Genomic DNA, 56379 nt, shown 5'->3' with positions numbered 1-56379 from the left:
CCGGCCGCTACAGAGAAACGGAGGCGGGACGGAACCGGGCGCAGGGGGCATCCGTCCCACCGGCAGCGGACACTCGCGGTGAGGGTCCGGACAGCGCCGGGAACGGCGATTCAGCTGCTGTGAAGGGCGGAGGTGGGCGAACGTGACATCGACGGACACGGCCGGGCACCCGGATGTCGCGGAGATCTCCGACCTCGCCGAGGGGCTGCTGTCCCCCTCCCGCAGCGCCGACCTCCGCCGTCATCTGGACGCGTGCGAACTCTGCGCGGAGGTCGAGGCGTCGCTCGACGAGATCCGCGGTCTGCTGGGAACGCTGCCCGCACCTCCGCCCATGCCGGACGATGTGGCCCACCGCATCGAGGCCGCGCTCGCCGCGGAAGCGCCGCTGAACACCGGACGCCAGTCGGAGCCGGACACGACTACTCTCCACGAAGGCGTCACGCGAGTTTCACGTGAAACATCGCCCTCCCGGCCCGCCGGGCGCGCCCGCTCCACCGGCACCGGCACCGGCCCGGGCCGTAAAGAACGCAAACGGACCGGGCGCCGTAAGGCGGTCGTCCTCGGCGCCGCCCTCGCCGCAGCCGTGGGACTCGGCGCGATCCTGGTCCCGGCCCTCACGGGGACCGACGGGCCTGGCAGCGCGCCACAAGAACAGAGGACAACCGCTGCGGACACCTTCTCCGCGAGCAAGCTGGAGCAGCAGGTGACGAATCTCCTCGCCGGCTCCCAGGGATCGCGGACTCCGCACAGCATGGGCGTCCAGGACGAGCCCGGCGTCAACAGTCCTCGGGTTTTCCACCAGCCCACGGTCCCTGAATGCGTACAGCAGGGCATCGGCCGGAGCGACTCCGTCCTCGCCCTTGAGGAAGGCACCTACCAGGGCAAAGAGGCTCTGCTCGTCGTACTGCCGGACGCCTCGGACGGCACGCGGGTCACCGCCTATCTCATGGACGCGACCTGCCGGAAGGATCCGTCGGTCGGTGCGGCCAAGATCCTCTTGAAGGACTCCTATACACGGCCCTGACCGATCAGGCTTCGTCTGCGTCATGCGTGGTATCCCCTACGGTGTCGGCCCCTCCGTGTGCCCGGCCACACCGGGAATGCACGCCCCTTAGGATCCGTTGGGTGGGGTGAGAGTTCAGAGAGGCTCCCACCGGTCGACCGACGCAGTCCAGAGACGAGGAATCAAGCCGTGAGCGACGTCCGTAACGTGATCATCATCGGCTCCGGGCCCGCCGGCTACACGGCGGCCCTGTACACCGCGCGCGCGTCGCTGAAGCCGCTGGTGTTCGAGGGCGCCGTCACCGCGGGCGGCGCGCTGATGAACACCACTGAGGTGGAGAACTTCCCCGGCTTCCAGGACGGCATCATGGGCCCGGAGCTCATGGACAACATGCGTGCCCAGTCCGAGCGGTTCGGTGCCGAGCTGATCCCCGACGACATCGTCTCCGTCGACCTCTCCGGCGAGATCAAGACCGTCACGGACACCTCGGGCACGGTCCACCGGGCCAAGGCCGTCATCGTGGCCACCGGCTCGCAGCACCGCAAGCTGGGCCTGCCCAACGAGGACGCGCTCTCGGGCCGCGGTGTCTCGTGGTGCGCCACCTGTGACGGCTTCTTCTTCAAGGACCAGGACATCGCCGTGATCGGCGGCGGCGACACCGCGATGGAGGAGGCCACCTTCCTCTCCCGCTTCGCCAAGTCCGTGACGATCGTCCACCGCCGGGACACCCTGCGCGCCTCCAAGGCGATGCAGGAGCGCGCCTTCGCCGACCCGAAGATCAAGTTCATCTGGGACAGCGAGGTCGCGGAGATCCAGGGCGACCCGAAGCTGGCCGGCCTGAAGCTGCGCAACCTCAAGACCGGCGAGCTCTCCGACCTGCCGGTCACCGGCCTGTTCATCGCGATCGGCCACGACCCGCGCACCGAGCTCTTCAAGGGCCAGCTCGACCTGGACGAAGAGGGTTACCTGAAGGTCGCCGCGCCCTCCACCCGGACGAACGTGACCGGTGTCTTCGGCGCCGGTGACGTGGTCGACCACACCTACCGCCAGGCGATCACCGCGGCCGGCACCGGCTGTTCCGCCGCTCTGGACGCCGAGCGCTTCCTCGCAGCCCTTGCGGACGAGGAGCAGGCCGAGCCCGAGAAGACCGCCGCCGTCTGACCTCCCCACCGCCCCACCGCACACATCAGTTAAAGGAGCCCTCCGTGGCCGACCTCAAGAACGTGACCGACGACACCTTCGAGCAGGACGTCCTCAAGAGCGACAAGCCTGTCCTGGTGGACTTCTGGGCCGCCTGGTGCGGTCCGTGCCGCCAGATCGCTCCGTCCCTCGAGGCGATCGCCAACGAGTACGGCGACAAGATCCAGGTCGTCAAGCTCAACATCGACGAGAACCCCGGTACGGCTGCCAAGTACGGCGTGATGTCCATCCCGACGCTGAACGTCTACCAGAACGGCGAGGTCGCCAAGACCATCGTCGGTGCCAAGCCGAAGGCCGCGATCGTCCGCGACCTCGAGGACTTCATCGCCGAGTGAACGACAGGCCGTCACACAGACGGCTGATGTTTCACGTGAAACAAGCGAGTGGGCCGACCCTCTGGAGGGTCGGCCCACTCGCTTGTTCCGCCACCATCGGGTTCGACCGCTGAACTGCTCACAGCGGTCTCAGCGCCGGCTCCTTCTGCACCGCCCCCAGCAGCCGGTCGAGAGCCATCTCCACGTCTTCCTTCCAGGAGAGCGTCGTACGCAGTTCCAGTCTCAGCCGAGGGTGGGCAGGATGGGAGCGGACCGTCTTGAACCCGACCGCGAGCAGATGGTCAGCCGGAAGCAGACAGCCGGGCTCCTTCCAGCGGGCGTCCCCGAACGCCTCGATCGCCTTGAATCCCCGCCGCAGGAGATCCTTGGCGACCGTCTGCACCATCACCCGGCCCAGTCCCTGGCCCTGATAACCCGGAACGATGAACGCGGTCATCAGCTGCACGGCGTCGGGTGAGACGGGGCTCGTGGGGAACGCGGTGGAGCGGGGGACGTAAGCGGGCGGTGCGTAGAGCACGAAGCCCACCGGGACCTCGTCGACGTAGACGACCCGGCCGCAAGATCCCCAGTCCAGCAGGACCGCCGAGATCCAGGCCTCCTTCTCCCGGGCGGCTGTGCCCGCTCCTATTGCGGCCTCACCGGTGACAGGGTCGAGTTCCCAGAAGACGCACGAGCGGCAACGCTGGGGGAGGTCCTGAAGATTGTCCAGCGTGAGCGGTACGAGCCGACGCCCCATGAAGGCTGTTCCTCGCTTCCTTCGCTCGCGGCATCGCGAGCGGCTGTGAGTGCACTCCGTTCTCTGAGCAGGCTGCCGAAGAAGCCTCCGACCGCGCCCAGGCCCAGCCCCGCGCCCACCAGTCCGGTCCGGCTCATCGTTCGCATGGCCTCCGCCTCCCCCTCAGAGGTGCTGCCCGGTGAATGCGCCAACCCTCACGCATCGTATCCACGATGCGGTGGCCTCGGTACGGCGCGAAAGCAAAGAGCGGGCCGTGTCCGTCAGGTATCGGACACGGCCCGCTCTTCTCTGGAGCGACGCCGGCTGTGACAGCGAAAGCTCAGCCTTCCGCGCCCTCGGGCTCGCTCTCCAGGATGCTCTTCTGAAGGGCCAGCCTCTCGCCCGGAGCGAGAGTGCTGAGGATCCGCTCAAGGTCCTCCGGCGAGGCGAACTCGACGGTGATCTTGCCCTTCTTCTGCCCCAGCTCCACCTTCACCCTTGTCTCGAAGCGGTCCGAGAGCCGGGTCGCCAACTCGCTGAGCGCCGGGGCGACGCGCCCGCCGGCCCTCGGCCCCTTGGGACGCTGAGCCCTCTGCGGCCGAGCGCCCATCAGGGTCACGATCTCCTCGACGGCCCGCACGGACAGCCCCTCGGCCACGATGCGGTGCGCCAGCCGGTCCTGCTCCTCCGAGTCCTCCACGGAGAGCAGCGCCCTGGCATGGCCCGCCGAGAGCACGCCGGCAGCCACACGCTTCTGAACCGCGGACGACAGCTTCAGCAGGCGCAGCGTGTTGGAGACCTGCGGCCGGGAGCGGCCGATGCGGTCAGCCAGCTGGTCATGCGTGCAGTTGAAATCCTTCAGCAACTGGTCGTAGGCGGCCGCCTCTTCCAACGGGTTGAGCTGAGCCCGGTGGAGGTTCTCCAGGAGGGCGTCCAGAAGGAGCTTCTCGTCGTCCGTGGCGCGCACGATCGCCGGGATGGCTTCCAGCCCCGCCTCACGGCAAGCGCGCCAGCGGCGCTCGCCCATGATGAGTTCGTAGCGGCCCGGTCCAAGCTGCCGTACGACGACGGGCTGGAGGAGTCCGACTTCCTTGATGGAGGTGACCAGCTCCTGGAGCTCGTCACCATCGAAGACCACGCGCGGCTGGCGCGGGTTCGGCGTGATGTCGTCCAGAGGAATCTCAGCGAAGTGGGCGCCCAGGGGAGGCGCGGGGGGCGCCACGGGGCTGCTGGGCAGCGACTCCTCTGTTTCACGTGAAACAGGGAGCGTCGCCACCTTCGCCGCGGCCACTCCACGGTCGGTCGTCAGAACCGGGACAGCCGCAGGGGAGGTGTGGCCCCCACTTCCCAGTGCTCCAGACGCCGTCGACTTCTCTGTAGGAGCCGCAGGGATCAATGCGCCTAGCCCACGCCCCAGCCCCCTCCGCTTTTCACTCACTGGATCCCCTCCACCGTGCTCGGGTTGTTCTGGGCGCCGATATGAGCATGGTTGGCGTCATAGCTGACCTCGATGCCCTTCAGCGCGATCTCTCGGGCCGCCTCAAGATAGGAGAGGGCACCGCTCGATCCAGGATCGTAAGTCAGCACCGTCTGCCCGTAGCTCGGCGCCTCGGAGATGCGGACCGAGCGGGGAATGCTCGTCCTCAGCACCTCGTCGCCGAAGTGGGTGCGCACCTCTTCGGCGACCTGCGACGCGAGACGCGTCCGGCCGTCGTACATGGTGAGCAGGATGGTCGACACATGCAGAGCGGGGTTGAGGTGCCCCCGCACCAGGTCGACGTTGCGAAGCAGCTGTCCCAGTCCCTCCAGTGCGTAGTACTCGCACTGGATCGGGATGAGGACCTCCCGGCCGGCGACGAGCGCGTTGACCGTCAGCAGGCCGAGCGAGGGCGGGCAGTCGATGAGGATGTAGTCCAGAGGCTGCTCGTAGGCCTGGATCGCTCGCTGTAGCCGGCTTTCTCGCGCCACCAGGGACACCAGCTCGATCTCCGCACCGGCGAGATCGATCGTGGCGGGAGCGCAGAAGAGTCCCTCGACGTCGGGGACGGGCTGAACGACCTCCGCCAGCGGGCGGCCCTCGACCAACACGTCGTAGATGGACGGGACCTCGGCGTGGTGGTCGATTCCCAGCGCGGTGGAGGCGTTGCCCTGCGGGTCGAGGTCGACCACCAGGACACGACCGCCGTGCAAGGCCAGGGAGGCGGCAAGGTTGACGGTCGTCGTCGTCTTGCCGACGCCGCCCTTCTGGTTGGCGACCACGATGACGCGGGTCTGCTCGGGACGTGGAAGCCCTTCCCCGGCTCGTCCCAGAGCCTCTACCGCCAGTTGGGCGGCGCGACCGATCGGAGTGTCGTCCATCGGGGGTGGGGTTTCACGTGAAACATCCTCCCCCATCGACTCGGTTCGGGGACCGGGGACCGGATCGGTCATCGGTCCCGCGATGTTGGCGTCGGACCGCAAGGATTCACTCTCCTCGACTTCAGGCTCGCAGTGAACAGAGCCTCCCATGCCTTCGGGGTCGTGAACCAGTGAGGCCTGGGGTTCTGTGGAGAAATCCACCTTTGTGGACAACTCTGTTCCCCTGTCGAGTGAGCCGAGAGGCTTTCGGTCGCGGGGTTCGGCCGCAGCGCGGCCCCGGCTGATGATGCCCTGCAGCAGTGAGCGACGTTTCACGTGAAACACGATGCACAGCGCCCGGCACCGAACTGCCGCGACACTCCGTCACACGGAGGCGCGGCAGCTTGTGTGGAGTACGCCTTGCGTCCTGCCCGAGTCAGCGACGGCGGCGCGTGCGCCCTGTGCGGGCGGCCTTGGCCCGCTTGGCAGCGAACCGCACACCGCCCGGGCTCTCCCCGACCTCGACCCGCACGACCGTGGAGAGCGGATCGACCACACCTTCGCCGACGTGATGGATCGATGTGCCGACCGCGCCCAGTTTGCTCAGCGCGGTGGCCGCGCTCTTCAGCTCCTCCTCTGCCGTATCGCCCTTGAGGGCGAGCATCTCACCGTAGGGGCGTAGCAGGGGAATGCCCCAGGTGGCCAGACGGTCCAGTGGCGCCACCGCACGGGCGGTCACCACATGCACCGGCGGCAGCTTGCCCATGAGCTCCTCGGCGCGGCCGCGCACGACGGTCACATGGTCCAGGCCCAGCAGTTCGACGGCTTCGGTGAGGAAGGTCGTCCGCCTCAGCAGCGGCTCCAGCAGGGTGATCTTCAGGTCCTCGCGGACCAGGGCCAGCGGGATGCCGGGCAGCCCGGCGCCGGAACCGACGTCGCACACGGTCACCCCCTCGGGGACGACCTCCGAGAGCACGGCGCAGTTCAGCAGGTGCCGTTCCCACAGCCGGGGCACCTCGCGTGGGCCGATGAGCCCACGCCGCACGCCTGCCTCAGCCAGCAGCTCGGCGTACCGGACCGCATCCGTGAAGCGATCACCGAATACCGCTCGTGCCTGCTCGGGCGCAGGGGGGAGCTCCGCTGCCTCCGTCACGGGGACCGTCCTTCCGTACCGCACCGGCGCTCAGCGCCGACCACCAGAACTACCAGGGCTGACAAAGACCGGCCCCGCCTGAGCGACAGACGGGGCCGGTGAAAACGGGTGTACCGATCAGTTGGGGAGTACGACGACGAAGCGCTGCGGCTCCTCGCCCTCGGACTCGCTGCGCAGGCCGGCCGCCTTGACCGCGTCATGGACGACCTTGCGCTCGAAGGGGGTCATCGGCCTGAGCTTCACCGGCTCGCCGCTGTTCTTCGCGTCGATCGCGGCCTTGGCGCCAAGCTCGGAGAGCTCGGTGCGCTTGGTGGCGCGGTAGTCGGCGATGTCCAGCATCAGCCGGCTGCGGTCGCCGGTCTCCCGGTGCACGGCCAGGCGCGTCAGCTCCTGCAGTGCCTCCAGCACCTCGCCGTCACGGCCGACCAGCTTCTGCAGTTCGCGGCCGCCCGCGTCGCTGATGATCGACACCGAGGCGCGGTCGGCTTCGACGTCCATGTCGATGTCGCCGTCGAGATCGGCGATGTCCAGCAGACCCTCGAGGTAGTCCGCCGCGATCTCGCCCTCCTGCTCCAGGCGGGTGAGGGTGTCTGCACCCTCGGCGGCGGCGGAGGTGGTGCCTTCCGTCACGGGATGGGCTCCTTCTTACTTCTTGGAGGGGGACTTGGGGCGCTGCGGACCGCCCTTGCGCTGACCGGACTGAGCCTTGCTGCGGCCGGCGGAGCCGGGCTTCGGCTTGGCGGGGCCGGTGGTTTCGGCGTCCTGCGGCTCGTCGGACTTGGTCAACGAGGTGGTGGTCTCGCCGGCCGCCTTCGGGCTTGTGGTCTGGCGCTGGGACTTGGTCTGGCGCTTGGGCTGCTGACGCCGGGCGGCCGCCGCGCTGGTGGGCGTGCCGTCCTCGGTGAGGGTGGCGGTCTGGGCTTCGCCCTTCACCACGGTGCCGTCGGCCTGGGCCACGAGGCCCACCTTGCTCAGGCCGTTGATGAACTTGCGCTCGTACTCGTTGCGGTCGCGGCCCTTGGCGACGATGGCCTTGACGATCGTCTTCTCGCTGCGGCGGCGCGTCTTGCCGTGGTGCGTGACGGACTTGTACAGACGCTCCAGGTACGCGGCCTGAGCCTTGGAACCCGGGGTCGGGTTGTTGTGGATGACGTACATCTGCTGGCCCATGGTCCACACGTTGGTGGTCAGCCAGTAGACGAGGACACCGACCGGGAAGTTGATGCCGAAGACGGCGAACATGACGGGGAAGACGTACATCAGCATCTTCTGCTGCTGCATGAACGGAGTCTTCACCGTGGTGTCGACGTTCTTCGTCATCAGCTGGCGCTGGGTGAAGAACTGCGAGGCCGACATCAGCACGATCATGAACGCGGTGACGATGCGCACACTGGTCGGCGAGGCGTCGAGCGCTGCGAGGTCCGAGGAGCTGTCGGTGAACTTGGCGGCCAACGGCGCGCCGAGGATGTGCGCCTTCTGCGCGCTCTCCAGCAGGCTCTGGTTGATCACGCCGATGGTCTCGCCGTTGGCGATGCCGTTGAGCACGTGGTAGAGGGCGAAGAAGAACGGGGACTGCGCCAGGATGGGAAGGCACGAGGAGAGCGGATTGGTGCCCGTCTCCTTGTACAGCTTCATCATTTCTTCGGACTGGCGCTGCTTGTCGTTCTTGTAGCGCTCCTGGATCTTCTTCATCTCGGGCTGCAGCGTCTGCATGGCCCGCGTCGCCTTGATCTGCTTCACGAAGAGCGGGATCAGGCAGATTCGGATCAGGATCACCAGGGACACGATGGACAGACCCCAGGCCCATCCGGTGTCAGGGCCGAAGACGGCGCCGTACACCGTGTGGAACTGGACGATGACCCAGGAGACAGGTGTCGTGATGAAGCTGAAGAGGCTGGCAATCGTGTCCACTAATCATGCTCCTTGGGCATGGGACGAGGTCTCTGCGGCCGGACTCGAAGGATGACTCTCTTCGGTGGCCGTTGAGGCGGCGGAGGTCCCGCCCCTGCGTGCACGCCAGGCGTCGCGCAGCATTTCGTGCCACCGCGGACGCTTCCGCGGCGGGACATGGTCCACACCCCCCAGCGACCACGGGTTGCACCGCAGGATGCGCCAGGCGGTGAGCGCCGTTCCCTTGATCGCACCGTGCCGGTCGATGGCCGTGTAGCCGTAGTGGGAGCACGAGGGGTAGTACTTGCACACCGGCCCGAGCAGCGGACTGATCGTCCACTGGTACAGCTTGATCAGGGCCAGCAGCGGGTACTTCATCGCGCGCCCCCTCCCAGTAGCCGCTGTAGGGCGGCATCGAGGTCTTGGGCCAGCTGTGCGTGGTCGGCGTCGCCCGCGCCGGGCAGCGCCCGTACGACTACCAGGCTACCGGGGGGCAGAAGGGCGACTCGATCGCGCATCAGATGACGCAGTCTGCGCTTCACGGCGTTGCGTACGACCGCCCCGCCCACAGCCTTGCTCACGACGAAACCCGCACGCGTCGGGGGAGCGCTCTCCCCAGGCGCGTGCGGGTCCGTGGCACCGCTTCGAAAGTGGACGACGAGAGTCGGGCGTCCGGCCCGACGGCCTCGGCGTACCGCGGTCGCGAAGTCTTCGCGCCGCCTCAGCCGGTTCTCGGTGGGCAGCACGACGGCATGACCTGACCGGGATCAGGCGGACAGACGGGCGCGACCCTTGCTGCGGCGGGACGCGAGGATCGCGCGGCCGGCACGGGTACGCATACGCAGCCGGAAGCCGTGGGTCTTCGCGCGACGACGGTTGTTCGGCTGGAAGGTGCGCTTGCTCACTCGGGGGCTCCAGAAATCGCTCGGTAGTGGCGGGGTGCCGTCCTGGCTGTCACCGTGCGCCCACGAGTAGCTCCCGTTAACGCCCGAGTGCACCGCTTCCCGATCACCTGACGCGATCTGTGCCCATCGGAGGCAGGCGGCAGCAGCCATCGACAACTCGACCTGGTTACGGTACGCGGGGCTACGCCATCCGGTCAAACCAGGGGCCACCGGGCGACACTGTCCACAGCCTGGGGACAACAACTTGAACCGTACCGGCCGCGCTGACTACCGTGGCTGGACTCCGATTCTTTCCCTGGACCCTGACCCCGTCCGATGTGAATCCCGATCCGTCCCACCGTCACCCGTTCGTGGGACCTGCGAGAGAGCGTGCCCTGTGGCTGACGTACCTGCCGATCTTGCCGCAGTGTGGCCACGCGTACTGGAGCACCTCCTCAGCAACGGTCGAGGCCAGGGCGTCGAGACGAAGGACGAGCGCTGGATCCGGCGCTGCCAGCCGCTGGCACTGGTGGCCGACACCGCCCTGCTCGCCGTACCGAACGAGTTCGCGAAGACCGTGCTGGAAGGCCGGCTCGCCCCGATCGTCAGCGAGACGCTGAGCCGCGAGTGCGGCCGCCCCATCCGCATCGCGATCACCGTGGACGACTCCGTCGGCGAGCCCGCGGCGCCGACGGCATCGCGTTACGAGGAGCCGGAGCGTCAGCCCGGCCAGTACGACAGCCCGTACGACAACCAGTACGACGGCTACGGCCGGCACCGCTCGGAGCAGACCCCCGGCGGACACGGCGGCGCCGGCGGCCAGGGCGGTCCCGGCGAGCACGCCTCCCGGCAGGACCCGCTGCCCACCGCCCGCCCCGCGTACCCCTCGGAGTACCAGCGCCCCGAACCCGGTGCCTGGCCGCGGGCCACGCAGGACGACTACGGCTGGCAGCAGCAGCGCCTCGGTTTCCCCGACAGAGACCCGTACGCGTCGCCGTCCCAGGACTCCTACGGTCCCTCCGGTCAGGACTCCTACGGCTCGTCGTCCGCCCAGGACGGCTACGGCTCGTCCCCCCAGGACTACCGCCCACAGAAGATGGAGCGACCGCCCTACGACGCGTCGCCCTACGACCAGAAGCGCCCGGAGTACGAGCCCACGCGCGGGGAGTACGAACCGCAGCGCCCCGAGTACGACCAGCGCGATCCCGCGCGGCGTGAGCTGCCCGAGCCGTCCGGCGGCGCGGGGCATCCGCATCGCGGCGGTCCGATGGGCCCCGGCCAGCCCGGCGCCGGCGGGTCCGGCCCGTCGGCGGCGCAGTCCGCGCCGGCCGGCGGTCCGGGTGAGCCGACCGCGCGGCTGAACCCCAAGTACCTCTTCGACACCTTCGTCATCGGCGCGTCCAACCGCTTCGCGCACGCGGCCGCGGTCGCCGTCGCCGAGGCCCCCGCCAAGGCGTACAACCCCCTCTTCATCTACGGGGAGTCGGGCCTCGGCAAGACCCATCTGCTGCACGCGATCGGGCACTACGCGCGCAGCCTCTACCCGGGCACGCGCGTGCGGTACGTGAGCTCCGAGGAGTTCACCAACGAGTTCATCAACTCCATCCGCGACGGCAAGGGCGACAGCTTCCGCAAGCGCTACCGCGAGATGGACATCCTGCTCGTCGACGACATCCAGTTCCTCGCGGACAAGGAGTCGACGCAGGAGGAGTTCTTCCACACCTTCAACACGCTCCACAACGCCAACAAGCAGATCGTGCTGTCCAGCGACCGGCCGCCCAAGCAGCTGGTCACGCTGGAGGACCGGCTGCGGAACCGTTTCGAGTGGGGCCTGATCACCGACGTGCAGCCGCCCGAGCTGGAGACGCGCATCGCGATCCTGCGCAAGAAGGCGGTGCAGGAGCAGCTCAACGCCCCGCCGGAGGTGCTGGAGTTCATCGCCTCGCGGATCTCGCGCAACATCCGCGAGCTGGAGGGCGCGCTGATCAGGGTGACGGCGTTCGCGTCGCTCAACCGTCAGCCGGTGGACCTGGGGCTGACGGAGATCGTCCTGAAGGACCTCATGCCGGGCGGCGAGGACTCGGCGCCCGAGATCACCTCCACGGCCATCATGGGTGCCACGGCGGACTACTTCGGGCTGACCGTCGAGGACCTGTGCGGCAGCTCGCGGGGCCGTCAGCTGGTCACGGCGCGGCAGATCGCCATGTACCTGTGCCGCGAGCTGACCGACCTGTCGCTGCCGAAGATCGGCGCGCTGTTCGGCGGCCGCGACCACACCACGGTCATGCACGCGGACCGCAAGATCCGCAACCTGATGGCCGAGCGACGCTCCATCTACAACCAGGTGACCGAGCTGACCAACCGCATCAAGGCCGGCTGACCCAGGGCCTGTCCGAGCCGCGACCGGTGCCTTCCAGGGCGCCCCGGGGACCGATCCCCGGGGCGCCCTTCTTCGTGCTCGTGTCATCCGCTGTTCGATTACCAGCCGGGTTACGGCCTTCGTCCACAGATTCGGCGACTTTTTCCCCTCCACAGCCTGGGGACTGGGGAGTTTTCCCCGATAGCGTCCACAGGCGGCCCTGTTGAGGGACCATCAGAGCAGGTCATGTGGCTGTGGATTCGTGGACGAAGGATTTCCACAGACTGTGGACAACGTGATGGTCCCCACCCTGTGGACGGACTTGTCCACCGACAACCCACAGACTTCGGCCGGTTTTCCCCAGCCTGGGGCGGCTTCTCCACATGGATCTCCACTGTTCGGCAACCTGCCGCGCCTGATCACTGCGTCGAGTGAAAGCCGTCACACGAAGCTGCCGGGGCGCCCTGTGGGAAAGACAGCGAAACCTGGGGACGCAGCTGGGGAGAACTCGGCCCTCCCTGTGCACGGTGTGTGCAGAACTTTTCTTTCTCCACAGACGGGCCCGGTTATCCACCGCCTCCGCCCACAGGGTCGGTGGATAAAATATCGCCCCTGAGCTGCGGAAACGGGGTTATCCACGGTTTCCACAGGCCCTACTACTACTCCCGACTAGAGAGAGCGAGGAATCCGTTTCGAAGGGGGTCCTGTGCACAACTCGCCCTTCGGCGTCCGGCTGCCCCTCGTCACGACTTGACCCCGAGCGGCACCTACTGTCAGTGCCGTGCGTCAGACTGGTCCCCGGTGGTCCTTCCCCTCTCGGGGGCCGACGACACCGAGACAGACGACGAAGGCCAGGCAGGGCGAGAAGCGCCGGCAACAGCAGGAGGCGGCAAGAGTGAAGATCCGGGTGGAACGCGACGTACTCGCGGAGGCCGTTGCCTGGGCGGCGCGCAGCCTCCCGGCCCGTCCGCCGGCGCCTGTCCTCGCCGGCCTGCTCCTGAAGGCCGACGACGGCGCGCTGAGCCTGTCCAGCTTCGACTACGAGGTCTCCGCACGGGTGTCCGTGGAGGCCGAGGTGGAGGAGGAGGGCACGGTCCTCGTCTCGGGCCGCCTGCTCGCCGACATCTGCCGCGCGCTGCCCAACCGTCCGGTGGAGATCTCCACAGACGGTGTACGGGCGACGGTGGTCTGCGGATCCTCGCGGTTCACCCTCCACACACTGCCTGTGGAGGAGTACCCGTCGCTGCCGCAGATGCCGAACGCCACGGGCACGGTCCCCGGCGAGGTCTTCGCCTCCGCGGCCGCCCAGGTCGCCATCGCCGCCGGCCGCGACGACACACTGCCCGTCCTCACCGGTGTGCGCATCGAGATCGAGGGCGACACGGTGACGCTGGCCTCCACCGACCGCTACCGCTTCGCGGTCCGCGAGTTCCTGTGGAAGCCGGAGAACCCGGACGCCTCCGCGGTCGCCCTGGTGCCCGCCAAGACGCTCCTGGACACCGCCAAGGCCCTCACGAGCGGCGACAGCGTCACGCTGGCGCTGTCCGGCTCGGGCTCCGGCGAGGGCCTGATCGGCTTCGAGGGCGCGGGCCGGCGCACGACGACCCGCCTCCTGGAGGGCGACCTCCCGAAGTACCGCACGCTGTTCCCGACCGAGTTCAACTCCGTCGCCGTGATCGAGACCGCCCCCTTCGTGGAGGCCGTCAAGCGTGTGGCTCTGGTCGCCGAGCGCAACACCCCGGTGCGGCTCAGCTTCGAGCAGGGCGTGCTCATCCTCGAGGCCGGCTCCAGTGACGACGCACAGGCTGTGGAGAGGGTCGACGCCCAGCTGGAGGGCGACGACATCTCGATCGCGTTCAACCCGACCTTCCTGCTGGACGGTCTGAGCGCCATCGACTCGCCGGTGGCCCAGCTGTCGTTCACGACGTCCACGAAGCCCGCCCTGCTGAGCGGCAAGCCGGCGCTGGACGCCGAGGCGGACGACGCCTACAAGTACCTGATCATGCCGGTGCGGCTCAGCGGCTGAGCCGGGCCTTCGGCGGCCGGTTCTCGGGCCGGCGTCATGGTCCGGCCCGGTTGTCCACAGTCGGTGGACAACCGGGTGGGCCTGTGGGGAGAAGTCGCAGGTGAGGGCGTACGTCTGAGCGCGTACGCCCACAGCTGTGCACGACCGTCCGGGTTTAGGCTCGGACATGGGTACGAAGGTGCCCCACACGCCACACAGCGACCTAAGGAACAACTGATGGAGCTCGGTCTCGTCGGCCTCGGCAAGATGGGCGGCAACATGCGCGAGCGGATCCGCCGCGCCGGCCACACCGTCATCGGATACGACCGGAACCCGGACCTCGCCGACGTCCACAGCCTCGAAGAACTGGTGGGCAAGCTCGAGGGCCCGCGCGTGGTGTGGGTGATGGTCCCGGCCGGCGCCGCCACCCAGTCGACGATCGACGAACTCGCCGAGCTGCTGGAGCCGGGCGACGTCGTCGTGGACGGCGGCAACTCCCGCTGGACGGACGACGAGAAGCACGCCGAGGAGCTGGCCGCCAAGGGCATAGGCTTCGTCGACTGCGGCGTCTCCGGAGGCGTCTGGGGCCTGGAGAACGGCTACGCCCTGATGTACGGCGGCGACGCGGAGAACGTCGCCAAGGTGCAGCCGGTCTTCGACGCCCTGAAGCCGGAGGGCGACTTCGGCTCGGTGCACGCCGGCAAGGTCGGCGCCGGCCACTTCGCCAAGATGGTCCACAACGGCATCGAGTACGCGATGATGCAGGCCTACGCCGAGGGCTGGGAGCTGCTGGAGAAGGTCGACTCGGTCACCGACGTGCGCGAGGTCTTCCGTTCCTGGCAGGAGGGCACGGTCATCCGCTCCTGGCTGCTGGACCTGGCGGTCAACGCCCTCGACGAGGACGAGCACCTGGACAAGCTGCGCGGCTACGCGCAGGACTCCGGCGAGGGCCGCTGGACCGTGGAGGCCGCCATCGACAACGCGGTGCCGCTCCCGGCCATCACGGCCTCCCTGTTCGCGCGGTTCGCCTCCCGCCAGGACGACTCCCCGCAGATGAAGATGATCGCCGCGCTGCGCAACCAGTTCGGCGGCCACGCCGTGGAGTCGGCGAAGAAGTAGCCCCGGGCCGCAGGAACCAGGGCAGCACGACGGACGGAACGATCCACAGGGCCGTGTGAGCGGTCCACAACGCCGCGGGAGGTCGGCGAAACGACATGCACGTCACGCACCTGTCGCTGGCCGACTTCCGCTCCTATCCCCGGGTCGAGGTCCCGCTCGACCCGGGGGTCACGGCCTTCGTCGGCCCCAACGGGCAGGGCAAGACGAACCTGGTCGAGGCGGTGGGCTACCTCGCCACCCTCGGCAGCCACCGCGTCTCCACGGACGCGCCCCTGGTCCGCATGGGCGCCGACCGCGCGGTCATCCGGGCGCAGGTCCGCCAGGGCGAGCGACAGCAGTTGGTCGAGCTGGAGCTGAACCCGGGCAAGGCCAACCGCGCCCGTATCAACCGGTCCTCGCAGGTGAAGCCCCGAGACGTGCTGGGGATCGTCCGGACGGTGCTGTTCGCGCCGGAGGACCTCGCCCTGGTCAAGGGCGACCCCGGGGAGCGGCGGCGCTTCCTGGACGAGCTGGTCACCGCCCGCTCCCCGCGCATGGCGGGCGTGCGCTCCGACTACGAACGCGTGCTCAAGCAGCGCAACACCCTGCTGAAGTCGGCCGCGCTGGCCCGTCGGCACGGTGGGCGCTCGATGGATCTGTCCACGCTCGACGTCTGGGACCAGCATCTCGCGCGCGTGGGCGCCGAGCTGCTCGCCCAGCGGCTCGACCTGGTCGCCGCGATCCAGCCGCTCGCCGACAAGGCGTACGAACAACTGGCCCCCGGAGGCGGGCCGGTCGCCCTGGAGTACAAGCCGTCGGCCCCGGGCGAGGCGCACACCCGCGAACACCTCTACGACCAGTTGATGGCCGCGCTCGCCGACGCCCGCAAGCAGGAGGTGGAGCGCGGCGTCACCCTGGTGGGACCCCACCGGGACGACCTGGTGCTCAAGCTCGGTCAGCTGCCCGCCAAGGGCTACGCCTCCCACGGCGAGTCCTGGTCCTACGCGCTCGCCCTGCGCCTGGCCTCCTACGATCTGCTGCGCGCCGAGGGCAACGAGCCGGTGCTGGTCCTCGACGACGTCTTCGCCGAGCTGGACGCCCGTCGTCGGGAGCGGCTGGCGGAACTGGTCGCTCCCGGCGAGCAGGTGCTGGTGACGGCCGCGGTCGACGACGACGTGCCGCATGTGCTCGCGGGAGCGCGGTACTCCGTGTCCGAGGGGACGGTGGAGCGCGTATGACCGCGGACGAGCCCGCGACGAAGAAGGCGGCCGAGCCGTCCGGCGTCGACCTCGCGCGTGTGGCGTTGCGGGCGGCGCGGGAACAGGCACGCGCGCGTGGGGAAGTGGCGCAGCAGAAGAAGCAGGCCCGGCGCGGGGGCGGGCTGCGGTCGGGTGCGCGTGCGGACGGACGGGATCCCATGGCGCTCGGCGCCGCGATCAACCGGCTGCTCACCGAGCGGGGCTGGGAGGCGCCGGCCGCGGTGGGCGGGGTGATGGGCCGCTGGCCGCAGATCGTCGGCGAGGACGTCGCGAAGCACTGTGTGCCCGAGCGGTACGACGAGGACGAGCGCGTGCTGTTCGTGCGCTGCGACTCCACGGCCTGGGCGACCAACCTGCGGTTGCTCGCGCCGACGCTGGTGGCCCGTCTCAACGAGGACCTGGGACACGGCAGGGTCAAGCTGATCAAGGTGCAGGGGCCCGGCGGTCCGGCACGCCGTTACGGCCCGCTGAGGGCTCCGGGCAGCACGGGTCCGGGCGACACCTACGGGTGATCTGCATCACGTGGTGGCGGTGGGGCCGGCCGCGCGGAGCGCGGGGCCCGTCGCTGCGGGCGGCCGCGGACGGGAGCTCCTTCACGGCCCCCCGTCCGCGTTCACAGGGGGCAATGGGCTCGAATCGCCCGTACACAGTGGCGAATACGCACCTGACTTCCCGATAGCCAAGGGTTGACACCTGGAAGCGCTGAGTGCCGCTGTGAGCCTCTTGGAGCCCCGCTCCGCATATGGGGACCCGGCCGAGACCGGTTGAGGGCGGCACATGGGTACTCAGGTACCGGCAAACCCCCATCACTGTCGGCGCTACCGGTAGACTGGAAGCCAATCCCGCCCCAATCGTGGGGACCGCCCGGGAGAAGCTGAGCAACGCTGATCAAGGCTTACCGACGCAACATGCCGCAGCCGCTCCGGCGAACCGCCCCCCAAGGGGAGGGGACCCCCAGGAGTTCGGCTCGTGCTGTGCCAGAAAGGGCGCTTCGTGGCCGATTCCGGCAACCCCAACGAGAACATCCCGTCCACCGACGCCGGCGTGAGCAGCGTGGTCACCGTCTCAGGCGGTGAGGTCACCGCCTCCTACGACGCCAGCGCCATCACCGTCCTCGAGGGTCTGGACGCGGTCCGCAAGCGACCCGGTATGTACATCGGTTCGACCGGTGAGCGCGGCCTGCACCACCTGGTGCAGGAGGTCGTCGACAACTCCGTCGACGAGGCGCTGGCGGGCCACGCGGACACCATCGACGTGACGATCCTCCCCGACGGCGGGGTGCGGGTCGTCGACAACGGCCGTGGCATCCCGGTCGGCATCGTCCCCTCCGAGGGGAAGCCGGCCGTCGAGGTCGTGCTCACCGTGCTGCACGCGGGCGGCAAGTTCGGCGGCGGCGGCTACGCGGTCTCCGGTGGTCTGCACGGCGTGGGCGTCTCCGTGGTGAACGCCCTGTCGACCAAGGTGGCCGTGGAGGTCAAGACCGACGGCTACCGCTGGACGCAGGACTACAAGCTCGGCGTCCCGACGGCCCCGCTGGCCAAGCACGAGGCCACCGAGGAGCACGGAACCTCGGTCACGTTCTGGGCCGACCCGGACATCTTCGAGACCACCGACTACTCCTTCGAGACGCTCTCGCGGCGCTTCCAGGAGATGGCGTTCCTCAACAAGGGCCTGAGGATCAGGCTCACCGACGAGCGCGAGTCGGCGAAGGCGACGTCCGGCGCGGACGAGGCGGGCGCGGACGAGCGGGCCGAGGTCAAGTCGGTCGACTACCACTACGAGGGCGGCATCGTCGACTTCGTGAAGTACCTCAACTCCCGCAAGGGAGACGTGGTGCACCCCTCGGTCATCGACCTCGAGGCGGAGGACAAGGACAAGCACCTGTCCCTCGAAGTCGCGATGCAGTGGAACAGCAGCTACACCGAGGGCGTCTACTCCTTCGCGAACATCATCCACACGCACGAGGGCGGTACGCACGAAGAGGGCTTCCGCTCGGCGCTGACCAACCTGATCAACAAGTACGCGCGTGACAAGAAGCTGCTGCGGGACAAGGACGACAACCTCACGGGCGACGACATCCGCGAGGGTCTGACGGCGATCATCTCGGTCAAGCTGAGCGAGCCTCAGTTCGAGGGCCAGACGAAGACCAAGCTGGGCAACACGGAGGCCAAGACCTTCGTCCAGCGGGCGGTCTACGAGCACCTGACGGACTGGCTGGACCGCAACCCGGTCGAGGCGGCGGACATCATCCGCAAGGGCATCCAGGCGGCCACCGCGCGCGTGGCGGCCCGCAAGGCCCGCGACCTGACCCGCCGTAAGGGGCTGCTGGAGTCGGCGTCCCTGCCGGGCAAGCTCTCCGACTGCCAGTCGAACGACCCCGCCAAGTGCGAGATCTTCATCGTGGAGGGCGACTCGGCCGGCGGCTCGGCCAAGTCGGGCCGTAATCCGCAGTACCAGGCGATCCTTCCGATCCGCGGCAAGATCCTCAACGTCGAGAAGGCCAGGATCGACAAGATCCTGCAGAACCAGGAGATCCAGGCGCTGATCTCCGCCTTCGGCACCGGTGTGCACGAGGACTTCGACATCGAGAAGCTCCGCTATCACAAGATCATCCTCATGGCGGACGCCGACGTCGACGGCCAGCACATCAGCACCCTGCTGCTGACCTTCCTGTTCCGCTTCATGCGGCCGCTGGTCGAGGCCGGGCACGTGTACCTCTCGCGTCCCCCCCTGTACAAGATCAAGTGGGGCCGGGACGACGTCGAGTACGCCTACTCCGACCGCGAGCGCGACGCGCTGATCGAGATGGGCCGCCAGCGCGGCAAGCGCGTCCGTGAGGACTCCATCCAGCGCTTCAAGGGTCTGGGCGAGATGAACGCCGAAGAGCTGCGGGTGACGACCATGGACCAGGAGCACCGGGTCCTCGGCCAGGTCACCCTCGACGACGCCGCCCAGGCCGACGACCTGTTCTCGGTCCTGATGGGCGAGGACGTAGAGGCCCGCCGCGCGTTCATCCAGCGCAATGCCAAGGACGTCCGCTTCCTCGACATCTGAGTCGGTCTCAGCTGACCGCACAGGGAAGGATCTTCACCAGCAATGGCCGACGAGAACACTCCCGTCACCCCTGAACAGGGCGGCGAAGTAGCGATGCGTGTCGAGCCCGTCGGGCTCGAGACGGAGATGCAGCGTTCCTACCTCGACTACGCGATGTCCGTCATCGTCTCGCGTGCGCTGCCGGACGTCCGGGACGGCCTCAAGCCCGTCCACCGGCGCGTGCTCTACGCGATGTACGACGGCGGTTACCGCCCCGAGCGCGGCTTCTACAAGTGCGCCCGCGTGGTCGGCGACGTCATGGGCAACTACCACCCGCACGGTGACTCCTCGATCTACGACGCGCTGGTCCGCCTCGCGCAGCCGTGGTCGATGCGCATGCCGCTCGTCGACTCCAACGGCAACTTCGGCTCCCCGGGCAACGACCCGGCGGCGGCCATGCGGTACACCGAGTGCAAGATGGCGCCGCTGTCGATGGAGATGGTCCGTGACATCGACGAGGAGACCGTCGACTTCACGGACAACTACGACGGCCGCTCCCAGGAGCCGACCGTCCTGCCGGCTCGGTTCCCGAACCTGCTGATCAACGGCTCGGCGGGCATCGCGGTCGGTATGGCGACCAACATCCCCTCGCACAACCTGCGCGAGGTCGCGGCCGGCGCCCAGTGGTACCTGGAGAACCCGGAGGCCTCGCACGAGGAGCTCCTGGAGGCGCTGATCGAGCGCATCAAGGGCCCGGACTTCCCGACCGGCGCGCTGGTGGTGGGCCGCAAGGGCATCGAGGAGGCCTACCGCACGGGCCGCGGCTCGATCACCATGCGCGCGGTGGTCGAGGTGGAGGAGATCCAGAACCGCCAGTGCCTGGTGGTCACGGAGCTGCCCTACCAGGTCAACCCCGACAACCTCGCGCAGAAGATCGCCGACCTCGTCAAGGACGGCAAGATCGGCGGCATCGCGGACGTCCGCGACGAGACGTCCTCGCGCACCGGCCAGCGGCTGGTCATCGTCCTGAAGCGGGACGCGGTCGCCAAGGTCGTGCTGAACAACCTCTACAAGCACACCGACCTGCAGACCAACTTCGGCGCGAACATGCTGGCGCTGGTCGACGGCGTGCCGCGCACGCTCTCCCTGGACGCGTTCATCCGTCACTGGGTGGCGCACCAGATCGAGGTCATCGTCCGCCGTACGCGCTTCCGGCTGCGCAAGGCGGAGGAGCGCGCGCACATCCTGCGCGGCCTGCTGAAGGCCCTGGACGCCATCGACGAGGTCATCGCGCTGATCCGGCGCAGTGAGACCGTCGACGTGGCGCGCACGGGCCTGATGGGCCTCCTGGAGATCGACGAGATCCAGGCCAACGCCATCCTGGAGATGCAGCTGCGGCGACTGGCCGCCCTGGAGCGCCAGAAGATCGTCCAAGAGCACGACGAGCTCCAGGCGAAGATCAACGAGTACAACCAGATCCTGGGCTCGCCGGTCCGTCAGCGCGGCATCGTCAGCGAGGAACTGGCCGCGCTCGTCGAGAAGTACGGCGACGACCGCAAGACCAAGCTGGTGCCGTTCGAGGGTGACATGTCCATCGAGGACCTGATCGCCGAAGAGGACATCGTCGTCACCATCACGCGCGGCGGCTACGTCAAGCGCACCAAGACGGACGACTACCGCTCGCAGAAGCGCGGCGGCAAGGGCGTGCGGGGCACGAAGCTCAAGGAAGACGACATCGTCGACCACTTCTTCGTCTCGACCACGCACCACTGGCTGCTGTTCTTCACCAACAAGGGGCGGGTGTACCGCGCCAAGGCCTACGAGCTGCCGGACGCCGGTCGGGACGCGCGCGGGCAGCACGTGGCGAACCTGCTGGCCTTCCAGCCGGACGAGGCGATCGCCGAGATCCTCGCCATCCGCGACTACGAGGCGGCGCCGTACCTTGTGCTCGCCACGAAGGCGGGCCTGGTCAAGAAGACACCTCTGAAGGATTACGATTCGCCCCGCTCCGGCGGTGTGATCGCGATCAATCTGCGCGAGCAGGAGGACGGTTCCGACGACGAACTGATCGGTGCCGAACTGGTTTCGAGCGACGACGATCTGCTTCTGATCAGCAAGAAGGCCCAGTCGATCAGGTTCACCGCCACGGACGACGCTCTGCGTCCCATGGGCCGCGCCACCTCGGGCGTCAAGGGCATGAGTTTCCGTGAGGGGGACGAGCTGCTCTCGATGAATGTTGTTCGACCCGGTACGTTCGTGTTCACTGCCACAGACGGCGGGTACGCGAAGCGCACCGCCGTCGACGAGTACCGCGTCCAGGGTCGCGGCGGCCTCGGCATCAAGGCCGCCAAGATCGTCGAGGACCGCGGTTCACTGGTCGGCGCTCTGGTGGTCGAGGAGACGGACGAGATCCTCGCCATCACGCTGTCGGGCGGTGTGATTCGTACGCGAGTCAACGAGATCAGGGAGACGGGCCGTGACACCATGGGCGTCCAACTGATCAACCTGGGCAAGCGCGATGCCGTCGTGGGCATCGCACGTAACGCCGAGGCGGGGCGCGAGGCGGAGGAGGTCGACGGCGACATTGCCGTGGACGAGACCGTCGATGACGCCGCGCCCACCGGCACGGACGAGGGTGAGGCGCCCTCGGCCGAGTAGCACGAGGAGTGAGTCATCGTGAGCGGAGCCACGGGCGCCGGTTCGGTCGGTACATCGGCCGGTACGTCTGACGGCCCTTCCACCGGCGGCGCCGGCAAGGAATCGGACGACGGCGGCAGTGGCTCCGCCGCGGGGGCGAAGGACGCGCGTTCGACCGACGCGCGGGCGACCGACCCGCACACGACCAACCTCAAGGCGATCAAGCCGTCGGACAAGCCGCCGACGAACGACTCGCACTCGCCCGACACGCATGGATCCCAGGGGGGAACTGTGACGGACACCCGAGGTCCGCAGACCCAGCAGCACGCGGCTGGAGCGGGCCCGTCCGCACCGGGCGGCAAGGCGCGGCCGCAGGGCGGGGCGGAGAGCCGTCAGACGGCCTCCCCGCTGCCCGGCGAGCGACAGTCCCAGCAGGCCGCCGCGCCCTACCACCCGCCGCAGGCCTACGCCTCGCAGAGCCAGGCCGACGCGGCGCGCCGCCCGAGGACGGGCGCCCGCACCACGCCCCGTGTCCGCAAGGCGCGTCTGCGGGTGTCCAAGGCCGACCCGTGGTCGGTGATGAAGGTCAGTTTCCTGCTCTCCATCGCGCTGGGCATCTGCACGATCGTCGCGGCCGCCGTCCTGTGGATGGTCATGGACGCGATGGGCGTCTTCTCGACGGTCGGCGGCACCATCTCCGAGGCCACCGGGTCGACCGAGTCGAACGGCTTCGACCTCCAGTCGTTCCTGTCCCTCCCCCACGTCCTGATGTTCACGTCGATCATCGCGGTCATCGACGTCGTCCTCGCGACGGCCCTCGCGACGCTCGGCGCGTTCATCTACAACATCTCCGCCGGCTTCGTCGGCGGCATCGAGCTGACGCTGGCCGAGGACGAGTGACGACACGCGCGGAGGCCGCTCCAAACCTCCGCGCACGGTCCCACGGGAACGGATTTTGGGACTGCCCACGTCGTGCGCTAATCTTCAGGAGTCAGCGCGCGGGACACACCCCGCAGAGCGCGGCGGGGCTATAGCTCAGTTGGTTAGAGCGCATCCCTGATAAGGATGAGGCCACAGGTTCAAATCCTGTTAGCCCCACCAGTACGAAGACCCCCAATCCATCATGGTTGGGGGTCTTCGGCATCTACGGGTGACATCAGCCGCACTCTGCCTGATCATTGCCTTTCTGTTGATCCAGCTTCGTGGCCTCATGAGCGGCGAGTTCTTCAGGGGTGCCCATGAAGGCAGGACCACAGTCAGGCGGCAGGCGGTCGACAGGGCCTGCTAGGAAGGGGGGCCGTGATGGCAGACCAGGTCTGGCGGTTGCGTCGAGGTCATGAGGTCGTCGGTGTCCTCACACTCGAAGCCGTCGATATGTTCTGGACCGACTGCCGGTTCGAGCCCTCAGCCGGCTGGTCGGCCCTCAAGCCGTTCATTGACGCATCTCGGGCTGCATGGGAGCGGAAGGACCAGGAGGCGGCCATCGAGGCTGACGAGGCGATCTACGCGCTTGGCCTCGAATTGGTGCCCGAGCGTGGGGGCGAGATCATCAGAGACTTCCTGCTGAGGATCAGCGGCGATACCGCACGCTTCCGATACTGAGTCGTCGGGCCTGTCCGTGGGCCGTTCCAAGCTCTCGGCGGCGGGTGGTGGAAGAGGCTTTGACAGGGCATCGTGAGGCGGTCCGAGCTCCTGGCCGTGGGGCGGTCCTTGTCAAGGCCACGTGCGGCGGCTGACACCAGCGGCTGACACCGACAAGCACGAACATAGCGGTCGGGCACCGGACCTCAGTGAACCAGCGCAGAGACCCCCGGACCATCGGTCAGGGGGTCTTGTGACGTTCCTCGGTCTCCGGTTTCCGACTTGTCGTCGGCGATGGTCATGGGGATCCAGCCGTGGGGGTTGCGGTACCAGTAGTGGGGCAGTCCCTCGACGCTGGTGGTGCGGAACGGGCGGCCGTGGTCGTCGATGCGTACCGTGCCGGTGCGGCCCTGGGAGGACCAGTCGAGTTCGAGGTACCAGTCGCAGGTGCAGGACACGGTGCGCGCGGAGAGCAAAAGGACCTCCGGCTGCCGCAGGGACACCCGGTAGGGGAAGTCGATCGCGGGGGAGGGTCTGTCCGGATCGTTGCCGGGCATCGGACGGGCCAGGGGGCGTTGCGCGTCGAGGTCGACGTGGAAGTAGCGGGGGATGAGGATGGAGCCGCAGCCCTCGTACGTGGAGTAGGCGATGCCCCGGCGGTCCGCGGGGGTGGTGCGGTGGGCCATGCGCACACGCAATGCCTCCAGGACGACGGCGGCGGAACCGCGTCCCTGCACCGAGATCCGCAGATCGGTGGTGCGTCCGTGCACCGCTTCCTGGGACGCGGCCCACACCCTGGCGTCCGTCGGGGCAGGCGGCGGTGGGACCTGCCGCGGTGGCTTGGCGATGACGTATTGGTGGTCGCATTCGCTCTGCCAGAGCTGGGCGTCGGCCGTCCAGGTGAGAGGGACCTGTGGTGGGGCCTCGTCGGCGCCCGGCCGGGTCTCACGCGGGCTGATCCGGCCGATGGTGGCCGGCGTCGAGGGGCCGGGGGTGGCGGGCGCCGATGTGGTGGGGGCAAGGGGCGACTGCGCGCCCGTGGCGGAAGGGGGTCCGGCGGCGGATGGCGGGCCGCCGCCCGCTCTGGGCGGGGCTGGGGGTGCGGGCGTGGTGGGGGCGGACGCGGACGGTCTGCCGTCGCCGACAGGGCGTTCGGCGGCGGATGCGGTGAGGCCGGCGAGCGCGACGGCGAGTACGGCCGTCAGGGCCGTCGATCGCACGGAGCGTCGTCGCTCGCGCCCGGCAGGAGGCCGACTGGCGGCCGATGACGTCGGTGCCGGGAGCGCAGGGGTCGGTGAGGCCGGATCCGGCCCGGAGATGACCGCTGGGGCCGGCTCAGGCTCCGGAATCGGGTCTGTCGGTGCCTCGTGCGCTGTGCTGCTGGCGTCCTCGGAGGGGGCCGGAGTCGTGCCGTGGGGCTTCGGCGTCGGTCGGGCGGTGGCGGGGCGGGACCGCTGCCGTGCCGCGACCGCCAGGATCCATCGGCGGTGCAACTCGACGCGTTCCTGGGCTGAGGCTCCGCAGAGCGCTGCGAACCGCTCGATCCCGGTGAAGTCCAGGGGGACCGCCTCGCCGGAGCAGTAGCGGTGCAGCGTGGAGGCGTTCATGCCCAGGCGGCGGGCCAGCGCCGCGTAGCTGCGGTCTGTGCGCTCCTTCAGCCGCGTCAGCAGCAGCGCGAACTCCGCCACGTCATCGTGGATCGCGTCCATGTGGTCCGTACTCGTCTTCATCCGTCGGCCTGTGCGGTCGGGTCCGGGCGCGGGGCCGTGCCCCGGCAACTCCCCATACCTGCACGTCAATACGGCTGGGATGGTTCCCGGCCGACGTCATTTCACCGCGAGTGAGAGACCCTGCTTCCGGTGTGCCCGGCTGTGGGCGCGACGGCGGCCCGGTGGCTCCTGGGGAGCTGCCGGGCCCGGTGTCTGCGGTGTACGCGCGTTCGCCGTCATGGGGTGGTCGGTCGTGAGGGGATGGAGCAGAGAGAAGGATCAGGGTGGAACAGGAGGATCAGGGGGTGGAGCAAGAGGATCAGCGCTGCAGCGGGACCAGTTTGCTGAGGGACGGCGGGGGCTCCTCGGGGTCGCAGGCGGCCTCGGTGTGCTCGGCGGGCTGCTCGTCCTCAGGGAGGGGGATGTGGCGGCAGTTGGGGGACTTGCCGTGTGCCTCGGCGCGGATGCGCTGCTTCATCGTGGGCGGTAGGGACATCGCGGGGAGCCAGGGCCGTGGAGTCGCCTGCGGCACGCTCACGTTCGCGCGTACGGCGCCCTCGGTCTCGTCGCTGTTGCGGGTCGGCTCGGTCTGCGCTACTGCCGGCGTGGCGGTCGTCGTGGCGAAGCCGAGCGCCGTGCACAGCGCGAGGAAGGCGCTGACGACGGCGGCCCACAGCTTCATGACTCGGTTCTCGCGCATGTCCCCTCACTTTCGGGTTGGGCGATTTGCGTACATTGCTCATCATGTGTATGGGGGGATCGAAGTGGTGGACCGACGCTCGTGGCGAGGCGATGTTCCGATGAACACCACTCGTATGGGCGCAAGACGTGAGAAAAGAGCTGAAAACACAAGAAAGACGGTGGAATCACCGTCTGTGGAGATCTGATCACCCTCCGATCCGAGAGTGTGATCCGCTTCCCTCCGCGCTCGCTAATGAGCTGTCGAGGGCGGGAGTTGAGGAGCCGACGCAGGTCACCGATCGGTATCGGTCGGTGTGTATAGTCGGGCGCCAGAGGTCCCCAACGTCAAGGAAAGACGAGGTAGCGCGGTGAAGAAGCTTCTCCTGGTCGCACTGGCCGCCATCGGCGGGCTCCTCGTGTACCGCCAGATCCAGGCGGATCGCGCCGAGCAGGATCTGTGGACGGAGGCGACTGACTCCGTGCCCACGGGTTCGTGAGTTCCGACACCGGAAACCGAGCAGACCCCGGCCGCGTCTCGCGGTCGGGGTTTTGTGTTCCCGTGTTGCGGAGGACGCCGTGAGGGGTTAAAAGGGCCAGAAGCCTGGGGCAGGGCGGATGTCGGCGGGGCTAGGGGGCGTGTGATGGGCCGGCGTGGGACGCGGCAGACGGAACCAAAAGCGACGAGGGGTGCAAAGGGGACTCCCGGGATGAGGCGGCTCGGGGCACGGCATGCCTGGCTGCGGGGCCTCACCCTCACGGTGACGGCAGGCGTGTGCTCGGTGGGGCTTCCGGGGGCGGCCGCCGTGGCGGACACCCCCTCCTACGCCTTCGACGCCGACGCCCGTGAGGTCCCTGCCGCGACCGGCACCGCCGACGCCGTGCCGCTGAGGCCCGGCACGACGTACCGGAGCTCCTACACGGGACCGGGCAAGGCCTACTACCGCCTCGAACTCGACGGCGCATCGAACGCCTACGTCCCCGTCACCGCCGTCCCCCGCCCCGGCGCCGCGCTCGCCATCGGTGACGGGATCAGGGTCGCGGTCCAGGACGCGGACGGCGTCAACTGTTCCTCGGAGTCCGTGACCATCGGTGCGGCCAAGAGTGCCCGGCCGATCACGGCCTGGGGCGCCCGCGAGATTCTCGTCGGCAAGGGGCTGTGCCAAGAGGCCGGGACGTACTACGTGGTCGTCGAGCGCACCGACGGGCGGGGAACGTCCGACCTGCCCTGGGAACTGGAACTCGCCCCCGTCTCCGAACCGTCCCTGGGGAGGCCCGCCCCCACCGCGGTCCCCGAAGTATGGAACTCCGCCACCCCCGCGCCCGTCACCGGCGAGGCGGCCCGCCGTGCCGGGGGCGCCGGCTTCACCCGGGCGACAGACGTGGGACAGGGGGTGTGGCGGGACGACATCACGCCCGGCGAGACCCGCTTCTACAAGGTGCCCCTCGACTGGGGGCAGCAGTTGTACGCCGAGGCGGAGCTGGGCAATGCCGAGAAGGACACCGGCTTCGTGGCGCCCGCCCTGGAGATGACCCTCTACAACCCGGTGCGCTCCAAGGTCGCCGAGACCGGTGTCGGATACGGCGGTACCCAGAAGTCGACCTCCCTGAGCCCCCTTCCACCGGTCAGGTACGTCAACCGGTACGCCCCCGCCGCTCCGGAAAAGAGTCTGCGCTTCGCCGGCTTCTACTACCTGGAGGTGCACCTGGCCGCGGCGGTCGGGGAACGCTTCGGCGACGGCCCCTACGGGTTGCTGCTGCGCGTGCGGGTGGGCGGTACCGCGCAGCCCGGGCCCGGCTACGCGGGGCAGTCCGTGCCGCACGGCTTCTTCGACGTCGGCTCGGGGGAGGACGCCGCAGGGCCGGGAGGCGTCGGCGGCACGGGTGACGGGGGCGGCGGCGCCGCGATGAGGGCGGTCGCCTTCGGCGGCATCGGCACGGGCAGCGCGCTGCTGGTCGGGCTCGGCGTGTGGACGGTCACGGCCCGGCGGCGTGCCTCCGCTCAGATCCGCGCCAGCGCCCAGAACCCCACGGCGTAGCAGGCCAGAGCAAGCAGCAGGACGGGGACGGCGACCTTGAGGGGCGGTCCGGGGCGGCGCGCGGCACGGGCTCGGCGGTGAGCACGATGGGCCCGGTCGGCGGGCCGCGTGGGCGTCGCGGGCATCAGGGGAGCGGGGGCCACCTGGCCGGTGGGCAGGGGGCTCGGTTGTGCCTGGGCGTCCTGGGCGGTGTAGGAGGCGGTGGAGGTGTCGGCGTGCCGGTGCTGACCGGACGCGCTGGGCGTACGAGCGGACAGCGCGAACGTGGGGTCGTACGGGGACAGCGGAGCGGGAGCGGAGGCCGATGGGGCCGACGGTGTCGAGGGCGGGCCAGCCGTGGGCTGCGGCGGCGGCAGGTGGAAGCTGCCGGTGTCCGACAGGGAGTACCCGTCTGAAGCGGACGGATCGGATCGAACGGGTGGAACTGACGGAACGGAAGGCGCGGACGAGGCGGAAGTCGCGCCGGGGGAGACGTCGTCCGGCGCGGTGGGCGGGGGCGTCGCTCCGGCGGGTCCGCGGGGGTCGTCCGGTGTGGCGTCGGGCTCGCGTTGCGGGGTCGGCGGCGCTGGTTCCGCGCCGTTGGCCGAGGTGCCGTCGCTGCGCCCTCCTGTGTCCTGCCAGGAGGATGTGCGCTCGAACGCCCGCGGTGTCACCGTGATGCCCGAGGCCGGCTTCAGAGGTCCCTGAGGGCCGAACGCGTCCGGGAGCGGCCCGAGTTGGTCGAATATCTCGATCTGCTCGTCGTCCGGTCCGGGGTCGGGCAGCAGCTCGACGGCCTCGGCCAGGGCCTTTCGCGCTCCCGTGGCGGTGCGGAAGCGGGCCTGGGGGTCGGGCTGCAGCAGCATGGCCACCACCTGCCACAGCGGCTCGGGAACCCCCTTGGGAGCGGCGGGAGTTCCGTGCTCCGCGAAGTACTGGACGAGGGCCTTAGCGTCCGGCTTGGCGCCCTGGAGCAGATACAGCGCGACCAGGCCTACGGCGAACAGGTCGGCGGGGAAGTCGGGTTCGGAGCCGAGCATCTGTTCCGGCGCGAGGTAACCGGGCGTCCCCACCACGAGGTTGGTCTCGGTCAGACGCGGTTCGCCCAGCCGCATCGCGATGCCGAAGTCGGACAGCCGCAGCCGCGGGCGAGCGGTGCCGGTGGCTTCCAGCAGAATGTTGGCGGGCTTGATGTCACGGTGCACGACGCCTTCGGCGTGGACGGCGGAGAGCCCGGACAGGAGCTGGTCGAGCAGGGTGCACACGAACGCGGGCGGCAGCGGGCCGTAGTCGCCGATGAGGTGGACCAGCGAACCGCCGGCGACCAGGTCCATGGTGAACAGGACCTTGTCGTCGTCGGCGGCCCAGCTGGCCGGCGCGAGGACATGCGGATGATCGATGCGCAGGGCCTGCTCGCGGACGAAACGCAGCAGTGCGTGGGCGTCGCGCTGCTGGAGGACCTTGGCGGCCACGTAACGGCGGCGGCGGTGGTCCCAGGCGCGCCAGACCGCGCCGACACCTCCGCGGCCGATCGGATCCGCGAGTTCGTACCGTCCGGCGAAGACCTCACCCATGGCAGTGCGTCGCTCCTCCCCCTGCGGTTTCCCCCTTGTTACCCGCTCGCCACCCCCGTGATGAGCGGACCCCTTCCGGGACCCCCATGATGTGCGGTACCTCCCGCGACCCCGTGCGACAGCCCCCGTACTGTCTCTCACTTCCCCCGTGCGGCGATCCCCCGTACCGCCTGCCGCTTCCCCCGTGCGGCGGTCCCCCGTCCCGCTTCGCGGTCCCCCGCGCTGTGTCACGCCCGGTCGCCGAACCCCCTTCGGCCGCCGGGGCGCGGCTCAGCTCTGGTGGGACTGGTAATGCGAGACCGCGTCCGAGGTGCGGCCGGCCCCGTACACCCGGAGGAACTCTGCCAGTTCCGGGTGGGTGGTGGCGAGGCTGTCGGCGGCATCGATGATGTCGCCGGCGGCGGCCACCGAGCGCAGCAGCGACTGGATCTCGCGGACGACCCGCTTGACCGTGGGCGCCCCCGAACCGCTCGTCGTGTGCGTGGTGTTGTTGAGTACCGATCCCCCTTGCGACCTCTTGATCTCGTCCATGCGGTCGGTGGCCTCGGCGGCGCTGACGCTGCCGTCCGCGACCTGGGCGGCCAACTCCTGCAGCAGCTGCACCCGTTGCACCACCGCAGGGTTGCCGATCTTCGCCCGCTGGCCGCTCATCAGCTGCGACAGCATCGGCGCGGACAGTCCCAGCACCCCCGCGAGACGAGCCTGGTTGAGACCAAGATCGTCGATGAGCTTACGGAAGAGCGCCCCCAGCGGCTCCCCGTACCAGTTCCGCTGCAGTTCCCGCGCTCTTGCGGTGGCTTCCTGCTGTGCGGCGTCCATGTGCGTCTCCCCATCGCTTCCCCAAAAAACGGCGGTTCGCTGTAGCGAACCACGCCGAGCATCTTACGGAGAGTGGTCATCCGTGGGGACCCCCAATCTTTTTGCGGGATACGGGGGGTGACCCGGTACTCTGGTCAGCGGCGCCCACCGGTGAGAGGTCTTTCCGGTCGGACGCTTCTGTTCCGGGGCCTTAGCTCAGTTGGTAGAGCGCTGTCTTTGCATGGCAGATGTCAGGGGTTCGACTCCCCTAGGCTCCACATCTCCAGAGCCCTCCCGACCTGTGGAAACGCAGGGAGGGAGGGCTCTTCTTGTTGGGCCCCGTGAGTGCCGCCGGCGTCTGCGCATCCCAGGACGGCATCCCAGGGTCTTCTGTTTCCGCAGGTCGGCAGGGGTGGGATGGTTCCACCGTCCCGGGTGGGGCGGCAGCTGTTGCCGGGGGTTCCGGGCGTCCTGGAATCTGTGGACGTCGCACCGGCCGAGGCGGCACGAACTCCTCGCCGGCCGTACGACGACGACCACCCTGCGCCTGTGCACCGGGACACCTCTGTGCCAGGGAGGCGTTCGGCGCCTCGCGCCACCCGACGCCCGACGCAGGGACCACCCGCGTTCGGATCAGAGAAGGAAGCCACGACATGAACAGGAACATTTCCGCCCGCCGTCGCCCGGTCCGCGGCACGGCCGTCGCCGCCGGCCTCGTCCTGGCCCTCGGTCTGGGTTCGGCGGCGCAGGCCTCCGCCTCCGGACTGCGGACCGAAGGGGGCAAGGCCGGCGTCTCCGCCCCCTCCACCCCGCTCTCCGACTCGGGGACGACGCTGTCCGGTCGCCAGATGATGCGGGTGCTGAAGTCCCTGCTGCCCAAGGGCGGCAAGATTTCCGACGCGCAGAGCCAGGAAGGCTACGCCGCAGTGGTCTGGGACGACGGACGTGGAAAGAGCATGATCGGGGTGAACTCCCAGACCGACATGGGCGACGTCCTCGACGGGCGCATGGGCTGCGAGGGCCAGTACATCGAGTGCCAGGCCCTGACCCTCGCCGACGGCACCAAGGTGAAGCGGGCCAAGCGGGCGTCCGAGAAGGGTGGCTCCGCCGTGGTGTGGCTGGTCGACACCCTCCACCCCGACGGCCGCCGGGTCATCGTCCAGGAGGTGAACTCCTACGTCGAGGGCGGCCCGGTGACGCGGCCGCAGCCCCCGCTCACGCTCGACCGCCTCCAGACCATCGCGCTCGACTCCCGGTGGGCCGGCTGACCTGATCGCCGCCCGGGCGCGATGTGTTGACGAGCCGTCATCGGACGACCGGGACGCGTCCCGCCGTGTGACCGAGGAAGCCCCTCCGTCGGCGAACCACCGGCGGAGGGGCTTCCTCGGTTGTTTCACGTGAAACGCTCAGCTGCGGTCCTCGCGGTGCGCAGCCTCCTCCTCGGCTTCCTTGGCCTGGACCTCGGGGTCCAAGGCGGCCGGGTCGGTGCCGTCGATCGAGGACAGACCGCCTGCGGCGGAGACCTCGGTGGCGGCGGGGGGCTCGACCAGCCAGTCGGGGTTGGCCTGCTTGTCCCACCACTTCCAGACGGCGAAGGCGCCTCCGGCCACGACGCCGGCCACGGCCAGGGCCTTGGCCAGCTTGCCCGCCCGGGAGCGGCGCCGGTGCTTGCGCGTCAACTTCTCGATCTCCTTCGGCGTCACCTGGCCGCGCAGTGCGGCCAGCGCGGCGACGCTTCGGGAGGCTGCTTCGTCCTTCACGGGCCCGGCCGCGGCTACCGCCTGTTCGATCTTCGGCCGGGAGTAGTCGGCGGCCTGCCGGGCGGCAAGGCGCGTACGGAGCGCCGCTTCATGAGCGGCCTTGTCGACCTTCGGCGGGACGTACGCCCACGCCTGGTCAAGGCGGGGCGCGACATGGGCGTCGTACTGAACGCGGGCCTGTTCTGCGGCCTGCGACACCTTGGGCGCGAGCCGTACGCGGGCCTCATGCGCATAGAGCGCGGCCCTCTCCTTGGCCGTGTCGGCGTAAGGCGCCACCACTTCCGCGGCGTGCAGCACGCTGTCCTTCGCCGAGCCGGTCGCGGCGCGCACGCTGTCGATGCGGGTCACGGGTTCCTCCTCCTCGGTGGCGTACGGTATTTCGACTTTCCACCCTTTTCCGGATCATGCCTGCCGACAGCCGCCGAGGCACGCCCGGACGGGCAGACGAGTGCCGAACGTCCCGAGTTTTCTTGATCGGGTGCAAGAACGGGTGAACAAGACAGGGTGAATACGGGACAACGGGAGCTTCTCGTCGACAATGCCATGGATCGGCGTCGCCCGCTCCCGTCCCGGGAGACTCGGGCGCAATTCCGTACCGGAAGAGACCCTTTCCCGACGCGAGAGGGACGTCGGGCGACGTAGGCCCCGGCCCGTGCGAGGATGCGAGGATCGAGGGATCACAGGAAGCAACGGAAGGCAGATCGTGGCCGAGCAGCTGTACGCCACCCTGAAGACCAACCAGGGTGACATCGTGGTCCGGCTCTTCCCGGACCATGCCCCCAAGACGGTCCAGAACTTCGTCGACCTCGCCACCGGCGGCCGCGAGTGGACCCACCCCGCCACCGGCGAGAAGTCCACGGGCAGGCTGTACGACGGCACGGTCTTCCACCGGGTGATCAGCGGGTTCATGATCCAGGGCGGTGACCCGCTGGGCAACGGCACGGGCGGCCCCGGATACCAGTTCGAGGACGAGTTCCACCCGGACCTGCGCTTCGACAAGCCGTACCTGCTGGCCATGGCCAACGCAGGGCCGGGCACGAACGGCTCCCAGTTCTTCATCACCGTCTCGCCGACGGCCTGGCTGAACCGCAAGCACAGCATCTTCGGCGAGGTCAGCGACCCGGCCAGCCAGAAGGTCGTCGACACGATCGTGGGCGCGCAGACCAACCCGCGCACCGACCGCCCGCTCAACGACGTCGTCATCGAGACGGTCGTCATCGAGAAGCGCTGACGGCAGGACACGCGCCGCGCTTCCCGGAGGCCGTCGCGGGAACCATTTGCCCCGCTCGTCCGTATGGATGGGCGGGGCAAAGCCCTGCGTACGACGCTCCGCACACCGCGTTTCGCACACGATGACGTTGGGGGACCCCATGGATCAGGCGCCGGGCAGCCGGCAGGACGGCGACGCCCACAGCGCGCTGCCCGTCTGCTACCGCCACGCGGACCGTGAGACCGGCGTGCGCTGCACCCGCTGCGAGCGCTCCATCTGCCCTGAGTGCATGGTCAGCGCCTCCGTCGGCTTCCAGTGCCCGGAGTGCGTGCGGGGAGGATCGGGCACGGGGCACGCGCCGACGGCGAACCAGCCCCGCACCCTGGCCGGCGGCGCGGTCGCGGCCGACCCCCGGCTGTTGACCAAGATCCTCGTCGGGATCAATCTCGCGGTTTTCCTCGTAGGCCAGATCCGTCCTTCGTTCCTGGACAAGCTGGTCCTGATCGGCCAGTGGCCGCCGGCTCCGTTCACGCCCGTGGACGGCGTCGCCGAGGGACAGTGGTATCTGCTGTTCACCTCGATGTTCGCGCACGAGGCGATCTGGCACATCGCGTTCAACATGATGAGCCTGTGGTGGCTCGGCGGCCCCCTCGAAGCAGCGCTCGGCAGGGTGCGCTATCTCGCGCTCTACCTGATCTCGGGTCTGGCCGGCAGCGCCCTGACCTATCTGATCGCGGCACCGGACCAGGCGTCACTCGGAGCCTCCGGCGCTATCTTCGGCCTCTTCGGCGCCACCGCCGTCCTGATGCGCCGGATGCGCTATGACATGCGGCCGATCATCGCCCTGCTGGTGATCAACCTGATCTTCACCTTCGGGTGGGGCAACATCGCCTGGCAGGCCCACATCGGCGGCCTGGTCGCCGGTGTCGTCATCGGTTACGGCATGGTGCACGCACCCCGCGAGCGCCGTGCCCTGGTGCAGTTCGGCACCTGTGCGCTGGTACTGGCCGCGGTCGTCGTGATGACCCTGGTGAGGACCAGCCAGCTCACCTGAGCGCTCTGTTTCCACAGTGTGGCCGATCTTGTGCACAGTGTGTGTGAACAACTGTGCCCCCTGTCACCGACCCGGTATTCGCGCAGGTCAGGCAGGGGGCGAACAGTGTTGCCGAGGCCGGTGTGTCAGTCGTACCGGCGTCAACCCTCGACGGGTTATCCACAGATCGTCTTTCTTTTCCCCAGGCGAGGTGTGGAAATCTCCCGGAGCTGTGGATAACTCAGCGAACAGTCGTGGGCAGAGGTGCCCGGAAGGCTGCTCCCTGGCCTACTTCCACTGGGTGGAGACGCCGAAGCCGGCGGCGATGAAGCCGAAGCCGACCACGATGTTCCAGTTGCCCAGCTGGTCGATGGGCAGCGATCCGTCGGTCACGTAGAACACGACGATCCAGGCCAGCCCGATGAGGAACATCGCCAGCATCACCGGCGCGACCCAGGCACGGCTGTTCAGCTTGATCGTGGCCGTCTGCTTCGCGGGCGGCGGCGTGTAGTCGGCCTTCTTGCGGATACGTGACTTCGGCACGAGGGTCTCTCCTGTCGATGCGCTGCGTGGCCGCGCAGGGTACTGGGTCGGGCTCGGGGCAGCGTACAAGGGGACTCTGAGCGCTCCCCCGGGCGTCCGTTAGCGTAGTGCTTCTACGGCGCCGAAGGAGATAAGGGTACGTTGAGCAATTCTGCCGACTCCCCCAGGACGGGTCCAACGGGTTCCGCCCCCGCCCGTCGCTCCCGTTTCCGGCCGGTACGGGTCCTCACGGCAGGCGTCTTCGCCCTCGCCGGACTCCTCTTCTTCACGAGCTTCAACACCGCCAAGGGCACCGACATCCGCACGGACACCTCGCTGCTGAAGCTGTCCGACCTCATCCAGGAGCGCAGCCGCAAGAACGGCGAGCTGGACGAGTCCAACGCGACCCTGCGCGAGGACGTCGACTCGCTGGCCGAGGCGGACGACGGCCGGACCACGGCCGAGGACGAGAATCTGGCCCGGCTGGAGGGCCAGGCGGGCACCCAGAAGGTCAAGGGCGAGGCGGTCACGGTCACCCTCAACGACGCCCCGCCGAACGCCACCGCCAAGCTCCCCGGCTATCCCGAGCCGCAGCCCGACTACCTCGTCATCCACCAGCAGGACCTCCAGGCCGTGGTGAACGCCCTCTGGAAGGGCGGCGCCCAGGGAATCAAGGTCATGGACCAGCGGCTGATCTCCACCAGCGCGGTGCGCTGCGTGGGCAACACCCTGATCCTCCAGGGCCGCGTCTACTCCCCGCCCTACAAGATCCAGGCCGTCGGGGACCCCGACAAGCTCCAGCAGGCGCTCGCCGACTCCCCGACCATCCAGAACTACATGGTGTACGTCAACGTCTACGGCCTCGGCTGGAAAGTCACCGAGGACGGACCGGTGACTCTGCCCGGCTACTCGGGCACAGTGGACCTGCACTACGCGAAGCCAGTGGAGTAGCCGGAACGCCGCAGGGGCCGGGCCGGCCGGAGCAGCCGCCCAACGGGAGCCGCCGGTGCGCGTGATCGTCCGGACCGTCAGCGAACTGTGCGTCACCGTCGGCGCCGTGATCCTCCTCTTCGTCGTCTACGTGATCTTCTGGACGGGCGTGAAGGCCGACCGCGTCATGGACGGCCAGATCGAGGAACTCCAGAAGCAGTGGGCCCACCAGCAGCCGGCGACTCCGCCCGGCGCCGGCGTGGATCCGTCCGGCACGGACGCCGTCCCGGCAGTCACCGTGACTCCGCATGCCACTGCGAACTCCCGTGCCACCGCCGCCCCCGCGCAGCCTGTCCCGTACCGGGCCGGCAAGGCTTTCGCGATCATGTACATACCGCGGCTTGGTTTCACGTGGAACAAGCCGGTGCTCGAAGGCACCACGACGAGCACCCTGAAGAAAGGGCTGGGCCACTACGCGGGCACCACGGGGCTCGGGCAGCCGGGGAACTTCTCCATCGCGGGCCACCGCCGCACCTACGGCGACCCCTTCAAGGACTTTCCCGAGCTCAGACGGGGGGACGCGGTCGTCCTGACCGACGGCGCGACCTGGTTCACGTACCGGATCGACCGGGGGCCCTACAAAACCGTTCCGACGGACGTCGAGGTGATCGACCCTGTGCCACGTAAGTCCGGGTATACGCGCCCCGGACGCTATCTGACGTTGACGACGTGCGACCCCGAGTGGGGGCACAGTCACCGGCTGATCGTCTGGGCGCACCTCGACTCCACACAGCCCGTGGAGGCAGGCGAACCCGAGGCTCTGCGCCGCTAGTCTGGTGAGGTACGGCGTGAGTCTGGTGCCGTGGTGCGACGGAAGGGACGGCATGTACGGCTGGATCTGGCGGCATCTGCCGGGAAACGCGTTGATCAGGGCGCTGATCTCGATCGTGCTGATTCTGGCCGTCGTCTACGTCCTCTTCCAGTACGTCTTTCCGTGGGCCGAACCGCTGCTTCCCTTCAACGATGTGACGGTGGACAACCAGTGAGCGCGCGCATCCTCGTCGTGGACAACTACGACAGCTTCGTCTTCAACCTGGTCCAGTACCTGTACCAGCTGGGCGCGCAGTGCGAGGTCCTGCGCAACGACGAGGTGTCGACGGCACACGCCCAGGACGGTTTCGACGGCGTCCTGCTCTCCCCGGGCCCCGGCGCTCCGGAGCAGGCCGGCGTCTGCGTCGACATGGTGCGCCACTGCGCGACGACCGGCGTGCCCGTCTTCGGCGTCTGCCTGGGCATGCAGTCGATGCAGGTGGCGTACGGCGGGGTGGTGGACCGCGCACCCGAGCTGCTGCACGGCAAGACCTCGCTGGTCGAGCACAACGGCAAGGGCGTCTTCGCGGGCCTGCCGACGCCGTTCACGGCGACCCGCTACCACTCCCTGGCGGCCGAGCCGGCGACCGTGCCGGCCGAGCTGGAGGTCACCGCCCGTACGCGGGACGGGATCGTCATGGGCCTGCGCCACCGTGAACTGCCCGTCGAGGGCGTCCAGTTCCACCCCGAGTCGGTGCTCACCGAGCACGGGCACCGGATGCTGGCCAACTGGTTGGTGGAGTGCGGGGACCAGGGCGCGGTGACGAGGTCGGCGGGGCTCGCCCCGGTGGTGGGCAGGGCCACGGCGTGACCGCGCTGCGCCCCGAGCGCGAGGAGCTGTACGGGAGCGGATCGCCGTACCTGCCTCCCCTGGACGATGAGACGGTGGCGCTGCGCATCCCGCGGCCGTCCGACCCCGGGTTCGGTGGCGACTCCTCGTCCGCGTCTGCGGGCCCGACCGCCGCTCCGCCTTCCGGAACCCCGGCGGGCGGCCGCGCGGCCCGCAGAAAGGCCGCCAAGGCCCGCCACGGCCGCCACGGCGGCGCTGCGGCACCGGTCGCAACAGCCGGACCGGCGGGGCGGGACGGAGAAGGCAAGGGAGCCCGGGACGGGGCCCGGCACGGCGCGCGTCAGGAGGCCCGGCCTGAGCGGCAGCTCTCCCGGGTGGAGGCCCGCCGTCAGGCACGGGCGCGCAAGCCCAGCGCCGCCGTGCTCGCCAGCCGGGTGATCGGCGAGGTGTTCATCACCGGCGGTGTGCTGATGCTGCTGTTCGTCACCTACCAGCTGTGGTGGACGAACGTGCGCGCGCACGCACAGGCGGACCGGGCGGCGAGCAGCCTCCAGGACGACTGGGCGAACGGCAAGCGCAACCCGGGGGCCTTCTCGCCGGGACAGGGCTTCGCCATCCTGCACATCCCCAGGCTGGACGTCGTCGTGCCGATCGCCGAGGGCATCAGCAACAAGAAGGTGCTCGACAAGGGCATGGTCGGCCACTACGGCGAGGACGCCCTGAAGACGGCCATGCCGGACGCCAAAACCGGCAACTTCGGGCTCGCGGGCCACCGCAACACCCACGGCGAACCCTTCCGCTACATCAACAGGCTGCAGCCGGGCGACGCGATCGTCGTCGAGACGCAGAACGACTACTTCGTCTACAAGATGACGTCGTCGCTGCCGGTGACTCCGCCGAGCAACGTGAGCGTCCTCGAACCCGTCCCGCCGGACTCCGGATTCACCGGCCCGGGACGCTACATCACCCTCACGACATGCACGCCGGAGTTCACCAGCAAGTACCGGCTGATCGTCTGGGGCAAGATGGTCGAGGAACGGCCGCGCAGCAAGGGCAAGCCGGATGCGCTCATCCAGTAGGGGCAGATGAACGTGGCAGCGACCACCGAGGACACCGAGCACGAAGAGCACACCGGCGCGACCGCGTCACCGCGCGAGCCTCGGCGTCGTGGTCGCGGCCGGATCGCCCTGGCGGTCAGCGTCTTCGGCGAACTCCTCATCACGGCCGGGCTGGTGCTCGGCCTTTTCGTCGTCTACTCGCTGTGGTGGACGAACGTCCTCGCCGACCGCAAGGCGGACCGGCAGGGCGACAAGGTCCGCGACACCTGGGCCCGGCCGGACACCGGCCCGGGCGCTCTCGACACGGGTGAGGGCATCGGCTTCCTGCACGTGCCGGCCATGAACAACGGCGAGGTGCTGGTCGAGAAGGGCACCTCCTCGAAGATCCTCAACGACGGGGTGGCCGGCTACTACACCGACCCCGTCAAGGCCGCGCTCCCGATGACCGGCAAGAACGGCAACTTCTCCCTGGCCGCCCACCGCGACGGCCACGGCGCCAAGTTCCACAACATCGACAAGCTCGACGTCGGCGACCCGATCGTCTTCGAGACGCGGGACAACTGGTACGTCTACAAGGTGTACGGCGTGCTCCCCGAGACGTCGAAGTACAACGTCGAGGTCCTCGGCGCGGTCCCCGAGGAGTCGGGGAAGAAGAAGGCCGGCAAGTACATCACCCTGACGACCTGCACGCCGGTCTACACGAGCCGCTACCGGTACGTGGTGTGGGGCGAGCTGGAACGGGTCGAGAAGGTCGACGCGGACCGCACGCCGCCCGCGGAACTGCGCTGACCGGAGGAACTCCGCAGGACGGCGCCGGGGACATGACGCAGGGCCCTGCCGGAGGTGATCCGGCAGGGCCCTGCGTCATGTCGCGGCGGACGGTTATCCGTTGTTGCCGCCGAAGAAGGAGATCCCGCCGTTGTCCCCGTTGCCGTTGTCGCCGTTCCCACCGCCGCCACCGCCGTTGCCGCCGATGGTGAACAGGTTGACCGGGGTGCCCTTGTTGACGGTGGTTCCCGCGCCGGGGTCGGTGCCGACGACGATCGCGTTGTCGTCGTTGGCCCCGTTGACGTTGCCGACGCTCAGCCCGAGGTCCTCCAGGGCCTTCCTGGCGTCCTTCACCTTCTGGTTCTGCAGGTTGGGCACCTGGACCTGGGTGCTCTTGCCGACCTGGATCTGGACCGTCGATCCCTTGGAGAGCTTGGAGTTGGCCTGCGGGTTCGTCTGGATGACCTTGCCGACCTGGTTGGGGTCCTGGGTGTCGACCTCGACGCAGTTGCCGACCAGGTTGTTCTGCTGCATCTGAGACTTGGCGGCGTCACACGACGCGCCGAGCACGTCGGGCACCGTCGCCTTGTCCTCCGCCTTGGCGATGGTGAGGGTGATCGTGGTGCCCTTCTCCACCTCGGTGCCGAGGTCCGGGTCCTGCCTGAGGACCTTGCCGGGCTCCTCCGTGGAGATCTCTTCCTTGGTCTTGACGTCGAACTGGTACTTGTCGTCCTCCAGCTCCGCCTTGGCCTCGTCCAGGGTCTTGCCGAGGACACTCGGCACGGCCACCTTCGGAGCGCCGGTGGAGACCACCAAGTTCACCGTGTCGCCCTTGTTGACGTTCGCGCCGGCCACGGGGTTCTGCTCGCAGACGCTGCCCTTGGGCTGGTTCTCGCAGGGCTTCTCGGTGGTCGTCAGCTTCAGCTCGACGTTCTTCGCCATCGTCTGGGACTGCGTCAGGGTCTGGCCGACGAAGTTCGGGGTCTTGAACGGCTGGTCCTTGGCGCCGTCGCCGTCGACCACCCACTTGCCGATCAGGACCGCGCCGACCAGCACCAGCGCCGCCGCGACGACCAGCAGGATCGTCGAGGCGTTGGACTTCTTCTGCCGGCGCCGGGCGGGACGGTCGTCGTAGCCGAAGCCGCCGTCGTCCGGGTTCATCGGGGGCAGCATCGAGGTGGCGCCGGCGTCCGCGGAGCGCATGGCCGTGGTGGCCTGGTCGTCCGGGTAGCCGCCGTAGCCGACCGAGCCCATCGCCGCCGTCGCCGCGACCGGCTGGCCGTCGAGGCAGGCCTCGATGTCGGCGCGCATCTCGTCGGCGGACTGGTAGCGGTAGTTCGGGTCCTTGACCAGGGCCTTCAGGACGATGGCGTCCATCTCGGCCGTGATCTCGGGATCGAAGACGCTGGGCGCCTGCGGCTCCTCGCGGACGTGCTGATAGGCCACGGCCACCGGGGAGTCGCCCACGAACGGCGGGCGGACCGTCAGCAGCTCGTAGAGCAGACAACCCGTCGAGTACAGGTCCGACCGGGCGTCGACCTGCTCGCCCTTGGCCTGCTCCGGGGAGAGGTACTGGGCTGTGCCGATCACGGCCGCGGTCTGCGTCATCGTCATGCCGGAGTCGCCCATGGCGCGGGCGATGCCGAAGTCCATCACCTTGACCTGGCCGTTGCGCGTCAGCATGACGTTCGCCGGCTTGATGTCGCGGTGCACGATGCCGCTGCGGTGGGCGTACTCCAGGCCCTGGAGGATGCCGATGGTCATCTCCATGGCGCGCTCCGGCAGCAGCTTGCGGCCGGAGTGCAGCAGCTCACGGAGCGTGGAGCCGTCGACGTACTCCATGACGATGTACGGGATCGACACGTTGTCGATGTAGTCCTCGCCCGTGTCGTAGACCGCCACGATCGCGGGATGGTTGAGCGAGGCGGCCGACTGGGCCTCCCGGCGGAACCGGGCCTGGAAGGAAGGGTCGCGCGCGAGGTCGGCGCGCAGCGTCTTCACCGCCACGGTGCGGCCCAGGCGCGTGTCATGCGCGAGGTATACCTCGGCCATGCCACCACGGCCGAGCACGTGGCTCAGCTCGTACCGGCCGCCGAGGCGACGCGGCTCTTCCATAGCTACCTACCAGCCCTCTCCGTCGGTCCCGACCGGCACACGTGTGCGGTCGAAGGCTGCCGTCCGGGCATACCGTACCCGGACGGCGGTGCGTGACCTGGCCAAGCCCGTCACCCGATACAGGACCGGTATCGCAACGTGCACCGATGCGTAGGCGACGTGATCGGGGTCACTTCTTGCTGTCGATGACTGCTTTCATCACGTCCCTGGCGATCGGACCGGCCAGACCGCCGCCGGTGATGTCGTCACGGTTGGCGGATCCGTCCTCGACGACCACCGCCACCGCGACCGGCGCGCTGCCGTCGGGAAGCATCGCGTAGGAGATGAACCACGCGTACGGCTTCTCGCTGTTGTTGAGGCCGTGCTGGGCCGTGCCGGTCTTGCCGCCGACCTTCACCCCGGGGATCTTCGCCTTGCCGCCGGTGCCCTGCGGGTCGTTGACGACCGTCTCCATCATGTCGCGGAGCTTCTGCGCGGTCTCCGGGGACACGGCCTGCGAGAGCTGCTCGGGCTGGGTCGTCGTCAGGGTGTCCAGGTCCGGCGCCTTGAGCTGGTCGACCATGTACGGCTTCATCAGCTTGCCGTCGTTGGCGACCGCGGAGGCGACCATGGCCATCTGCAGCGGGGTGGCGCGGTTGGAGGCCTGGCCGATGCCGTCCAGGGCGTTCTGCGGCTGGTTGTCCTCGGGGTACACGCTCTGGGCGGCGCGGACCGGGGTGTCCAGCTCCTTGTTGTTGTAGCCGAACTTGGCCGCCTGCTCGATCATCTTCTCGTTGCCGACCTCGTGGGCCATCTTCGCGAAGACGGTGTTGCAGGACACCATGAGCGCGTAGCGCAGGTTGGCGTTCTCACACTCGCCGTGCTCGTTGGTGAGCGGCGTGGACGTCTGCGGGAGCTTGTAGGGGTCCGGGGCGTCGGTCGGGTCGTCGATGCCCTTGACCACGCCGTTCTCCAGCGCGGCGGCCGCGGTGACCACCTTGAAGGTGGAACCCGGCGGGTACGTCTCGCGCAGCGCCCGGTTGAGCGTCGGGTCGTCGGGGTTGTTCTTCTTCTGGACCGCGTTCCAGGCCTTCTCGTCCGCCTTGGACGTCCCGGCGAACTTCGACGGGTCGTACGACGGTGTGGAGACCAGCGCGAGGATCTTGCCGGTGGACGGCTCGATCGCGGCGACGGCGCCCTTCTTGTTGCCCAGGCCCTCGAACGCGGCCTTCTGCGCGGCGCCACTGAGGGTGGTGACGACGCTGCCGCCCGCCTTCTCCTTGCCCGTGAGCATGTCGAGCGTGTTGCGGAAGAACAGCCGGTCGTCGGTGCCGGTCAGGAAGTCGTCCTCGAGCTTCTCCAGCTGGTTGGCGCCGAAGGCCTGGGAGGAGTAGCCGGTCACCGGCGCCCACATGGCGCCGTTCGTCCAGGTGCGCTTGAACTTGTAGTCGCCGCTGGTGGTCTCGACCGAGCCGGTGATGGCCTTGCCGTCGACGATGATGTCGCCGCGCGGGGTGGCGTAGCGCTCGATGTTGACGCGGCGGTTCTCGCTGTCGTCGGCGAGGGAGTCGGCCTTGACGTACTGCAGGTAGTTGACGCGGATGAGCAGGGTCAGGACCAGCAGTCCGCAGAAAACCGCGATCCGGCGCAGGGGCTTGTTCATGACGGGCGGACCACCTGGGTCATCTCGGCGTCGGGGTTGGAGGTGGGGGCCGGGGCCGGTCGGCGCGCGGTGTCGCTGATCCTGATCAGGATGCCGATCAGCGCCCAGTTGGCGATGACGGAGGAACCGCCGTACGCCAGGAACGGCATCGTCATACCGGTGAGCGGGATGAGGCCCATCACACCGCCGGCGACGACGAACACCTGGAGGGCGAAGGCGCCGGAGAGGCCGATGGCGAGCAGCTTGCCGAACGGGTCGCGGGCGGCGAGGGCGGTGCGCACGCCGCGCTCCACGATCAGGCCGTACAGCAGCAGCAGCGCCATGACGCCGGCCAGGCCCAGCTCCTCGCCGAAGGTGGCGAGGATGAAGTCGGAGTTGGCGGCGAAGCGGATCAGCTCGGAGTGGCCCTGGCCCCAGCCGGTGCCGAGGGTGCCGCCGGAGCCGAACGCCCACAGCGCCTGCATGGCCTGCTCGGAGTGGACGACACCGTCCTGAACGGCGGCGCGGCTGAGCTCGTACTCGTGCATCGGGTCGAGCCAGGCCTGCACACGGGTCTGGATGTGCGACTCGAAGCTCGCCACGCCGACCGCGCCGACCGCGGACATCAGCAGACCGAAGACGATCCAGCTGGTCCGCTCGGTGGCGACGTACAGCATGATCACGAACATGCCGAAGAAGAGGAGCGAGGTGCCGAGGTCGGTCTCGAAGACCAGGATCAGGATGGAGATCGCCCAGACCACGATGATCGGGCCGAGGTCGCGGCCGCGCGGCAGGTACAGGCCGAGGAAGCGGCGGCTGGCCAGGGCGAGCGCGTCGCGTTTGACCATGAGGTAGCCGGCGAAGAACACCGCGAGGGCGATCTTCGCGAACTCACCGGGCTGGATGGTGAAGCTGCCGATCTGGATCCAGATCTTGGCGCCGTAGACGTTCAGGCCGAGGCCCGGGACCAGCGGGAGCAGCAGCAGGACCAGCGCGACGACCATGGAGATGTAGGTGTAGCGCTGGAGGACCCGGTGGTCCTTGAGGAAGATGATGACGGCGACGAACAGGGCGATGCCGAGCGCCGTGTACATCAGCTGCCGTGGCGCGGCGCCACCTGCCTGCTTGATCTGCTGGAGCAGCTTCGACTGGTCCAGCCGCCAGATGGCGACCAGCCCGAGCCCGTTCAGCAGGGTCGCCAGGGGCAGCAGCAGCGGGTCGGCGTACGGGGCGAACCTGCGCACCACGAGGTGGGCGACTCCGGCCAGCAGGCCGAGGCCCAGGCCGTAGGCGAGCAGCCCGGACGGGACCTGCTCGTTGATCGCGAGGCCCACGTTGGCGTAGGCGAACACCGGGATGACGACGGCGAACACCAGCAGCGCGAGCTCGGTGTTGCGCCGGCTCGGGGTGCCGATGGAGCCGATCGTGGACGTGTGGTGCGTCGGCGAGTTGGTTGTACTGCTCATGGTGTGACGGGGCCTCTCACGGCTTGCCTACTGCTTACCGCACAGCGAGACGACCTTCTGCTCTTCCTCCGAGAGGCTGGGGCCGGGGCTGGGAGTGGCGGTCGCGGATGCGGACGGGGACGCGGACACCGAAGGGCTCGGTGTCGCCTTGGACGTGAGGGAGGAGGGAGTGGTTCCCTTGGCCTCGCCCGTCTTGGCGCTGCTACGGGCGGCGGGCGAGGCCGCCTGCTTCTTGCACGCGGCGGCCTGGACGGCCAGTTCGTCGATCTTCTTGCTGGCCGTGGACAGGTTGCCCTCGGCGATCGTGGCCTCGACCAGCTTGCGCTGGTACTCGGGGAGGTACTTGAGTTCGATCTCGGGGTGGTCCTTCTCGACCTTCGAGAGCGAGACCCACGCGAGGTCCTGGCTGATGCCCCGGTACAGCGCGACGTGCTCGCCCTTGGCGCCGACGTAGTACTGGGTCTGCGTCCAGCGCCAGCCGCCGTACAGCCCGCCGCCGATGACGGCGAGCGCGAGGCCGCCGTACAGGGATCTCTTCAGCCACCGGCGGCTCTTGCGGGGCTTGACGAAGTCGTCGTCGGCGTAGTCGCCGAAGCCGTCGGTGGGGATGAAGCCGGTGATGTCGTTGCCGGAGCCGGGCGGGCCGAATTCGCCGCCGCCCTGCCCCTGGCCGCGGCTGTGGCGGCCCTGACGGCCGAGGCCGGAGGCGCGGCCGGCCGGGGTCTGCATGATGCCGTTGTCGTGCAGCTGGTTCTGGTTCTCGGCGACCGCGCCGACCACGACCGGGGTGTCCGACAGATGTCCGGCCAGAGTGTCGCCGGTGTCCAGGTCGAGGACGTCGGCGACGATGACGGTGATGTTGTCGGGCCCGCCGCCGCGCAGCGCGAGCTGGATCAGCTCCTGCACGGTCTCCTGCGGTCCCTGGTAGCTGGCGAGAGTGTCCTCGAGCGTCTGGTGGGAGACCACGCCGGACAGGCCGTCGGAGCAGATCAGATAGCGGTCGCCGGCCCTGACCTCGCGGATCGACAGGTCGGGTTCGACGTGCTCGCCGCTGCCCAGCGCACGCATCAGCAGGGAGCGCTGCGGGTGGGTGGTGGCCTCTTCCTCGGTGATCCGGCCCTCGTCGACCAGGCGCTGCACCCAGGTGTGGTCCTGGGTGATCTGGGTCAGCAGGCCGTCGCGCAGCAGGTACGCGCGCGAGTCGCCGACGTGCACCAGGCCGAGCCGTTGACCGGTCCACAGCAGGGCGGTCAGCGTCGTGCCCATGCCTTCGAGCTGTGGGTCCTCCTCGACCAGGGAGCGCAGCTGGTCGTTGGCGCGCTGGACGGCCGTACCGAGCGAGGTGAGGACGTCGGAGCCGGGGACGTCGTCGTCGAGGGCGACGATGGTGGAGATGGCCTCGGAGGAGGCGACCTCGCCGGCGGCGGCGCCGCCCATGCCGTCGGCGATGGCGAGCAGACGCGGACCGGCGTAACCGGAGTCCTCGTTGCCCTCCCGGATCATCCCCTTGTGCGATCCGGCGGCGAAGCGCAGTGACAGACTCATGCGCACCTCGCCCGTCGGCCCCGGGTACAGCCGGTCGTGTCGAGCCACACTGCCCACCCTCCGGTCGGGAGCGCGCCGGGGCCCGGGGTGCCGGCCGCCGCCGCGTGCTCGCTCCGCTCGCGCTCACTCATGATGTAGCACTACTTCCGCAGCTCGATGACTGTCTTGCCGATACGGATCGGCGCGCCCAGCGGGATCGGTGTGGGAGTCGTCAGCCGCGTCCGGTCGAGGTACGTGCCGTTGGTGGAGCCGAGGTCCTCGACGATCCACTGGCCGTCGCGGTCCGGGTAGATCCTGGCATGGCGGCTGGAGGCGTAGTCGTCGTCCAGCACGATGGTGCTGTCGTGGGCGCGGCCCAGCGTGATGGTCTGGCCCTGGAGCGCGACGGTCGTGCCGGTGAGGGTGCCCTCGGACACGACGAGCTTCGTCGGGGCGTTGCGGCCCCGGCGGCCGCCGGAGGCGGGCTGCTGGCGCTGCTGCGGGGGCGCCTGGCGTTGGGCGGCCTGCTGCTGCGGGCGTGCGGCCTCCCGGCGCGAGCCGCGCTGGGTGACACGCGTACCGAACAGGTCGCTGCGGATGACCTGCACGGCCACGATCACGAACAGCCACAGTACGGCCAGGAAACCCAGCCGCATGACCGTGAGGGTCAGCTCTGACATTGCCCCCGCTTCACCCTTCGGCTTGCCGGTAAATGATGGTGGTGCTGCCCACGACGATCCGCGAGCCGTCGCGGAGCGTAGCGCGGGTGGTGTGCTGCCCGTCCACCACGATGCCGTTGGTGGATCCGAGATCCTGGATCGTCGAGGGCGTTCCGGTCCGGATCTCGCAGTGCCGGCGGGAGACGCCGGGGTCGTCGATCCGCACGTCGGCCTCGGTGCTGCGGCCCAGCACGAGCGTCGAGCCGGAGATCTGGTGGCGGGTGCCGTTGATCTCGATCCAGTGGCGGGTGCGCGAGCCGGGCGCCGGGGCGCCGGCCGGGCCGCCGCCGGACCGCTGACCGCCCGCGGCGGGCGGGTAGCCGTAGCCGCCGGGACGGCCGCCGGGCGGCGGTGAGGACGGCATGGGGGGAGCGGCGGACGCGCCTGCGGGCGGGTAGCCGTAGCCGCCGGGGCGCTGCCGGCCGGCGGCGGGCGCGCTCTCGGGCGCCTGCTGGCTGCTGGAGGAGGCGAGCGTACGGCTGCGCACCCGGTACAGGCCGGTGTCGAGGTCGTCCGCCTTCTCGAGGTTGACCTTGATCGGCCCCATGAAGGTGTAGCGCTGCTGCTTGGCGTAGTCGCGCACCATGCCGGCGAGTTCGTCGCCGAGCTGGCCGGAGTAGGGGCTGAGCCGCTCGAAGTCCGGTGTGCTCAGCTCCACGATGAAGTCGTTGGGCACGACGGTGCGGTCGCGGTTCCAGATCGTCGCGTTGTTGTCGCACTCCCGCTGGAGCGCTCCCGCGATCTCCACGGGCTGGACCTCGGACTTGAACACCTTGGCGAAGGTGCCGTTGACCAGACCCTCGAGGCGCTGCTCGAACTTCTTCAGGACTCCCATGGGGCACCTCCTCCGTCGCTGGTACTGCTGTCCCGCGTCCTGCTGCTTACCTGGTACTGCTTACTGATCGTATCCACGCGCCGGTGAATCGGCTGGTTCCCCCTGTCGGCCCCGCCGACAGGTGTCGACGGGGGCCTCGGCACCCGCCTCGGCGTCGGTGGCACCTCGGCTTCCGCTTCGGCTCCTCGCCTCGGCTTCCGTTTCCGCTTCCGCCTCGGCTTCCGCGTCCGCTTTCGCGTCGGCTTCCGCGTCGGCTTCCGCCCAGGATCGTAGAGGCGGCTGAGGACCAGTGTCCCGCACCCGACTGTGGACCTCGGCCTTCTCCCGGGGAGACGGTCGCCATAGGTGCGAGGTTGATACGAGAACCGGGCGTCGCCGAGACGTAGGGGGGTGCCGCGCGCTGTCCTGCGGTGTCCCCTGCCCGGGAAGAAGGGATGTGAACGCACCCTTCCCCCCGTGCTAATGTTCTGCATGTCGGAAGGCGGCGGGCCGAAAAGCCCACGAGCTCGAGGACACACCCAATGCGCGGGTGGCGGAATAGGCAGACGCGCTGGATTCAGGTTCCAGTGCCCGCAAGGGCGTGGGGGTTCAACTCCCCCCTCGCGCACAGCTGGAAGCCCCGCAGGTCTCGGACCTGCGGGGCTTTCGCATGTCCGGGACCGGTCGGAGGGCGTGAGGTATCTCACGGATTGGCGTCGTCCGTGCGTTCACGAAGTTGTCCACAGGTCTGACGGGTTTCGGCCAGCGGCTGTACGGTCGGCACGAGTTGATGTTCGGTGCGGGTGCGCGGGAGGCGGTCGTGATGACCGAGGCCGGGGTCGGCGGTGCCGCGGGTGCGGCTGCGGGCGCGGGAGTTGTGGGCGCGAATGATGCGGGGGCGGCGGGTTCCACCGGCGGTGGCCGGCTTCCCCCGGTGCGCGGGTTCGCGCAGTGGCCCTCTGCCGGGTCGCCCAAGGCCGAGGGCAAGGCACTCAGGGAGCGGGTGGCGCGCGCCGCGCACGCGGGACTGGACACCGACGCCTCCCGGCCGAGCGCGGTGGAGGCGGTCGAGGAGTCCAACCGGGGCCGTCTGCCCGAGCTGACGCCGATAAGGGTGGGCAGAATGGCGGCCACGCCCTTCGCGTTCCTGCGCGGCTCGGCCGGCCTCATGGCCCACGACCTCGCCCGTACCCCCATGACCGGCGTCCGCGCCCAGATCTGCGGTGACGCCCACGCGGCCAACTTCGGCCTGTACGGCGACGCCCGCGGTGATCTCGTCATCGACCTGAACGACTTCGACGAGACGGTGCACGGCCCCTGGGAGTGGGACCTCAAGCGGCTCGCTGCCTCCCTGGTGCTCGCGGGCCGGGAGGCCGGCGCCGACGAGGACACCTGCCGCAAGGCCGCTCATGACGCCGCTGGCGCCTACCGCCGCACCATGCGTCTGCTGGCCAAGCTGCCCGCGCTGGACGCGTGGAACGCCATCGCCGACGAGGAGTTGGTCTCCCACGCCGACGCCCATGACCTGCTGGGCACCCTGGAGCGGGTGTCCCGGAAGGCGCGGGCCAACACCAGCGGGCGGTTCGCGGCGAAGTCGACCGAGCCGACCGCGGAGGGCGGGCACCGCTTCGTCGACGCTCCGCCGGTGCTGCGGCGCGTGCCGGACGGTGAGGCGGCCGCGGTGGCGGTCTCCCTGGAGGCTTATCTGACCACGGTGCCGGAGGACCGCCATCCGCTGCTGGCCAGGCACGCGGTGCACGACGTCGCCTTCCGCGTCGTCGGCACGGGCAGCGTGGGCACGCGGTCCTACGTCGTGCTGCTGCTGGACCACCGCGGCGAGCCGCTGGTCCTCCAGGTGAAGGAGGCGCGGGCCTCCGCCCTGGTCCCGCATCTGCTGACCGCCGGCTTCGACGTGCCGGACGTCGACCACGAGGGGCGCCGGGTGGTCCTCGGCCAGAAGCGGATGCAGGTCGTCAGCGACGTGCTGCTGGGCTGGACGACGGTCGAGGGGCGGCCGTACCAGGTACGCCAGTTCCGCAACCGCAAGGGCAGCGTCGATCCCGCCGCCCTCTCGGCCGACGAGGTCGACGACTACGGCCGGATGACGGGCGCGCTCCTGGCCCGCGCCCACTCCCACAGCGCCGACCCCCGCCTGCTCGCCGGCTACTGCGGCAAGAACGAGGAACTCGACGAGGCCGTCGCGACGTTCGCCGTCGCCTACGCCGACCGTACGGAAGCCGATCACGCGGACCTGGTGCAGGCGATCAGGGAGGGACGGATCGCGGCGGAGACGGGGGTGTGAGGCAGAGGGAGCGGGCCTTCGCCGGCGTGAGGCGTGGGGGCCCGGCAGGCGCCGGCGTGAGGCGTCGGGGTGTCCCGCAGGCGCCGGTGTGGGTGGGCCTGGGCTTCCGTGGGGGGCTCCCGCTTGGCCTACGCTGGTCCGGTGACGACCCCCGAAGCTGAGCAGGCGCGGCCCGAGGAGCGGCTGGAGCAGGCCGTGCGGGCCGCTGAGCAGGCGCTGATCGAGTTCGAGATCGCGGTGGAGACCTTCCGCGTCGAGGTCGAGAACTTCTCGCGGCTCCACCACCAAAGACTCGGTCCCATGTACGCCAGGCTCGACGAGCTGGAGGCGCAGATAGCCGAGGCGAAGGCGGAACGCAGCGGCGATCCCGAGGATCGGCGCAAGGCGGCCGAGGCGCGGGCCCGGGTGCTGCCGATGCCCGGCGTCGAGGAGCTGTTCCACGGCTGGATGGACGGACAGGGGCTGTTCGACGAGGCCGCGGCGATGCTCACGGACCAGTCGGTGCGGCCCCCGGAGCGGGTGCGCCCCAGCGACGAGGTCCGCAAGCTGTACCGGGAGCTGGCCCGCAAGGCGCACCCCGACCTGGCGCAGGAGGACGCGGAGCGGGCGCGGCGCGAGGAGTTCATCACCCGCGTCAACGCCGCCTACGCCCGCGGTGACGAGAGCCTGCTGCGTGAGCTGGCCGAGGAGTGGGCGGCCGGGCCGGTGCCGCCGGAGCGGCGTCCGAGCCCGAGCGAGGAGCTGTACGCCCGCCTCGAATGGCTCGCGGAGCGCAAGGAGATGCTGGCGCTGGTCGCACGCGAGCTGGAGGACAGTGCGATCGGCTCGATGCTGCGACTGGCCCCGGAGGACCCCGACCGCCTGCTCGACGAGATCGCCGACCAGCTGCTGGCCGAGGTCGCGAAGAGGGAGGCCGAGCTGGCGGGGCTGGCCGGGTAGCACCGTGCGGTGGAGTCGGCGGGGCTGCCCGGGTGGCGGCGTCCGGTAGCGTCGGGGCCATGAGTTTCGGAGCAGGTGTGCCCACGGTCGAGGTCGGCGACGTCAAGGACGGCGACTTCCTGCTGGACGTCCGTGAGGACGACGAGTGGAAGGCGGGCCACGCCGAAGGGGCGCTGCACATCCCCATCAGCGAGTTCGTCGCCCGGTACGGCGAGCTGACCGAGGCGGCACCCCAGGACGGGCGGGTCCATGTGATCTGCCGCTCCGGTGGCCGGTCGGCCCAGGTCACCATGTATCTCGTGCAGCAGGGCATCGACGCCGTGAACGTCGACGGCGGCATGCAGCACTGGGCCGCCGCCGGCCGTCCGGTCGTCACCGACGAGGACCAGCCGGGCTTCGTCCTCTGACGGGAGCCGCGGCGGTGTTCAGCCGAGGGGGTGGGCGGCCAGCAGGTCGCCGAGGGTCTCCTCGTGGGCCGCGGCCGGGCCGAGGGACAGCTCCAGGTGCTTGGCCCAGGCGTGGTAGCGGTGCAGAGGGTAGTCGACGTCCGCGCCGAAGCCGCCGTGCAGATGCTGCGCGGTCTGCACCACGCGCCGTACGCCCTCCGAGGCCCAGATCTTGGCCACGGCGATGTCGCCGGCGGCGGGCAGCGCTCCGGACGCGCCTGAGGTGAGCCGCCAGGCGGCCTGCCACAGGGTGACCTCCATCGCGCGCAGGTCGATGTAACGGTCGGCCGCCTGTACGGCGACCGCCTGGAACGTGGCGATCGGATGCCCGAACTGCTCTCTTTTGGTGGCGTAGTCGCTCGTCATCGCCAGTACACGCTCGCCCAGTCCGAGCGCCATCGCGCAGGTCCCGGTGGTCAGCAGGGCGCGCAGCTCCTCCCAGGCGCCGTCGGCGGTGATGACGTGCCGGGCGGGGATCCGGGCGGAGTCGAGGCGCAGTTCCCCGAGCCGTTCGCCGGTGGTGGAGATCTGTTCGGCGAGCGCGCTGCCCTCGTGTCCGTGGGGGACCAGGGCGAGAACGCTGCGGTCGTCGCCGGTACGTGCGGGGACGAGCACGAAGTCGGCGTCGTAGGCCCACGGCACCGCCGTCTGCACTCCGTCCAGCAGCCAGGCGTCCCCGTCCTGCCGTGCGGTGACGGCGAGTTCGGCCGCGTCATGGCCGGTGCGGCCGTGTGCGGCGACGGTCAGGACGACCTCGCCGCGGACGGCCCGGGCGAGCAGCTCGGCCTGTGCCTCGGCGGTGCCGTGGGCCTGTACGGCCGCCGCGGCCGCGCTGCTCTCCAGGAGCGGCACCCGCGCCAGCGACTTCGCCGACTCGCGCAGCACCAGGCAGAGGGCGACGGCGTCCAGGCCGGCCCCGCCGTACTCCTCGTCGAGCAGCAGGCCGAGCAGGTCCGTGCCGGCGAGCTTCTCCCAGAGCGCGCGGTCGAAGTGGTCGGCGACGGCTCCGCCCCTGGTGAGCGCGGGGCTGGGGACGCCGTCGGGGGCGACGTCGGCGAAGACTCCCCGCGCGGCCTCGGCCGCCGCCTGCTGCTCCTCGGTGAAGGTGAAGTCCACGGCCTGTCCTCCCGACGGGTCAGCTGATCTGACGGAGCGTCAAGATAGAACAGGTTCTAGAAGAAGGGAACCGGTCTCCCGCCGTCGGCCCGGCTTCACCCTCGCTCAGCGGTCGAAGTCGACCTCCACCGCCTCGGTCAGCGGATGCGACTGGCACGCCAGGACATAGCCGGCCTCCGTCTCCTCCGGCTCCAGGGCGAAGTTGCGGTTCATACGCACCTCGCCCGACACCAGGAAGGCCCGGCAGGTGCCGCACACCCCGCCCTTGCACGCGTAGGGGGCGTCGGGCCGGTTGCGCAGGACCGTCTCCAGCAGCGACTCCCCTTCCCGCACGGGCCAGCTGCCGCCGCGGCCGTCGAGACGGGCGGTCACGGTGCTGTGCGCGGGAGCGCCCGCCGTCGCGCCGGGCGCCGCCGCCGTGACATCGACGTGGAAGATCTCCTCGTGGATGCGGGAGCGGGGGACGCCGATCTCCCGCAGCGCCTGTTCCGCGCCCTGGACCAGTCCGAAGGGCCCGCACAGGAACCATCCGGCCACGTCCGCCACCGGCAGCAGCGACGGCAGCAGACGCGCCAGCCGCTCCCGGTCCAGCCGCCCGGACGGCAGCCCGGCCTGCTGTTCCTCCCGGGAGAGAACGGTGACCAGTTGCAACCGCTCCGGGTACCGGTCCTTCAGATCGGCGACCTCGTCCAGGAACATCGTGGAGGCGGCCGTGCGGTCGCTGCGGATCAGGCAGAACCGGGCGGCGGGTTCGCGCGCGAGCAGGGTGGAGACGATCGACAGCACAGGGGTGATGCCGCTGCCGCCGACCACGGCCGCGTACAGACCGGGCGCGGGGTCGAGGGTGAACCGGCCGGCCGGCGTCATCACCTCCAGTGCGTCGCCGACGGCGATCTCCTTGAGCGCGTACGTCGAGAAGGCGCCGCCGTCGACCAGTCGCACCCCCACCCGCAGGGTGTGCGGGCCGTCGCCGCCGGGGTCGGGCGCGGGGGAGCAGATCGAGTACGTCCGCCGGACCTCGGTCCCGTCGGCCCGGCGCCGCAGGGCGAGATGCTGGCCCGGCGCGTGCCGGTACTCCGCGCGCAGTTCGGCGGGGACCGCGAAGGTGAGGGCGACGGAGTCGTCGGTGAGCCGGTCCACCGCGGCCACGGGGAGCGGGTGGAAGCGGGCCATCACAACTCCTTGAAGTGGTCGAAGGGTTCACGGCAGGCGAGGCAGCGGCGCAGCGCCTTGCAGGCGGTGGAGGAGAAGCGGCTGAGCAGTTCGGTGTCGGCGGAGCCGCAGTGCGGGCAGCGCACGGGGTCGTCGTCCGGGGCTGCTCCGCTGGTCGTCGTCCGGGTCGGGCCGAGGGACAGCGTGACCGGCTCCGCAGTCGTCCTGGTGCGTGGGGGCGCGATGCCGAACTCGCTGAGTTTGCGGCGGCCTTCGGCGGAGATGTCGTCCGTGGACCATGCGGGCGTGAGTACCGTGCGCACGGTGACCTCGCGCACGCCGTGCTCGCGCAGCACCCGCTCGATGTCCTCCGACATCGCCTCCACGGCCGGGCAGCCGGTGTAGGTCGGGGTCAGTTCCACCTCCACGGCGTCCGCGGCGCGTACGTGCACCGCGCGCACCACGCCGAGCTCTTGGAGGGTGAGGACGGGCAGTTCGGGGTCGGGTACCGATCCGGCGACGGCGAGGAGTTCCGCTTCCAGCGGCGTGAGCGTCACCATGACGCCCCCGGGTGGCTGCGGTGCAGGTGCTGCATCTCGGCGAGCATCCGCCCGAAGGACTCGGTGTGCACACCCTGGCGGCCCGCGCCGGCGCTCCACGCTCCGGTGCGCGCGCCCTCGGGCAGGGCGAGTCCCGCCCGGCGCAGAACGTCCCCGACCGATTCCAGCCAGGCCGCTTCCAGGGCCGTCCGGTCGGCGTCGACGCCCTCCACCGGCTGGAACAGCTCTCCGGTGAACCGCCACAGCGCCGCGCACGCCCGCCGCATCCGCTCGTGGCTGAGCTCGGTGCCGTCACCGAGCCGCAGCGTCCACTGCTCGGCGTGGTCGCGGTGGTAGGCGACCTCCTTGACGGCCTTCGCGGCGAGCCCGGCGAACGGGCCATCTGAGGTGGCCAGTTGGGCGTACAGCAGGTGCTGGTAGGTGGAGAAGTACAGCTGGCGGGCGATGGTGTGGGCGAAGTCGCCGTTGGGCTGTTCGACCAACTGCAGGTTGCGGAAGGCACGTTCCTCGCGCAGGTAGGCGAGATCGTCCTCGTCGCCGGCCATCGACAGCAGGACGCGGGCCTGGCCCAGCAGGTCCAGCGCGATGTTGGCGAGGGCCACCTCCTCCTCCAGCACGGGGGCGCGGCCCATCCACTCCCCCAGGCGGTGGGAGAGCACCAGGGCGTCGTCACCCAGGGCGAGGGCCGCCGCCGTGACCGAGCCCGGCGTCCGAGTTTTCCCGGTTGCGGTCACAGGTGCTTCACCCCTTCCGGGATCTCGTAGAACGTCGGGTGCCGGTACGGCTTGTCGGCGGCCGGCTCGAAGAACGGGTCCTTCTCGTCCGGCGAGGAGGCGGTGATCGCGGTGGACGGCACCACCCAGATCGAGACGCCCTCGCCGCGCCGGGTGTACAGGTCGCGGGCGTTGCGCAGGGCGAACTCCGCGTCCGGCGCGTGCAGGCTGCCGGCGTGGGTGTGGGAGAGGCCGCGCCGGGAGCGCACGAAGACCTCCCAGAGGGGCCAGTCGGTGTTCGTCATGCCTGCTCCACTCCCGCTCCGCGGCCGGTGGCCCCGCCGCTGTGCCTGGCCGCGTGGGCCGCGGCCGCCTCCCGTACCCAGGCGCCCTCGTCGTGGGCCCGCCTTCGCTGGACGATCCGCTGTTCGTTGCACGGGCCGTTGCCCTTGAGGACCTCCTTGAACTCCGTCCAGTCGATCGGGCCGAAGTCGTGGTGTCCCCGCTCCTCGTTCCACTTCAGGTCCGGGTCGGGGAGCGTGAGCCCCAGGGACTCCGCCTGCGGGACGCAGATGTCGACGAAGCGCTGGCGCAGTTCGTCGTTGGAGTGCCGTTTGATCTTCCAGGCCATCGACTGCGCGGAGTGCGCCGACTCGTCGTCGGGCGGGCCGAACATCATCAGCGAGGGCCACCACCAGCGGTCGACCGCGTCCTGCGCCATCGCGTGCTGCTCCGGGGTGCCGCGGCTGAGGGCGAGCAGAAGCTCGTAGCCCTGGCGCTGGTGGAAGGACTCCTCCTTGCAGATGCGGACCATCGCGCGCGCGTACGGGCCGTAGGAGCAGCGGCACAGGGGCACCTGGTTGGTGATCGCGGCGCCGTCGACGAGCCAGCCGATCGCGCCCACGTCGGCCCAGGTCAGCGTGGGGTAGTTGAAGATCGAGGAGTACTTCTGGCGGCCGGTGTGCAGCTTGTCGAGCAGTTCGTCGCGGCCGACGCCCAGGGTCTCGGCCGCGCTGTACAGATACAGCCCGTGCCCCGCCTCGTCCTGGACCTTCGCCATCAGGATGGCCTTGCGGCGCAGTGAGGGCGCGCGCGTGATCCAGTTCGCCTCCGGCTGCATGCCGATGATCTCGGAGTGGGCGTGCTGGGCGATCTGGCGGACCAGCGTGGCGCGGTAGGCGTCGGGCATCCAGTCGCGCGGCTCGATCCGCTCGTCCGCGGACACGGCGGCGTCGAAGACGCGCTGGTAGGCGTCCTCGTCGACCGCGCCGTCCTGGGCGCCGTGCTGTGTACGGGCCGGCTGGTGCGCGGCTGCGGCTGCTGTCGCCATGCGGTCCCCCTCGACCTTGGGCTCTGCCCGAGCCTCTCCCGACCGATCGTTCGGTCCGTGCGATTCCATGGTGGGACGGCCGTCGTAAGGTGTCAACCGCTGTGGAAAACTCGCCGGCCGGCCTGTGGACAACCGGCTAGGGCGCCGATGACGGCGGCTTGCGGCGCTCTCCGCCGTGCCGGTCGGGACAAGGGGGAGGGCTGCGCGGCCCCGGAAGGGCTGAGTACCGTTCGTGCGACGACTGTGCGACGGGCGTGCGAAGGCCGTCCGGATGTACGTGGCCGGGACGCGAAACGCCCGGCGGCGCGTACCGGCGGCCGGCCGAGGCACGGCAGGGCGGTCGGAAGACGGACGG

Annotated in this window: 54 protein-coding genes and 3 tRNA genes (1 of these 57 running past the window's edge); 30 read left to right on the top strand and 27 right to left on the bottom strand. The window is 69.6% G+C overall.

Annotated elements, in window-relative coordinates; translation table 11 throughout:
• The 4 genes from sigM to trxA all read left to right on the top strand — a co-directional run.
• Positions 1-146: the final stretch of an RNA polymerase sigma factor SigM gene (gene sigM / locus ACIOC0_RS09160; protein WP_402153968.1), read on the top strand. 580 nt of this gene lie to the left of the window's left edge; only the last 146 of its 726 coding nucleotides appear in the window; the start codon falls outside the window, past its left edge; its stop codon occupies positions 144-146.
• Positions 143-1024 carry an anti-sigma factor family protein gene (locus tag ACIOC0_RS09155; RefSeq protein ID WP_402153967.1) on the top strand — a complete coding sequence of 294 codons (882 nt, stop codon included), beginning with the start codon at positions 143-145 and terminating at the stop codon, positions 1022-1024. Before sigM ends, ACIOC0_RS09155 begins: the two co-directional genes overlap by 4 nt.
• Positions 1025-1192: 168 nt before the next feature.
• Positions 1193-2164: a thioredoxin-disulfide reductase gene (trxB, locus tag ACIOC0_RS09150; protein WP_402153965.1), complete on the top strand. Its 972-nt coding sequence runs from the start codon at positions 1193-1195 to the stop codon at positions 2162-2164.
• 44 nt (positions 2165-2208) lie between these two features.
• A complete protein-coding gene (trxA, locus tag ACIOC0_RS09145) occupies positions 2209-2538 on the top strand; it encodes a thioredoxin (protein ID WP_351094193.1) in 330 nt (109 codons plus the stop codon).
• A gap of 118 nt (positions 2539-2656) precedes the next feature.
• On the opposite strand, the gene ACIOC0_RS09140 is transcribed toward trxA, so the two are convergent.
• The 9 genes from ACIOC0_RS09140 to rpmH all read right to left on the bottom strand — a co-directional run bounded on the left by ACIOC0_RS09140 (position 2657) and on the right by rpmH (position 9538).
• Positions 2657-3274 carry a GNAT family N-acetyltransferase gene (locus ACIOC0_RS09140; protein ID WP_130439152.1) on the bottom strand — a complete coding sequence of 206 codons (618 nt, stop codon included), beginning with the start codon at positions 3272-3274 and terminating at the stop codon, positions 2657-2659.
• A gap of 319 nt (positions 3275-3593) precedes the next feature.
• Positions 3594-4691 (bottom strand): ParB/RepB/Spo0J family partition protein, encoded by a 1098-nt coding sequence (locus tag ACIOC0_RS09135; RefSeq protein ID WP_402153963.1) that lies wholly within the window; start codon positions 4689-4691, stop codon positions 3594-3596.
• Entirely contained in the window at positions 4688-5761 is a 1074-nt protein-coding gene (locus ACIOC0_RS09130) for a ParA family protein (RefSeq protein WP_402153961.1), read from the bottom strand. The genes ACIOC0_RS09135 and ACIOC0_RS09130 overlap by 4 nt, the downstream gene beginning before the upstream one ends.
• Positions 5762-6026: 265 nt before the next feature.
• On the bottom strand, positions 6027-6743 hold the full coding sequence (gene rsmG, locus ACIOC0_RS09125; protein ID WP_402153959.1) for a 16S rRNA (guanine(527)-N(7))-methyltransferase RsmG: 717 nt from the start codon (positions 6741-6743) through the stop codon (positions 6027-6029).
• Positions 6744-6860: 117 nt separating this feature from the next.
• A complete protein-coding gene (locus tag ACIOC0_RS09120; RefSeq protein WP_402153957.1) occupies positions 6861-7373 on the bottom strand; it encodes a protein jag in 513 nt (170 codons plus the stop codon).
• Positions 7374-7388: 15 nt separating this feature from the next.
• The gene (yidC, locus tag ACIOC0_RS09115) at positions 7389-8654 is read right to left on the bottom strand and encodes a membrane protein insertase YidC (RefSeq protein ID WP_402153955.1); all 1266 of its coding nucleotides are present in this window, start codon (positions 8652-8654) and stop codon (positions 7389-7391) included.
• 3 nt (positions 8655-8657) lie between these two features.
• Positions 8658-9011 carry a membrane protein insertion efficiency factor YidD gene (gene yidD / locus ACIOC0_RS09110; protein ID WP_130439142.1) on the bottom strand — a complete coding sequence of 118 codons (354 nt, stop codon included), beginning with the start codon at positions 9009-9011 and terminating at the stop codon, positions 8658-8660.
• The gene (rnpA, locus tag ACIOC0_RS09105) at positions 9008-9379 is read right to left on the bottom strand and encodes a ribonuclease P protein component (protein WP_130439140.1); all 372 of its coding nucleotides are present in this window, start codon (positions 9377-9379) and stop codon (positions 9008-9010) included. Before rnpA ends, yidD begins: the two co-directional genes overlap by 4 nt.
• A 21-nt stretch (positions 9380-9400) precedes the next feature.
• On the bottom strand, positions 9401-9538 hold the full coding sequence (gene rpmH / locus ACIOC0_RS09100; protein WP_003956500.1) for a 50S ribosomal protein L34: 138 nt from the start codon (positions 9536-9538) through the stop codon (positions 9401-9403).
• A gap of 376 nt (positions 9539-9914) precedes the next feature.
• Here rpmH and dnaA point away from each other — a divergent pair, with 376 nt between their 5' ends.
• The 10 genes from dnaA (at position 9915) to ACIOC0_RS09050 (ending at position 23510) form a co-directional block, all read left to right on the top strand.
• Complete coding sequence (gene dnaA / locus ACIOC0_RS09095) at positions 9915-11897, top strand: chromosomal replication initiator protein DnaA (protein ID WP_402153952.1); 1983 nt, start codon at positions 9915-9917, stop codon at positions 11895-11897.
• A gap of 874 nt (positions 11898-12771) precedes the next feature.
• Positions 12772-13902, top strand: coding sequence for a DNA polymerase III subunit beta (gene dnaN / locus ACIOC0_RS09090; RefSeq protein WP_130439136.1), 1131 nt, complete (start codon positions 12772-12774; stop codon positions 13900-13902).
• A gap of 216 nt (positions 13903-14118) precedes the next feature.
• Positions 14119-15000: a phosphogluconate dehydrogenase (NAD(+)-dependent, decarboxylating) gene (gnd, locus tag ACIOC0_RS09085; RefSeq protein ID WP_130439134.1), complete on the top strand. Its 882-nt coding sequence runs from the start codon at positions 14119-14121 to the stop codon at positions 14998-15000.
• Positions 15001-15095: 95 nt separating this feature from the next.
• Entirely contained in the window at positions 15096-16217 is a 1122-nt protein-coding gene (recF, locus tag ACIOC0_RS09080) for a DNA replication/repair protein RecF (RefSeq protein ID WP_402153950.1), read from the top strand.
• A complete protein-coding gene (locus tag ACIOC0_RS09075) occupies positions 16214-16750 on the top strand; it encodes a DUF721 domain-containing protein (protein WP_402153948.1) in 537 nt (178 codons plus the stop codon). Before recF ends, ACIOC0_RS09075 begins: the two co-directional genes overlap by 4 nt.
• Positions 16751-17231: 481 nt before the next feature.
• Positions 17232-19292, top strand: coding sequence for a DNA topoisomerase (ATP-hydrolyzing) subunit B (gyrB, locus tag ACIOC0_RS09070; protein ID WP_402154372.1), 2061 nt, complete (start codon positions 17232-17234; stop codon positions 19290-19292).
• A 42-nt stretch (positions 19293-19334) separates the two neighbouring features.
• Entirely contained in the window at positions 19335-21929 is a 2595-nt protein-coding gene (gyrA, locus tag ACIOC0_RS09065) for a DNA gyrase subunit A (RefSeq protein WP_402153946.1), read from the top strand.
• A gap of 18 nt (positions 21930-21947) precedes the next feature.
• A complete protein-coding gene (locus tag ACIOC0_RS09060) occupies positions 21948-22808 on the top strand; it encodes a DUF3566 domain-containing protein (protein ID WP_402153944.1) in 861 nt (286 codons plus the stop codon).
• 124 nt (positions 22809-22932) lie between these two features.
• A tRNA-Ile gene (locus tag ACIOC0_RS09055) sits at positions 22933-23009 on the top strand.
• A gap of 201 nt (positions 23010-23210) precedes the next feature.
• Positions 23211-23510, top strand: coding sequence for a hypothetical protein (locus ACIOC0_RS09050; RefSeq protein ID WP_402153943.1), 300 nt, complete (start codon positions 23211-23213; stop codon positions 23508-23510).
• A gap of 185 nt (positions 23511-23695) precedes the next feature.
• Here ACIOC0_RS09050 and ACIOC0_RS09045 read toward each other — a convergent pair whose 3' ends face one another.
• Both ACIOC0_RS09045 and ACIOC0_RS09040 read right to left on the bottom strand, forming a co-directional pair.
• On the bottom strand, positions 23696-25219 hold the full coding sequence (locus ACIOC0_RS09045) for a helix-turn-helix domain-containing protein (RefSeq protein ID WP_402153941.1): 1524 nt from the start codon (positions 25217-25219) through the stop codon (positions 23696-23698).
• 298 nt (positions 25220-25517) lie between these two features.
• Positions 25518-25898, bottom strand: coding sequence for a DUF6344 domain-containing protein (locus ACIOC0_RS09040; protein WP_351089866.1), 381 nt, complete (start codon positions 25896-25898; stop codon positions 25518-25520).
• A 349-nt stretch (positions 25899-26247) separates the two neighbouring features.
• Between ACIOC0_RS09040 and ACIOC0_RS09035 the strand changes: the two genes are divergently transcribed.
• Complete coding sequence (locus ACIOC0_RS09035) at positions 26248-26376, top strand: DLW-39 family protein (RefSeq protein WP_003999697.1); 129 nt, start codon at positions 26248-26250, stop codon at positions 26374-26376.
• Positions 26377-26586: 210 nt separating this feature from the next.
• Positions 26587-27915: a hypothetical protein gene (locus tag ACIOC0_RS09030; RefSeq protein WP_402153939.1), complete on the top strand. Its 1329-nt coding sequence runs from the start codon at positions 26587-26589 to the stop codon at positions 27913-27915.
• Here the strand turns inward: ACIOC0_RS09030 and ACIOC0_RS09025 are convergent.
• On the bottom strand, positions 27879-29468 hold the full coding sequence (locus tag ACIOC0_RS09025) for a serine/threonine-protein kinase (RefSeq protein ID WP_402153937.1): 1590 nt from the start codon (positions 29466-29468) through the stop codon (positions 27879-27881). The genes ACIOC0_RS09030 and ACIOC0_RS09025 overlap by 37 nt on opposite strands.
• A 270-nt stretch (positions 29469-29738) precedes the next feature.
• Positions 29739-30287, bottom strand: a complete 549-nt coding sequence (locus ACIOC0_RS09020) for a DNA-binding protein (protein WP_130439115.1) — start codon at positions 30285-30287, stop codon at positions 29739-29741.
• 184 nt (positions 30288-30471) lie between these two features.
• Between ACIOC0_RS09020 and ACIOC0_RS09015 the strand changes: the two genes are divergently transcribed.
• Positions 30472-30544, top strand: a tRNA-Ala gene (locus ACIOC0_RS09015).
• A gap of 375 nt (positions 30545-30919) precedes the next feature.
• The gene (locus ACIOC0_RS09010) at positions 30920-31534 is read left to right on the top strand and encodes a hypothetical protein (protein WP_402153935.1); all 615 of its coding nucleotides are present in this window, start codon (positions 30920-30922) and stop codon (positions 31532-31534) included.
• A gap of 138 nt (positions 31535-31672) precedes the next feature.
• Here the strand turns inward: ACIOC0_RS09010 and ACIOC0_RS09005 are convergent, their stop codons facing one another.
• Positions 31673-32374, bottom strand: coding sequence for a DUF5324 family protein (locus ACIOC0_RS09005; protein ID WP_402153933.1), 702 nt, complete (start codon positions 32372-32374; stop codon positions 31673-31675).
• 355 nt (positions 32375-32729) lie between these two features.
• Here ACIOC0_RS09005 and ACIOC0_RS09000 point away from each other — a divergent pair, with 355 nt between their 5' ends.
• Entirely contained in the window at positions 32730-33257 is a 528-nt protein-coding gene (locus ACIOC0_RS09000; RefSeq protein ID WP_402153931.1) for a peptidylprolyl isomerase, read from the top strand.
• A gap of 139 nt (positions 33258-33396) precedes the next feature.
• Entirely contained in the window at positions 33397-34290 is an 894-nt protein-coding gene (locus ACIOC0_RS08995) for a rhomboid family intramembrane serine protease (RefSeq protein WP_402153929.1), read from the top strand.
• A gap of 267 nt (positions 34291-34557) precedes the next feature.
• Here ACIOC0_RS08995 and crgA read toward each other — a convergent pair whose 3' ends face one another.
• Entirely contained in the window at positions 34558-34812 is a 255-nt protein-coding gene (gene crgA, locus ACIOC0_RS08990; protein WP_402153927.1) for a cell division protein CrgA, read from the bottom strand.
• A 141-nt stretch (positions 34813-34953) separates the two neighbouring features.
• On the opposite strand from crgA, the gene ACIOC0_RS08985 reads away from it, so the two are divergent.
• From ACIOC0_RS08985 to ACIOC0_RS08960, 6 genes are read left to right on the top strand one after another with little or no spacing between them, the layout of a single operon-like run.
• Positions 34954-35742, top strand: a complete 789-nt coding sequence (locus ACIOC0_RS08985; RefSeq protein WP_402153926.1) for a DUF881 domain-containing protein — start codon at positions 34954-34956, stop codon at positions 35740-35742.
• 55 nt (positions 35743-35797) lie between these two features.
• On the top strand, positions 35798-36553 hold the full coding sequence (locus tag ACIOC0_RS08980) for a class E sortase (protein WP_402153924.1): 756 nt from the start codon (positions 35798-35800) through the stop codon (positions 36551-36553).
• A 16-nt stretch (positions 36554-36569) separates the two neighbouring features.
• Complete coding sequence (locus ACIOC0_RS08975; RefSeq protein ID WP_207228764.1) at positions 36570-36767, top strand: hypothetical protein; 198 nt, start codon at positions 36570-36572, stop codon at positions 36765-36767.
• Positions 36764-37402, top strand: a complete 639-nt coding sequence (locus ACIOC0_RS08970; protein ID WP_130439097.1) for an aminodeoxychorismate/anthranilate synthase component II — start codon at positions 36764-36766, stop codon at positions 37400-37402. The genes ACIOC0_RS08975 and ACIOC0_RS08970 overlap by 4 nt, the downstream gene beginning before the upstream one ends.
• Positions 37321-38460 (top strand): class E sortase, encoded by a 1140-nt coding sequence (locus ACIOC0_RS08965; protein WP_402154370.1) that lies wholly within the window; start codon positions 37321-37323, stop codon positions 38458-38460. Before ACIOC0_RS08970 ends, ACIOC0_RS08965 begins: the two co-directional genes overlap by 82 nt.
• Before the next feature lie 6 nt (positions 38461-38466).
• Positions 38467-39228: a class E sortase gene (locus ACIOC0_RS08960; protein WP_402153922.1), complete on the top strand. Its 762-nt coding sequence runs from the start codon at positions 38467-38469 to the stop codon at positions 39226-39228.
• A gap of 93 nt (positions 39229-39321) precedes the next feature.
• Here the strand turns inward: ACIOC0_RS08960 and pknB are convergent, their stop codons facing one another.
• The 6 genes from pknB to ACIOC0_RS08930 all read right to left on the bottom strand — a co-directional run bounded on the left by pknB (position 39322) and on the right by ACIOC0_RS08930 (position 47487).
• Positions 39322-41322: a Stk1 family PASTA domain-containing Ser/Thr kinase gene (gene pknB / locus ACIOC0_RS08955; protein WP_402153920.1), complete on the bottom strand. Its 2001-nt coding sequence runs from the start codon at positions 41320-41322 to the stop codon at positions 39322-39324.
• A 169-nt stretch (positions 41323-41491) separates the two neighbouring features.
• Positions 41492-42964, bottom strand: a complete 1473-nt coding sequence (locus ACIOC0_RS08950) for a peptidoglycan D,D-transpeptidase FtsI family protein (protein WP_402153918.1) — start codon at positions 42962-42964, stop codon at positions 41492-41494.
• On the bottom strand, positions 42961-44409 hold the full coding sequence (locus ACIOC0_RS08945; RefSeq protein ID WP_402153916.1) for an FtsW/RodA/SpoVE family cell cycle protein: 1449 nt from the start codon (positions 44407-44409) through the stop codon (positions 42961-42963). The genes ACIOC0_RS08950 and ACIOC0_RS08945 overlap by 4 nt, the downstream gene beginning before the upstream one ends.
• A 27-nt stretch (positions 44410-44436) precedes the next feature.
• Positions 44437-45954 carry a Stp1/IreP family PP2C-type Ser/Thr phosphatase gene (locus tag ACIOC0_RS08940; RefSeq protein WP_402153914.1) on the bottom strand — a complete coding sequence of 506 codons (1518 nt, stop codon included), beginning with the start codon at positions 45952-45954 and terminating at the stop codon, positions 44437-44439.
• A 140-nt stretch (positions 45955-46094) separates the two neighbouring features.
• The gene (locus ACIOC0_RS08935) at positions 46095-46613 is read right to left on the bottom strand and encodes an FHA domain-containing protein (protein ID WP_130439085.1); all 519 of its coding nucleotides are present in this window, start codon (positions 46611-46613) and stop codon (positions 46095-46097) included.
• Positions 46614-46623: 10 nt separating this feature from the next.
• Positions 46624-47487, bottom strand: a complete 864-nt coding sequence (locus ACIOC0_RS08930) for a DUF3662 and FHA domain-containing protein (RefSeq protein WP_130439083.1) — start codon at positions 47485-47487, stop codon at positions 46624-46626.
• Positions 47488-48010: 523 nt separating this feature from the next.
• Between ACIOC0_RS08930 and ACIOC0_RS08925 the strand changes: the two genes are divergently transcribed.
• From ACIOC0_RS08925 to ACIOC0_RS08910, 4 genes are all read left to right on the top strand, one after another.
• A tRNA-Leu gene (locus tag ACIOC0_RS08925) sits at positions 48011-48094 on the top strand.
• Between the two features lie 195 nt (positions 48095-48289).
• Positions 48290-49768, top strand: coding sequence for a DUF2252 domain-containing protein (locus ACIOC0_RS08920; protein ID WP_402154368.1), 1479 nt, complete (start codon positions 48290-48292; stop codon positions 49766-49768).
• A 141-nt stretch (positions 49769-49909) separates the two neighbouring features.
• Positions 49910-50707 carry a hypothetical protein gene (locus ACIOC0_RS08915; RefSeq protein WP_402153912.1) on the top strand — a complete coding sequence of 266 codons (798 nt, stop codon included), beginning with the start codon at positions 49910-49912 and terminating at the stop codon, positions 50705-50707.
• Positions 50708-50784: 77 nt separating this feature from the next.
• On the top strand, positions 50785-51114 hold the full coding sequence (locus tag ACIOC0_RS08910) for a rhodanese-like domain-containing protein (protein ID WP_130439574.1): 330 nt from the start codon (positions 50785-50787) through the stop codon (positions 51112-51114).
• A gap of 18 nt (positions 51115-51132) precedes the next feature.
• Here ACIOC0_RS08910 and ACIOC0_RS08905 read toward each other — a convergent pair whose 3' ends face one another.
• The 6 genes from ACIOC0_RS08905 to paaA all read right to left on the bottom strand — a co-directional run bounded on the left by ACIOC0_RS08905 (position 51133) and on the right by paaA (position 56024).
• The gene (locus tag ACIOC0_RS08905; protein WP_402153910.1) at positions 51133-52269 is read right to left on the bottom strand and encodes an acyl-CoA dehydrogenase family protein; all 1137 of its coding nucleotides are present in this window, start codon (positions 52267-52269) and stop codon (positions 51133-51135) included.
• A gap of 105 nt (positions 52270-52374) precedes the next feature.
• Complete coding sequence (locus ACIOC0_RS08900; RefSeq protein ID WP_402153908.1) at positions 52375-53442, bottom strand: 2Fe-2S iron-sulfur cluster-binding protein; 1068 nt, start codon at positions 53440-53442, stop codon at positions 52375-52377.
• Positions 53442-53981, bottom strand: a complete 540-nt coding sequence (gene paaD, locus ACIOC0_RS08895) for a 1,2-phenylacetyl-CoA epoxidase subunit PaaD (RefSeq protein ID WP_402153906.1) — start codon at positions 53979-53981, stop codon at positions 53442-53444. Before paaD ends, ACIOC0_RS08900 begins: the two co-directional genes overlap by 1 nt.
• Entirely contained in the window at positions 53975-54715 is a 741-nt protein-coding gene (paaC, locus tag ACIOC0_RS08890) for a 1,2-phenylacetyl-CoA epoxidase subunit PaaC (protein ID WP_402153904.1), read from the bottom strand. Before paaC ends, paaD begins: the two co-directional genes overlap by 7 nt.
• Positions 54712-54999, bottom strand: a complete 288-nt coding sequence (paaB, locus tag ACIOC0_RS08885) for a 1,2-phenylacetyl-CoA epoxidase subunit PaaB (RefSeq protein WP_130439069.1) — start codon at positions 54997-54999, stop codon at positions 54712-54714. The genes paaC and paaB overlap by 4 nt, the downstream gene beginning before the upstream one ends.
• The gene (paaA, locus tag ACIOC0_RS08880) at positions 54996-56024 is read right to left on the bottom strand and encodes a 1,2-phenylacetyl-CoA epoxidase subunit PaaA (protein ID WP_351089936.1); all 1029 of its coding nucleotides are present in this window, start codon (positions 56022-56024) and stop codon (positions 54996-54998) included. Before paaA ends, paaB begins: the two co-directional genes overlap by 4 nt.
• Between the last annotated feature and the right edge of the window lie 355 nt (positions 56025-56379).

The sequence above is a fragment of the Streptomyces sp. NPDC088254 genome, from assembly GCF_044740925.1.
Lineage (GTDB): Bacteria > Actinomycetota > Actinomycetes > Streptomycetales > Streptomycetaceae > Streptomyces.
The sequence above is the reverse complement of the archived record's forward strand: the minus strand, read 5'-3'. Positions and strand labels throughout refer to the sequence as shown.

Bases quoted from the DNA above. Each gene is read 5' to 3' on its own strand.
- ACIOC0_RS09025 (WP_402153937.1), bottom strand. From the start codon at position 29,468: ATGGGTGAGGTCTTCGCCGGACGGTACGAACTCGCGGATCCGATCGGC.
- pknB (WP_402153920.1), bottom strand. From the start codon at position 41,322: ATGGAAGAGCCGCGTCGCCTCGGCGGCCGGTACGAGCTGAGCCACGTG.
- ACIOC0_RS09050 (WP_402153943.1), top strand. From the start codon at position 23,211: ATGGCAGACCAGGTCTGGCGGTTGCGTCGAGGTCATGAGGTCGTCGGT.
- ACIOC0_RS08945 (WP_402153916.1), bottom strand. From the start codon at position 44,409: ATGAGCAGTACAACCAACTCGCCGACGCACCACACGTCCACGATCGGC.
- ACIOC0_RS08995 (WP_402153929.1), top strand. From the start codon at position 33,397: ATGGATCAGGCGCCGGGCAGCCGGCAGGACGGCGACGCCCACAGCGCG.
- ACIOC0_RS08940 (WP_402153914.1), bottom strand. From the start codon at position 45,954: ATGAGTCTGTCACTGCGCTTCGCCGCCGGATCGCACAAGGGGATGATC.
- ACIOC0_RS08900 (WP_402153908.1), bottom strand. From the start codon at position 53,442: ATGGCCCGCTTCCACCCGCTCCCCGTGGCCGCGGTGGACCGGCTCACC.
- ACIOC0_RS09130 (WP_402153961.1), bottom strand. From the start codon at position 5,761: ATGGGAGGCTCTGTTCACTGCGAGCCTGAAGTCGAGGAGAGTGAATCC.
- ACIOC0_RS08950 (WP_402153918.1), bottom strand. From the start codon at position 42,964: ATGAACAAGCCCCTGCGCCGGATCGCGGTTTTCTGCGGACTGCTGGTC.
- ACIOC0_RS09040 (WP_351089866.1), bottom strand. From the start codon at position 25,898: ATGCGCGAGAACCGAGTCATGAAGCTGTGGGCCGCCGTCGTCAGCGCC.
- ACIOC0_RS09030 (WP_402153939.1), top strand. From the start codon at position 26,587: ATGAGGCGGCTCGGGGCACGGCATGCCTGGCTGCGGGGCCTCACCCTC.
- ACIOC0_RS09010 (WP_402153935.1), top strand. From the start codon at position 30,920: ATGAACAGGAACATTTCCGCCCGCCGTCGCCCGGTCCGCGGCACGGCC.
- ACIOC0_RS09075 (WP_402153948.1), top strand. From the start codon at position 16,214: ATGACCGCGGACGAGCCCGCGACGAAGAAGGCGGCCGAGCCGTCCGGC.
- paaD (WP_402153906.1), bottom strand. From the start codon at position 53,981: ATGGTGACGCTCACGCCGCTGGAAGCGGAACTCCTCGCCGTCGCCGGA.
- ACIOC0_RS09140 (WP_130439152.1), bottom strand. From the start codon at position 3,274: ATGGGGCGTCGGCTCGTACCGCTCACGCTGGACAATCTTCAGGACCTC.
- ACIOC0_RS09020 (WP_130439115.1), bottom strand. From the start codon at position 30,287: ATGGACGCCGCACAGCAGGAAGCCACCGCAAGAGCGCGGGAACTGCAG.
- paaB (WP_130439069.1), bottom strand. From the start codon at position 54,999: ATGACGAACACCGACTGGCCCCTCTGGGAGGTCTTCGTGCGCTCCCGG.
- ACIOC0_RS08930 (WP_130439083.1), bottom strand. From the start codon at position 47,487: ATGGGAGTCCTGAAGAAGTTCGAGCAGCGCCTCGAGGGTCTGGTCAAC.
- ACIOC0_RS08935 (WP_130439085.1), bottom strand. From the start codon at position 46,613: ATGTCAGAGCTGACCCTCACGGTCATGCGGCTGGGTTTCCTGGCCGTA.
- ACIOC0_RS08960 (WP_402153922.1), top strand. From the start codon at position 38,467: ATGAACGTGGCAGCGACCACCGAGGACACCGAGCACGAAGAGCACACC.
- gyrA (WP_402153946.1), top strand. From the start codon at position 19,335: ATGGCCGACGAGAACACTCCCGTCACCCCTGAACAGGGCGGCGAAGTA.
- ACIOC0_RS08920 (WP_402154368.1), top strand. From the start codon at position 48,290: ATGACCGAGGCCGGGGTCGGCGGTGCCGCGGGTGCGGCTGCGGGCGCG.
- yidD (WP_130439142.1), bottom strand. From the start codon at position 9,011: ATGAAGTACCCGCTGCTGGCCCTGATCAAGCTGTACCAGTGGACGATC.
- ACIOC0_RS09045 (WP_402153941.1), bottom strand. From the start codon at position 25,219: ATGAAGACGAGTACGGACCACATGGACGCGATCCACGATGACGTGGCG.
- recF (WP_402153950.1), top strand. From the start codon at position 15,096: ATGCACGTCACGCACCTGTCGCTGGCCGACTTCCGCTCCTATCCCCGG.
- gnd (WP_130439134.1), top strand. From the start codon at position 14,119: ATGGAGCTCGGTCTCGTCGGCCTCGGCAAGATGGGCGGCAACATGCGC.
- paaA (WP_351089936.1), bottom strand. From the start codon at position 56,024: ATGGCGACAGCAGCCGCAGCCGCGCACCAGCCGGCCCGTACACAGCAC.